Consider the following 57,671-nt stretch of genomic DNA (forward strand, 5'->3'; position numbering starts at 1 on the left):
AAAGAATGTCTAAATTCTAACGGAGAAACATTGGTTTTGTTCTTGAATAATTTACTGAATGACTGTGGATGTTCAAATCCTAATTGATAGGCTATCTCACTGACAGATAAAGAGGTTGTTGTCAATATCTCTTTTGCTTTTTCAATCAGTTTTGTATGGATATGATGTTGTGTACTTTGCCCTGTTAAACTCCTAAGCATATCGCTTTGATTATATTACAAGAAACCCCCATTTACCAGAATTGGTGAATGGGGGTTTTGCAATATGTATCTTACCCTCAATTAAAAGAATGTCTAAATTCTAACGGAGAAACATTGGTTTTGTTCTTGAATAATTTACTGAATGACTGTGGATGTTCAAACCCTAATTGATAGGCTATCTCACTGACAGATAAAGAGGTTGTTGTCAATATCTCTTTAGCTTTTTCAATCAGCTTTGTATGGATATGATGCTGTGTACTTTGCCCTGTTAAACTCCTAAGCATATCACTTAAATAATTCGCCGAAACATTCAATTGTGCTGAAAGATATTGCACCGTTGGTAAGCCTAATTGTTCATTCTTGCCTGAATCAAAATAACTTGCCAGCAACTCATCTAGTTTTATTAAAAGTTCATCATTGGCCGTTTTACGGGTAATGAACTGTCTGTTATAATATCTATTACAATAATTTAGTAATAGTTCGATATGAGAAACGATGACATCCTGACTAAACTTATCAATCACAGAACCGTATTCCTGTTCGATATTTTTAATGATAGTATCTAGCATAGCCTCCTCTTTTTCAGAGAGATGAAGTGCTTCGTTGACGGCATAAGAAAAAAAGCCGTACTCTTTAATTGTCTTTTGTAAGGAATAATTACGGATAAAATCAGGATGGACAACCAACCACCAACCTTTTAAAGCAATATCTTCTGTCACGACTGTTGAGATTACTTGTCCAGGCGAGAAAAACGTCATTAATCCTTCATCAAAATCATAATAGTTTTGTCCATACTTTAACTTGCCTGTAAAATCCTTTTTGATACAAATAGAATAAAAGTTATAGATAACACTCTTCATATTATCATCAAAATGACAATTAATGCTGTTCATACTAATTACACTTACCAAAGGGTGTTCGGGCTTAGGTAAACCCAACAGGCGGTGCAATTCAGAAATTGAATTGATGATATATGGCAGATTTGTTTCTTTTTTCATTTTCGTAAATGTTTCAAAAAAAGATAAAATAGGAAAGCCTTTAAAAGACTTTCCCTTAAATGTCATTCTTACTACCTACCCTACCATAGACATCCCCCAAGCATCGTAACGGTCGCCTGTTGATGTGCCCAATGGCACGATACCTTCTAATCTATTTAATTCATCTGTACTCAACTGAATATTAATTGTCTCAATATTTTGCTCAACATATTTCACTCGTTTCGTTCCAGGAATTGGCAAATATCCTTTAGAGATAATCCAAGTAATGGCTAATTGAGAGGGTGTAATGCCCTTTTCATCAGCAATCTTTTTGATTTCGCTCACCAATTCAAGATTTTTATAGAAGTTTTCACCTTGAAAACGAGGAATACTTCTTCTAAAATCATCAGCAGGAAAATCATCTGGACTTTTAATTTCAATATCTCCAGAAAGAAATCCTCTGCCTAAAGGAGAATAGGCTACAAAGCCAATATTCAATTCCTCTAGTGTTGTTAAAATACCTGCTTCTTCAACAGTTCTTTCAAATAAAGAATACTCTGTTTGTATCGCTGTTAATGGATGCACATGATGTGCTTTTTTGATGGTTTCTGAGGACACTTCCGAAAGCCCGATATAGCCCACCTTACCTTCTTTTACCAAATCAGCCATTGCACCAACCGTATCTTCGATGGGCGTATTAGCATCTAGTCTATGAAGATAATATAAGTCGATATAATCTGTCCCAAGGTTTTTCAGCGAACGCTCAACGGCTTTTTTAACATATTCAGGTTTACCATTTATTTGCCAAGTAAGTTGTTCATTGTCATCAATTTCAAACCCAAATTTTGTAGCAATAATGTATTTATCTCTGTTGCCTTTAATAGCTTTTGAAATCAGCCTTTCGTTTGCCAATGGTCCATACAAATCGGCGGTATCTAGGAAGTTCCCTCCTAATTCTAATGAACGATGAATAGTTGCAATTGATTCAGCTTCGTCGGCTTTTCCATAAATATCTGCTCCAGCTATTTGGGTCATACCCATGCAACCTAAGCCAATTTTTGGCACTATTAATCCTTGATTTCCTAATGCAATTTTATTTAAGTTGTTCATGATTTAATTTTTAAGATGAGTGTTTATCTTTAACATGACAAAGTTCTATAAACACTCATTTAAAAAAGTAGCCAAATCCCTTGATATTGTATCCAAAATGAGGCAGGTGATTATCTTTTCAACCTGATATAGACCGATTAATTCAGTAGATTGCTTAGAGATTTAGCTTTATAAAGCATCACATCAATCCTTAAATGTTATTCCTATGAAATTGAGACTATCGTTTATTTTCTTAATATTTTTCGTTTTCAATGCCTTTTCTCAGAAAAACAATTCATCTTTTGAGTTTACACCCACTATCAACATTGTCTATTCTTCGCAACATCCTTTAGTAAACACTACTGCTCAGTTATTTAAACAAGACATTGAACAGGTTTTTGGGATAAAGGTAAATCTTAATCAAAAAACAGATCCTCAGATTATTCTAAGAATTGTTGGCGACAAAGTACCTGCTGAATTGAAAAACTTAATCACACAAAACGATAAAAAAATAGCAGGGAAATGGGAAGTATTTAGTTATAGCAACCAAAGTAAAGCGAAAAAGCAAATATTAATAATTACAGGTAGCGATGCCCGAGGATTGGCTTATGGTGTATTCGAGCTTTCTAAAAAATTGGGCGTAAATCCTTGGTATTTTTGGGATGATGTACCGATTGCTAAATTGACAAGCAAAAAAGTTATTATCAGAGACACTATCAGCGCAGAACCTTCGGTAAAATACCGTGGAATTTTTATCAATGATGAAGACTGGGGCTTACAACCTTGGGCTGCCAAAACATTTGATACACAAACAAAAGATATTGGCCCTGCTACTTATGCCAAAGTATTTGAATTATTACTGAGGTTAAAAGCCAACATTATTTGGCCAGCGATGCACCCCTCTACAAAGGCTTTTTATCATTTCCCAGAAAATAAAGAAATAGCTAAAAAGTATGGAATCATTATGGGGACTTCCCACGCAGAACCTATGATGCGAAATAATGTAGATGAATGGATAGATAAAACTATGGGCGACTATAATTATTTTACCAACAAAGATAAAATTATTAACTATTGGGAAAGTAGAATTAAGGAAATTAAAGATTATGAAAACTTTTATACCCTAGGTATGCGTGGCAAGCATGATAGTGGTATGGAAGGGGTAAAAGACATTAGCAAAGCCGTAGAAACAACAGAGGAAATTATACAACTCCAAAGAGATTTGCTAAAGAAAAACCTCAACAAACCATTGGAGGACATTCCGCAAACGATGACACTCTACAAAGAGGTATTACATCTTTATGAAAATGGCTTGAAAGTGCCCGACGATATTACGCTAATGTGGCCTGATGATAACTATGGATATATTAAAAATTTAAGCAACGAGGCCGAAAGAAAACGCAAAGGAGGCTCAGGAGTTTATTATCACATTTCATATTGGGGCAGACCACACGATTATCTTTGGCTAGGTACTACTCACCCTGCTTTAATTCATTTTGAAATGAACAAAGCCTATGAAATGGACGCTAGAAAGATATGGATAGTGAATGTTGGAGATATTAAAGCCAATGAATATGGCACACAGTTGTTCTTGGATATGGCTTATAATATTAAGCCTTTTCAACAAGGAAAAAGCATCAAAGAACATTTAAGTAACTGGACTTATTCGCTCTTAAAAAGTACTAATCCTGCTGATTTACTATGGAAATATTATCAATTGGCCTTTGTTCGTAAGCCTGAATTTATGGGTTGGAGTCAAACAGAACCTACAAGGGCTACACATCCTACAGATTTTAGTGCTGCTGAAATAGACGAAAGACTAAAGGATTATTTACAATTAGAAAAAGAAACACTTGAAAATCGCCCTGTCGATAAATCACTGTCTGATGCTTATTTTCAGTTAGTTGAATATCCTATTTTGGCGGCCAGTAAAATGAATCAGAAATTCTTGTATTTGGATAAGTTTTATGAAAAACCAATTGACCAAAGAGACAATGCAGATGAAAATCTTAAGGCTTCGATAAAAAGCTATCAAGGTATTCAGGAATTGACAAGTTATTATAATAATCAATTGGTGGGCGGGAAATGGAAATTTATGATGGATGCTTCGCCTAGAGATTTGCCTGTATTTAACAGTCCAGAGAAGTTATTAAAAGTTGAACAAAAGAAAACTGTTGTCACACAAAAGACAACAAAAATTCCTGCTGGAGACTTTATCTCTGTAAAACAAGGAGCAAAAGCATTCTGGAAAAAGATAGGAGAACCTAGTTTCTCAGGCTCATCCGTAGTGAGTGGACCATTTCAATTAGGCACATCTCTTGATAGTACCAACCTCGGCGAACTTCCTACTTTGACTTATCGGTTCAATGTTAGCGAAAAATCAGCATTAAAATTAACAGTCGTTGCATTGCCATTGCACCCTCTTCAGTTTAGTATAGGACAAAGAGTAGGCATACAGATTGATGACCAAAAGGTACAATTTGTTAATTTTCAGACGTACGATAGAAGCGAAGAATGGAAACAAAATGTGTTGACAAACACCGCTAAAAGAATATTAAAAACAAAGGAATTAAGTTCGGGAGAACACACTTTCAAGATTTTCATGATCGATACAGGTGTAGTGCTTGATCATTTTTTGTTGAGTTTTAATTAATTTATCAACTTCTTGTTTATATCGTTTTGTTAGCAAAGAAATTTTCTTTGCTAACAAAATACTGATGAGGTAGTTTACTTATAGAAGTAATAATTTACACATTTGTCTCTCTCTACGCCAATAATCGCCTTTAATATCGCTCCTATACAGAATTTATCAGCCTTTTTGTTTTCTGTTTTATATAATTTTCCAATCTTTGAGCAATCTTGTATTCGATTATATTAAAACCAATTAATTTTTATGAATAAAGTCTATTTGAGTGATTCTGGTCCAAAGGTTTCTGAGGCAATCTATGGGTTTTGGAGATGGACAGACAATGGTGCTGAGACTGTTGCTAATATGGAGAGGATTGTTAATTTATGCTTGGAATTAGGTATCAATACTTTTGACCATGCAGATATTTATGGCAATTATACCATCGAAGAATATTTTGGGAAACTCATTCAGCAAAAAGCAATCAAAAGAGAAGAGATTGTCCTTTTCAGCAAATGTGGCGTTCGTAAGTCTGATAAGGGTTATACTTATTTTGACAACAGCGAAAAGTATTTGCTAGAAAGTGTAAACAACTCTTTAAAAAGACTTAAAACTGATTATCTCGATATTTTCTTGTTGAATCAAATCGACATGATTAGTAATCCTGAAGAAACAGCACAGATATTAAGAGAGCTGGTAAACAGCGGTAAAATCAAACACGTAGGCGTTAGTAACTTAACGGTATTTCAGCATCAATTATTAGAGTCGTATTTGCGTAAGCCTATCGTAACGAACCATATTGAGCTGAACCTTATCAATACTTCAGCGATTGAAGATGGTAGATTAGACTTTATTAAACAACGTTTCAGCAAACCTTTGGCTTGGGCTCCGTTGGCTGGTGGTAAGATTTTGGATGGTACTGATGCTAAATCGTCTATTATAAGAGCAAAATTGACAGAAATTGGCGAAAAATATGATGCTAATGTTGAACAAACTGCGGTAGCTTGGCTTTTACAATTAGGTACTTTGCCGATTATTGGTTCACTCTCTGAGGAAAGAATCCGTAATGCTGTAAGTGCTACAGAAATTAAATTAAGTCATGAAGATTGGTATGAGATTTATAATTTGGCGATGATGAAGTAAGTATTTCTGTTTGCTTTATTGCTAACTAAAAAGGCAAGTGAAACATATATCACTTGCCTTTTTGCTCTATCAAGTCCCACATATTACCATATAAATCTTTGAAGACAGCTACTGTTCCATAAACTTCTTCAACAGGTTCTCTCACAAATTCAACGCCTACACTTTTCATATACTGATAATCTCTCCAGAAATCATCCGTATTTAAAAACAAGAATACTCTACCTCCCGATTGATTACCCACCGCTTTCATTTGTTCTTGATTAGCAGCTTTTGCTAATAGCAAACAAAAACCATTTGAGTTTTGTGGACTTACTAAAACCCATCTTTTGGTTTCACTCAATTGAGTATCTTCGATAAGTTCAAATTGCAATTTCTTTGTATAAAATTCAATTGCCATATCGTAATCATCTACTACAATAGCAATTTGTATAATACTCTGTTTCATTCGTATATCTATTTTAAAGGTTTAAGATACAAACCATAAAAACAGTGTTAGTAATAATTAATTCCTGTATTCTCTCAAATATTTAACTGGCACATTATCAGTAAGCCAAACGCCATTCTCAGATAAATAGAACTCGAAGCCATCTGAATGCATAAGCTCTGCTAACACTTCAAACACAAAAGGTTTTCCGTGTCGTGTACCTACTACCAAAGCAGTATCCACATCTTTACTTAGATGAACATGATGGCGACTTTGTTTCTCTAAACCTGTTTGTAAAATTAATGCTACTGATTTTTCACTTGTCCCATGATAGAGAATTACTGGAGGAATTTGAGGAGAATAACCAAGTTCAACCTCAACTGAATGTCCTTGATTAGCCCTTATTTTATCGAAGTTGTCATTAAAAGCAAATCGTTTTTTTGCATTCGTCTCAACAATAAATTTAAGTATCTCTCTATCAAAATGATATCCAAATTTATGTGCATTTTCAATTAATTCATCAACACTAGTCCAGCCATTCTCATCAAGATTTATTTGAATAGTTTCTGGTTTGTGGCGCAATACTAAGCTTAGAAATTTACTAATCTTAGTATTTTCTTTTTCGTTTATCATTGTCGTGTATTTACTAATTTTTAAAGGTACTAAAAGCAGATACAATTTCACATAATACAACCATAACTTTATTAATTGATATTAATCTTCATACAATAAAAAAAGGCAAGTGAATTTCTTCCTTTGCCTTATACTTTATATTGATGTAATTTCTTATCTATGGAAGCACATACACCGTCAATCCTCTAGCTCCATGCGCCCCTATTACCAAGCTTTGTTCAATATCGGCTGTTTTAGATGGACCCGAAATAAAGGTTCCGAAGCCTGTTTCATCTACTTTTATACGTTCATAAGCACGGTGCATATTAGTTACGATTTCAGAACCTTTGATAATCATCACTAAGTATTGAGTAATCATCGGTAATACTCTATGTGGTAGCTGTTTTTCAGAAACCCAAATAGCCCCATTTTCTGCCACTCCAAAATCGCCTCTGATGATGGCTAAATTCAAGGTTTCTAGCTCGTGTGGGTCACTAACATTCAAACTAAAGTCGGCTAACTCAGCTAGTTCCTCTACTGTAGAAGCAATATTTGTTACGCCTTGATAATGTGCCTGAATATCTGCTTTTATTTCTTCATAAGAGTTCACAGCAACGGCCTTCCCTCCTACAAAACTGAGTATTTCAGCAAACTTATTGAAATTATTTTCATAAACTGTATCAAACTTAAACTGAACAGTCAACTCTCTATATTCAGGCTGGTTCTGTTTGATAAGTGATAATATTTTTTCTCTGCTTGACATCTTTTTATTTTTTTTGGACTTTAGGATTTGGGGACTTTAGGACTGGAAGATTTTAGACGCTAGACTGGAGGACTTTAGGACTTGAAGATGTAAGGTATTAGACGTTAGATATTAGATGCTAGATGTTCATATCTAATACCCGTGGTCTGTGTCTTCACAGACCACGGTTGTGGGAACTCACTGAACAAGTCTAATGTCTAGTATCTTACGTCTTAAATCTTAAATTCCTAAAGTCTTATAATCCCTTTTTACGAACATACCACTCTCTAAAGCTTTCTTTAGGTGGCTCAGGCATTTCTCTTTGGTTGTACCAAGGATTCAAGCCATTGTTTACTAAGAAAGGAGTATTTTTCATAAAGAATCTTCCTAATTTACCTGCTGTTCTAAAGAATTTAGGAGAGTTTAACACCATTGCCATGGAATTAATACCAGCAGCTTTTACTTTAGAAACATGCCCACCTTGCACCAATACTTGGCGCCATTTATATAATTGGTCATGAATATCGATTTTAACGGGACACACATTTGAACATGACCCGCAAAGCGTAGAAGCAAAAGGTAAATCTGCATTCTTTTCCATATCCAAGTTCGGAGCCAATATAGAACCAATTGGTCCAGCCACAGCCGAGTGATAACTAAAGCCCCCTGAACGACGGTACACTGGACAGGTATTCATACAAGCTGCACAACGAATACATTTCAAAGAATTTCTGAAATCTGGGCGCCCCAATTGAGTAGTCCTGCCATTATCTACTAAGATAATATGCATTTCTTGCCCTTCGCGTGGTGTATGAAAATGACTCGAGAAAGTAGTAATTGGTTGCCCTGTAGCACTTCTTGCCAATAATCTCAAGAAAACACTCAGGTGTTCGGCACGAGGTATAATCTTTTCAAAACCCATCGAAGCGATATGCACATCAGCCAAGTGGGCACCCATATCTGCATTGCCCTCGTTGGTACAAACTACAAAACCTCCTGTTTCAGCAATGGCAAAGTTTACGCCTGTCAAAGCTACTTTTCTGGTCAAGAAAGTATCTCTTAAATGCTGACGAGCAGCCTCTGTAAGATATTGTGGATCGGTAGCACCTTTTTCAGTCCCTAAATGTATATGGAAAGTTTCACCAACGTCAGCTTTTTTGAGGTGAATAGCAGGCAATACAATGTGTGAAGGTGGTTCATTTCTCATCTGAACGATACGCTCGCCCAAATCAGAATCGATTACTTCTATGCCTTGTTCTTCCAAGAAATGATTTAAATGACATTCTTCCGTTAACATAGACTTCGACTTTACCATACGAGTAATGCCTTCTTTTTTCAAGATAGCGTGTACAATCTCGTTATGTTCTTTTCCGTCAGCAGCCCAGTGAACTTTGATACCATTTGCGGTCGCTTTTTCTTCAAACTGCACTAGCAAATCATGCATATTTGATAATACATGATTTTTGATTTGCGAACCTGCTTCCCGTAATTGTTCCCATTCAGGGATTTGAAAAACGGCTCTGTCACGTTTTGAACGTACAAACCAAAGCGTTTCGTCATGCCAATTTACGTAGTCTTCGTCTTTATTGAACTCAATCGACGCCGTAGCGTGATCTTTGATTGGATTATTCATCGAATAAAAATTTCACAAATGAGTATTTAGTTGTGATTGAGTGAGTGGTGAATTAGTGAATTTTCCTAACAGTCTATCTAGTGTCTGAAGTCTATTGTCTTAAATCTTCTATTCACTAATTCGCTCAATCACAACTCACAACTACTTAACCTACTTGCTATTTAAAATCTCAGCGATATGTTTTACTTTCACGTTCGAGCCTTTTCTTCTTAAAATTCCCTCCATGTGCATCAAACATGAGACGTCAGCACCTGTGATAAATTCGGCTTCATGACGCAAATGGTCAGCTACTCTATCTTTACCCATTTTTGCAGAAACAGCCTCCTCCGCCACACAGAATGTTCCACCGAACCCACAGCATTCATCTTTTCTATCCAATTCAATGATAGATAAGCCATCAACCATTTTCAGTAATTTCTCAGGTTTTGAATAAGGTTGGGCTACTAATTCAGACATCTGGGCAAGCTTCAGCCCACGTTGCCCGTGACAACTTTGGTGTAAGCCTACTTTATGTGGAAAGTTTGCTTGCAGATTTTCTACTTTCAATACATCTACTAAAAATTCTGTTAATTCATAGATTTTAGCATTTTCATCACCTTTGCCCAATACATGGTCTTTTACATGGAGTGTGCAACTCCCTGATGGTGAAACAATGTATTCATAGCCTTTAAAGTTTTCAAGAAAGTTTTTATCACATCCTTTGGTAAGGTGTTCAAAGCCAGAATTTGCCATGGGTTGTCCACAACAAGTTTGGTTTAGTGGATAATATACTTCACAACCAAATTTCTCTAGTAGTTCCAAGGTAGCAATTGCCACATTTGGATAAAACTGATCGATATAACAAGGAATAAACAGCGCTACTTTCATTATTATGGGGCTTCAATTCAATCTTTACGATAAAGCTCAAAATTACAGTCAAAATACTCATGTAAGCATACTGTACTCTTATGCGGAAACTACACCTGATTGAAACTATCTGTGAAAGCTCTGCGAAATTGAGAAGGGCTTTTCCCTTTGAATTCCCTAAAGACTCTCCCAAAATAAGATACATTATTAAACCCACAATGAAAACAAACATCTGTAATGTCCTCCCCTTCCAACAGCATTTTGCAAGCTTGATTTATCCTGAATTCATTCACAAATTCAGTAAATGTTTGGTTAGCATTCTTTTTAAAGTAATTACAAAAAGCAGGAATAGTAAGGTTAGATAAATCAGCAACTTCCTGTATATCAATTTCTTGCCTATAATTACCTTCTACAAATTTGTATATTTTATTAAGCCTTTCTTGATCTTTCAGACTGAAATTATAGCGTATATCCGACGCATTTAGCAAGATATATTCAGTAGATTTTGCTAAACTTTGAAGGATATTGAGTAATGCTACAAGCCTTTCAAAAGCAGTAAGTTCAAGTAATTTTTTTATACGCTTACTAAGCTCTTCGTATGTTTCACCATAAAAAGAAATTCCTTGTTTGGAACGCTCAAAAAGTAATTTTATAGAAGACATCTCTCGAGATTCAATAAAACCTTCTCCTAAAAAATTCTCTTTAAACTGAATCACGATTTCCTCATGCACACCGATGGCGCCATAACCAAAGCCAGAATGGGGCACATCAGAAGCTATCATCACTAAATCGCCATCAGCATAATAGCTTAAATGGTTTCCTACGTGTCTTCTACCCTCTCCTTGAAACACCAAAACGATTTCATATTCTGGATGATAATGATAACTCCACCTGAAATCACCAGATGACCCCGCGGGTACTTTGTGATATAACACCCTAAAGGAGCTTCCTTCATCAGGTTGAATTATTTCAAATTCAGCTTTCATTTAATATTTTTTATACAAATTATAAATATTTTCATTTTTATTGCTAATTTACTGAAAAAACTACTTAATAATAATAATGCTTATTAATATAGTAATATTTTATAATAATGAAAGAGTAGTTTATTTATACTTATTTACGGAATTTTGCATCAAACATTAACCATTTATATAACTATTCTGATCACTGAGCCAACAAACACAAGAAGCGGACTTTTGTTCGCTTCTTTTTTACTTATTACACAACCCGCCAATTATGAACAACTGGAAAATTAAGGTATCGATCTTTATTAATTATTTCCTATTTGCTATTTTACTCAACAGTGTGGGAGCAGTAATTCTACAGGTTCAAAACACTTATGGCATTTCTGAATCAGCGGCTTCTGTCTTAGAGGCCTTCAAAGATTTAAGTATTGCGGTCGTTTCGTTTTTGGTAGCTTCCTTTATTGTTAAAATTGGTTATAAAAATGCTATGCTGATTGCCTTGGCTATTGTAGCATTTACTTGTTTGATGATGCCTATCTTGAATGAGTTTTGGATGACTAAGCTCCTATTTGCTTCAATTGGCACGTCCTTTGCTTTGATAAAAGTATCTGTGTATGCAACCATCGGATTAATTACAAAAGATAAAAATGAACATATCAGCTTGATGAATTTCATTGAATCATTCTTTATGATTGGGGTGCTTACAGGCAGTTTTATTTTTAGTGCTTTTATTGATGACTTAAATCCACAATCACCAGCGTGGGTCAATGTTTATTATTTATTGGCAGGTTTGGCGGTTTTTGCTTTTTTACTTTTATTAACGTCACCTTTGGACGAATCGAGCATAAAAGCACAACCTGATGAAAATACAATGGGTGGGTTTAGCGATATGCTTCGCTTGGTAGTAGTGCCAGTGGTTTTGGTATTTGTGGCAAGTGCTTTTATTTATGTGTTGATAGAACAAAGCATTATGAGTTGGCTACCTACTTTTAATAGTAAGGTATTACATTTACCAGCAAGCCTCAGTATTCAAATGGCAAGTATTTTGGCGGCCTCAACGGCTGTTGGTAGATTTTTAGCAGGAATTGTCCTTAGAAAAATTAAGTGGCTTTATGTATTATTGACTTGTGTAATATTGGCTGGAGCATTAGTACTGATAGCTTTACCACTTGCCAAAAATTTAGGCAGTGAAGTAATTACTGGCTGGGGAAATGCCCCAATAGTAGCATTTATTTTTCCGATGATAGGCTTAGTAATTGCACCGATTTATCCAGCTATTAATTCAGTAATCTTGAGTTCACTTCCTAATCGTCAGCATGGAATAATGTCGGGTCTGATTGTCATTTTCTCTGCACTGGGTGGAACTACAGGCTCATTAATAACAGGACATATCTTTGAAGCTTACGGGGGTGAAAGTGCCTTTTATTTTTCATTAATTCCACTTACCATTTTAATTGTTTGTTTAATTGTTTTCAACAAGTTATCAAATAATGAAAATGTTGAACTGAAGAGTACTGGAGGACATTGATTATTTTTTAATAGATTGCACATTATTTTAATATCATTTATAAACAATCACATAAAATTAAAACTAGAAAGCATTCGTAATTCAAAAGATTGCTTTTCGCTTTGTAGTAATGAATAACGATGTCCATAAACAATACTTCAAAATCAAATCATCCCTTCGATGAATTGTTTGTCGATGTGCAGATGAGTGATATTTTTCCTGATTCCAAGACTTTTAATGATTATATACCTAAGGAATCTTCTGAAAAAATATTAGAGAAATATCTCGAAGAAAAAAGTAAGTCTAATTTTGATTTAAAGCAGTTCATTCATACCAACTATATCGCTAATACAGTATCTGCCAACGATTATAAAAGTGATACTTCAATACCTATTGCTGAACATCTGTCAGCATTATGGCCTATTCTTACGCGTGAGCCAAATCAACAAGCACAAGACGGTTCTTTGATTGCTTTACCTTCAAGGTATGTAGTGCCAGGAGGCAGATTCCAAGAGATTTATTATTGGGATAGCTACTTCACCATGCTAGGCTTACAAGAAAATAGGCAGATTGATTTAATAGAAGGTATTATCGACAACTTTAATTACCTCATCAACAAACTTGGTTATATTCCCAATGGTAATCGTACCTATTTCTTAGGGCGTTCGCAACCGCCTTTTTTCTCTTTGATGGTCGAATTATTGCGGGAAGAAAAGGGCGACGAAGTATTGCTAAAGTATTTGCCTGCTTTAGAAAAAGAGTATGATTTCTGGATGACAGGTAAAAATAAACTTGTCAAAGACAAAGCAAGTATCGCTACTGCAAGAGTCGTAAAAATGCCTAACGGAACTATTATGAATCGCTATTGGGATGAAAACGACACACCCCGACCAGAGGCCTATAAAGAAGACATAGAATTGGCAGAAAAGTCAGGGAAAAATCCCTCGGAAATCTATCGTCATATCAGAGCTGCCGCTGAATCTGGCTGGGATTTTAGCAGTCGTTGGTTTAAGGATGGAAAAAATATGACGACTATTCATACTACAGACATCGTTCCTATAGATTTAAACTGTTTACTACTGAATCTTGAAAAAACTTTATTCCGTGCTTTTCTTTTACTAGACGATAAATTTTCAGCCAATAAATTATACAATGCTTCAAAATTGCGTGAAAAAGCTATCAAGAAATATTGTTATAGTGTAGAAGAAGGCTTTTATTTTGATTATGATTTTGTGACCCAAAAGCATACAGCCTCTTATTCGTTGGCATCTAGCTTTCCTTTGTTTTTTGAGATTGCTAATAAATTTCAAGCAACCAATGTAGCCAAAAAAATAAAGGATAGTTTTCTGAAAGACGGTGGTTTAATTACTACAACAATCAACTCTGGTCAGCAATGGGATGCTCCTAATGGATGGGCTCCTTTGCAATACATTACTTACCAAGGACTTAGGGCTTATGGCTTTGATATTTTGGCTGACAAAGTAAAAACACGTTGGATACAAACCAATGAAAAAGTATATTTAAAAACGGGTAAAATGACCGAAAAATATAATGTACAAACACCAAATATTGAAGCGGGCGGTGGGGAATATCCTAACCAAGATGGCTTTGGTTGGACAAACGGCGTATTATTAACCTTTCTAAATAGTTAACCATTATTTTTTCTTAAGCACATGATGTTTTTTCAATCCTTTGATAAATATCATGTGCTTTTTTATGCCCTCCCCTCTCTGTTCTCTCAAAATATCTATGCAAGCTTGCAACAAAAGTAGTTTTTTCACTCTCTGTTAGATAAATGTTAAAGAATGTTAATTAGTTTTTATATAACTAATAAATTAGTTAATTTAGCGTTTATAATTAAACCTCCACATAATCAACTCTATCATCATGTATAAATCTACTTTGCTTTTATTACTCTGCCTGTTTTCCTCTATCCTCGTCAAAGCTCAAAATCCTACAAGAGTAACGATTAAAGGTATTGTTCAAGACACCAATTCAGTAGTAATGTCGGGAGCGACGGCAATGCTTTTACAACCAAAAGATTCATCATTAGTCAACTTCTCCAGAGCGAACGATAAAGGAGTATTTGAATTCAGAAATGTAAAAAATGCTCCTTATCTACTTAAAATTTCATTCGTGGGTTTCTTACCCTACCAACAAAACATTAAAATTTCAGAAACTGAAATTGCTGATTTAGGGCCTATTAAAATCAAACCTATTTCTCAAGAATTACTAGAGGTTGTTGTAAGAACAGCCAAAGCTCCTTTGACTATCAAAGGTGATACGATTGAATACAATGCATCGTCGTTCAAAGTACCTCCTGGGTCATCGGTAGAAGACTTATTACGCCGTTTGCCAGGCTTAGAGATTGATGCTAGTGGTAATATCAAAGCACAAGGTAAAGATGTAAAGAAAGTACTGGTAGATGGTAAAACGTTTTTTGGTGACGACCCCAAAGCGGCTACCAAAAATTTAGGTGCTGAAACTATCTCTAAGATACAAGTTTTCAATGGTAAGTCAGACCAAGCATTGCTTACGGGTGTAGATGATGGAAAAAAAGAAAAAACCATTAACCTAGAGCTAAAGGATGAATTTAAGAAAGGTTCATTCGGAAAAATTACAGGGGCTATCGGAACAGAATCTAGAGGGGCTGCCCGAGGAAACTACAACCGTTTTAATAAAAAAGAACAGTTTTCGATATTGGGTTATGTAAACAACATCAACGAAACAGGAGTAAACTGGGGTGATTATGGCGAGTTTAAAGGAAATAACTCTTTTAATCAAAATGATAATGGTGATTTTGGTTTTGGAAGTAGCGGTCGTTATTTCTTTGCTGATGGTGGAGGAATTTTAAACAACTTTGATGGAAGAGGTTTTACAAACAACTTTGGTAGCGGTGTAAACTATAACTATACCTATCAAAAAACGAAATTGAGTACTAGCTATTTTTATAACCAAACAAAACTTACGCTTGATCAATTTCAAACGAAAAGAACATTCTTACAAGATAATTCATTTACTACTACTGATACGACTCATACAAACAATTTCAGAGGTAACCATAGTCTCGCAGGTCGTTTTGAACAAATGTTAGATTCAAGCAATACCCTGATTACGAAAGCTAATTTACGTTTTAGTAACTCTAATAGCACAGATATAAATAGTCAGCGATATATTAACCAAGATAATGCGCTTAAAAACTCTGTAGCTATCAATAATGGGTCGAATTTGAATGCTTTTAATTTTTCTGGAACAGCTATTTTCAGACATAAATTCAAAAAGAAAGGTCGCACATTTGCCTCAAGTCTTTCTTATAATGTGTCGTCATCAGATGGAACCGATAAAATTAACTCATTGACGAAGTTTTTTAATGCTCAGAATGTAAACGACCAAATCAGAGCCATTAGTCAACTCAACCAAAATGCCAATACGACCAATGCATTAAACGGAGGTTTAAACTTTTTAGAACCACTTTCTAAAAAAGTGTATTGGGAGACTTTCTATAACTTTAGCAATAACAAGCAGAGTGTCGGAAGAGATGCTTTTAATGGCGTTTCAAACAATGAGCGATATGATAGTTTAAGTACATTCTATAAAAATGACATCACTTATAACAGGCTAGGAAGTAGCTTGCGTTATTCACACGCTGGTGTTAATATTTCTACAGGTTTGGCGGTGTTACGTTATGACTTAACGGGTCAGCTTTATGGCAAAGAGAATGCTCCGCTTAAAGCTGAAATAAATAAAAGCTATGATGCCCTTACGCCTAACCTTTCGGCAAGTATCGAATTCAAGAACAATGCTTATGCGGGCTTGAGCTATAACTTGAACGTACAGGCTCCTAGTATTAGCGACCTTCAGCCAGTGGTAAACAATAACAATCCTTTTTATATTACTACAGGTAATCAAGATTTGTTACCAACCAAAAGTCATGAAATAGGCGTAGATTTCTATAAATTTGACCCTGCTACTTTTACGAATATAAGCTTGTGGTCAAGTTATAATTATTATCAAAGCCAGATTGTCTATAATCAAACAGTGGATGCCAATTTTGTAACGAGAACACGTCCAGAAAATATCTCGGGAGGAACACGTTTTAATACAGGTTTGTACACAAGTTTCCCTATCGTAAAAACAAAATTCACCGTGAATTTGAATGGTAGTGTTAACATCAGTAAAAACCCAACCTTTATTAATGGGGTTAAAAACGAAACACAAAACCAAGGCTACAATGCTACTTTAGGCTTTAATATTACGCCAAGTGATAAATTATTGATGAGTCTTAGTGGAAATTTAGGCTTTAATAATATAAAATACTCTATTGAAGAAGGGCAAAATCAGAATATCAAAACTACAGGCGTAGATGCCTCAATCAAATGGAATTTTGCTAAGAAAACTTTCTTTGAAACCAACCTTGATTATAATGGTTATGAAAACGACCGCTTCGGATTCAAACAAGATATTCCTATCTTGAACTGTTCTGTAAGACGTTTATTGATGAAAGATAACAAAGTTGAACTTCGTTTAGCGGCATTTGATGTTTTCAACAAAAGACAAACCATTACGCAACAAGGTTACCAAAACTATGTGACTAACCAAACTTCGTTAACATTAGCTCGTTATTTTATGTTAAGCATTACTTACAACGTAAAAGGTCATGTTGATAAATTAAAGAAAAATAATGGCTGGTAGATAAAAGAAATATCGAATTAATGGAGATGCGTTTTCAACGCTTATGATAGCTGAGAAAGCGCATCGTCTATAAAACTGAATCATATCAATAATTACAAACTTGAAATATGAAAAAAATATTAATCATAGCATTTATTTTATCGTCCATTCAGCTTTTTGCACAAACCAATGAGGGCATAGTGCATTATACTCGTACTACTTATTGGACAAAAATGAACAACCAATTGAGTTATATCAGTAAGCAAGAAAAGGAAAGAATGACTTATATGTTTGCAGGAAAGGATGATTGGAAGGTTTATACCACTCTATACTTTAATGAAAACGAAAGTAGGTATATCGATTCTGATGAAAAACCAGAGGAAGACCAAGGCTATTCTGGCAGAAAAGAAGAATTTAGTGTGAATAGAAATTTTGCCAAAAATACGATGACTGATGTTTTTGAAATGTTAGGCAAAACTTATATCATCGAAGATTCTTTACAAATGCCTAATTGGAAAATCTTGAATGATATCAAAGAAGTAGCAGGGCATATTTGTATGAAAGCGATGATTGAAGATCCTATTAAAAATCAAAAAATCATTGCTTGGTTTGCACAAGATATTCCTATAAATGCTGGTCCAGAAAGGCTTTGGGGATTACCCGGATTGATTCTTGAATTAGATATCAACGATGGCACTGTAACGATAATAGCGTCAAAAATTGAATTTAAAAAATTAAATCAAGAGCTGGCTTTACCTAAGAAATTAAAAGGAAAGAAAATAACTGAAGCAGAATATAAAGACATGCAAATAAAGTTTATCAAAGAGAAAACCAAAGAAGAACGAAATCCTTTTTGGTTCCTTCGATATTAGTATAAATTTTTATTCTTTATCACTAGCGAGGGACTTAAGTCCCTCGCTAGTGATAAAGAATATTTTTTTAAAAATGCTATTCTTGAAACTTTAATACTTACGATTTCAGTCAGCTTTATTTTTCTCTTTTTCCTTTTTCTTGAAAAAGCCTCTGAATAAGAAATTATGCTGAATCGCTTCAAGGTCTTCGTCTAGTTTTTTACTACCAGTCTCCAGATTCTTCAAAGTCATTTTTATTGATGTGGCTGATGCCGAATCATTCAACAATACTCCTACTGTATTATCTTTTCTATTCATTTTTTCGCTCACCATTCTTAAGTTTGCTGTAAACTTATTCACAGAAGCCGATGCACTTTGTAACTGCGTAACGGTACCTACAATTCGATTATATACGAGCGTATCACTAGCAAAATCATTAATAGAATTGCCGGGACGATTAATTTTACCAGAGAATTCTTCAAAATTCTGCATAGTCGTCTTACTATTTTCTGAAACAGTTTTAAGATTACTAGCCATTTCTTGCAGATGATCTACGGTTTTGTTCAACTTTATAGCAAAGCTAGGGTCGTTTAACAAACTCCCCAAACTACCTTTTCCTGCATTCATTTTACCACTAATGCTCTTGAAGTCGTTAGTGATGGCAAGCAAGTTTTTATTATTTGCTTGAAGCGTTGCTAGCATATCATCAGTACTGATGCCATCTTCTACTTTCAGTAAATCATCTTTTTGTACTGGCGGATAAGCGGGCGTGCCACCATAGATAACTACTATTTTATTACCAATGAAGCCATCTGAACCAATTTTAGCCTTGGCGTCTTTACGGATATGGCTCTCAGCATCTTTTTCTATGTTCATCGTAACTTCTACTTGAGAGTTACCATAAAACCCGATTTTCTTTACCGTCCCTACTTTTACACCCGAAAACCAGATGTTAGCACCAACTGATAAACCACCCACATCGTTAAAAATAGCCTTTACAGTGAATGATTTCACAAAGGTTTCTTTTTGTCCGCCTATGGTAAACAGGGTAAGGAATAGAATTACTATCCCCAAAAGGATGAAGATTCCAACAACTACGGGGCGATTATTTTTTACCATTTTCATTTATCGTTAATAAAATTATAGTCATAAAAACTTCTCAGACTCTCATCATCTGAGCTAAAAACTTCTTTGAAAGTACCAATTTGTGGAAATTTTCCTTTCTGCAACATCGTCACTTTATCGGCAGTTGTTTTAGCACAAGTAAGGTCATGAGTAATAATTATTGAACTGGTTTTATATTCCTGCTGTACTTTTACAATTAAGTTATTAATTTCAATAGAGGTAATAGGGTCGAGTCCAGAGGTAGGTTCGTCATACAACATAATCTCTGGTTTCAGAATGAGTGTCCGTGCAATACCAATACGCTTTCTTTGTCCTCCAGATAGCTCTGAGGGCATCTGGTTGATCGTTTGAGACAACCCTACTTCATGCAATACTTCCTCAATGGCATTGTTTACTTCGCTTTTACTTAAATCACGCTTATTTCTTACCAGTGGGAACTCTAAGTTCGCTCTTACGCTCATACTATCATACAAAGCGCTATTCTGAAAAGAAAAACCTATTTTCATCCTCAGTGCTCGCAAGTCTTCACCACTGAGTTTATCTATTTCCTGCCCCAGAACCTTTACAGTACCCGCATCTGGTTTTAATAAACCTGATATTATTTTGATTAACACCGATTTCCCAGTTCCCGAGCGTCCCAATACGGCCACATTTTCACCTTTGTAAATGGTCAAATCAATGCCATCAAGCACTTTTAGCGTATCAAAAGATTTTTTCAAATCCTTGATATCAATTACGATTTCCTTATCTATGGTTTTATCTTTCATTCCTTTTTACCTAATAGCATTCACAAATTGTACAATAACCATTTCTTCTACGAAAATTAAAAACATGGATATTACTACTGCCGTATTAGCAGCTTTGCCCACCCCTTGCGTACCATTTCCTGCATGATAACCTTGATAGCAGCCCGCTACGCCAATGGTAAAACCATAACAAATGGCTTTGAAAATAGAGGCATAAATATCTAAAAAGGTAATGTTAGCAAAAGCACTTTTAAAAAAAGCAACAAAACTGGTTAGCTCGGTTTTGTGGATATTTAAGTAAGAGCCCATCATACCTACAAAACCTGTGTATAAAACCAAAATAGGAATCATGATTGTAATGGCGGTAATGCGGGTTACTACCAAATATTTGAATGGATTGGTGGCTGATACTTCCATCGCATCAATTTGTTCGGTTACTTTCATCGAGCCTAGTTCGGCTCCCATGTTAGAACCTACTTTGCCTGCCGCAATTAATGACGTAACCAATGGTGCCAAGGCTTTAACGATAGCAATAGATATTAATGAGGGCAACCACGAGGTGGCGCCAAAGTTTGCCAATGATGGGCGAGACTGCTTGGTAAACACGATGCCCGTGATAAAACCTGTTAAAGAAATTAAGGCTAGTGACTTATAACCAACCAAATAACATTGATTAATGATTTCCTTGAATTCAAAAGGAGCAGAAAAAGCTTCTCTGAAAAATCGAAGAATAAACATATAGACATTGTATAAATCTATAAAAAAAGCATCTATCTTTTTTGAGATAACGTATTTTTTCCCTACTACAACTTTTGACATTTCTGAATCTGTTTTCATAAAATCTCATTCCCTATACCAAAGGGAGTTAAACGGTATATAACTTTGTTAATGAAAGTAGTTAGGAAAGGATAGGGCTTTCAAGGGTATATTAGCATTACAAACATTTATTTTTATTTGTAACAGTTATACTATTTAGACCTTCCCCGAATAAGCTATGCATTAATATCGTTATGTTATTAAACTTATTTTTCAGTACTGATAAAACAAACAGATGGCGATATTAACATTGATACGGCACGGACAATCGTCCTATAATTTAGAAAATCGTTTCACTGGAAATGTAGACGTAGCATTGACTCCTTTAGGAGAACAAGAAGCTTTGTCGGCAGGAAAAAAGATTAAAGCAATCAACTATAATATTGCTTATACCTCAATGTTGAAACGTGCTCAGAAATCGTTAGCAATTATTCTACAAGAAATCCATCAAAAAACTATGCCAGTTGTTAGAAATGGCGCTTTGGATGAACGCAAGTATGGAGATTTGCAGGGGCTCAATAAAGAAGAAACAGCCAAAAAGTATGGAGAAGAACAAGTATTGATTTGGCGAAGAAGCTTTGCTGTTCGTCCACCCGGAGGAGAGAGTCTGGAAGATACTTTTAATAGAACTGTTCCCTATTATCAGTCAGAGATAGAACCAAAGCTGAAAAATGGAGAGAACGTGCTGATAGTAGCCCATGGGAATAGTTTGAGAGCCTTAATGATGTATTTAGAAAAAATTGATAATGAAGCAATCTCGAAAGTAAATCTTCCAACAGGTTCGCCAAGGAATTATACATTTGATGGACAACTGAATATCCTGAAAGTTGAATATTTATGAAGTATATTATTCGCTTAGTTGGCTCTTCACCTTATTGTAATCATTTTCAATGAAAGACAACTGCGTAGCAATCATAACGACGTATTTATCTTCAAGGGTTTTCAGATAGTCGTCAAGTACTTTTTTGTATATTATTAGAGCAATATTTTCTCCAAAAATACACGACTGTACGATAGATTTATTAGCATGATTTGTAAACCATGTTTTGATTTCCATCCAAACTCTTAGGAATTTAAAAGCGGTTTTGGTTCCTTTTATAGGTTCGCCTCCTAGTTGTTCTACTTCCAGAATAAGGGCTTTGTTATTTGCTTTACTTGTTTGAATACAATGCGTAAACAAGGTTTTTAAGGATGTATCGAAGGTTTCATTAAAGGCAGTTTCATAACCTACTATGCGGTCATTATTTACTTGAATAAGTTTATTGAGTGCGTCAATCTTTTCTGCCTTTTTCAATGGTACGTGTGGAGGAATAATGGAGGTTTATTTTAATAAGGCTTCATCACATTTAGCACGAAGAATATTAAAAAAGTTTGAGGTGTGAATTAGTCAACGCATTCACTAGCTCACACCTCAATAAATAATTAAAGTAAAAGAATCAACAATAAAACAATAATGATAATTGCACCTGCTGAAAGGTAAACGCCTCCGCCTACTTCTTTCATAGATTTTTTGATAGAACGAACTTCTTGTCGTAAGGCTTTCTTTTCAGCCGAACTCATGTTCGATTTATCCATTGCTTTTATTTCCTCTAGCCTATTCATCATAGACTTTACCTCGGCTTCCACCTCGGGAGATGCTGCTTTTTCAGTTTTTACTTTTTCTAGTTCAGAGGTCTCTGCTTGTACCGAAACAGGCACCACGAGCATGAATAACAGTGTAATTAAGAAATAGTTTTTCAGGTTTTTCATCTTTTGTTATTTTTTAAGTACTTGGTTTATAATATGTATTCGACTATTTAATTACCAAATTTTTATGCCAGATTAAGTAAAATTCAGATGATTTGCCGTTTTTTTTAATATTTTTTTAAAAATTTTTCTATTTTTAAAATCAATGATATGACTATTGCTATAATATTAATTATTAGACTTTTATTGAGAGTGAAATTAGTTATCATTACCAATTAAGACCTTTGATAATTGGTAAAATAAGATTTACGAAATTAAAGACCCATTTGTTATACATTAGCTAATGTATAGTCATAATTATCAATACCAGAATTTTTATTTCTCAATATGATTCCAGAAGATTCTAATTCAAGAAGGGTTTTTAGGAAAATATATTTAAATTTTAAATCAGATTTTAGTACTGCGTTATTCATTACAAAGCTAAATAGTCTATTTACTTCAAAACCCATATAAATAAAATCTTTAGTAACATTATCAAATTCATAGTCAAAATCAAGGATACTAATAGAGTCTTTCTCAAACCTGCATCCATTACCATGAAAACTAAATCTAATTATTCCATTTTCAGATTCAAACAAACCAGAAGCTGGAATAAGTCCTTTTCTCTTAGCCAATAATGGAGACAATTTAACATTAAACTTCTGTTTAAGTAAATCATTGAAATTATTTACAGTTGCCTCATATTCTAAAATTAAGTTATAAAGTATTGATGAGTTTGTCATTTTATAGAAGAAGCTCTTAACTGTTTAATTATATAGCCTAAATCTTTAGCTTAGGAACAAATCGATTAATGTGGGTATTCCTTTTATTATTGATTTTCTCGATTTTCTCCAGTAGCAACCCCAATTAATAAAAAACTAAACTATCATCAATTTCATTACCTGTTTCGTTTTCAATATATATACTTACCAATTTCTTTATCATCTGCGTATAGTTTTAGACTTACTTCCAATAAGTAACTATAAGAAATGTTTTTATGAAACACAATTTTTATATTATTTTCTATTAATAATATAGACTCAAAGGGCACACTAACTTCCTCTTTTAAGAATCCATTGTCCTTATTACCAATACATTCTTTATAGTTTTGCTTGGCTTTATAATATAATAAAGCAAGATATTGTTCATTAATTTCAATATTCATTTCTAGTATTTTAGTGGCTCATTATTTTATCAAAAGATGTGAACATTATCTAAGAGATTTACATAAATGCTAGTATCCCTAATCTTCCCCAATATTTTTATTTCATAGGCCAAATCAATAATATTAATTTGGACATTATGATGTTGCCAATATTTCATCATGCTTTAATTGCATATTGATAATTCTATCTTCTGCAATCCAACTATTCTTACCTATTACATAACCGCCCGCCACAATAAAGTATACATTATTAGATGATTTAATTTCAAAGACTTTATAGCCTAAACGTTCTTTGTAATGTTGAAATCTATCGGGTATGTTAATCACCATTTCATTTAAAGTAATATTTGGCAGAAAATGAGGAATATCTATATATGCGACCGCAAAAAATTCTATATCAATATTAAAACTCGTGTTTTCTGACCATCCTTCTTGATCTTCAAATTTTATCTCACTCCTCAAAATTAGTGTAGAGTGACTAACAGTATATGCCCAAATCTTAAAGCTTCTGTTACTTAGTATATTCATTTTTGTTCGTTTTTATCGATTAAGAACAACATTGTACAACTGATATTCTACTGGTTATGCTTGATTTATTTTGAAAGGCAAATCAAGCAATAAATTAATAAAAAATTTAATCTGTATCTGCTCTATTTGTGTTATTTATATCATTATGCACTCCTAGAACACAAGCCGTGGTCAAACAGCATAAAACAAAAAAAGGAGCCACAATAAAAAATTGCAACTCCTCTATTTTCAAATGTCGGGATGACAGAATTTAAATGGTAACGACCGCTCATCTTCAATCATATCATCCTCTCAAAAACTATTATCTATTCATGGAAACCAAGAACTCTTCGTTGGTTCTAGTACCTTTCATTTGTTGTTGTAAAAACTCCATCGCCTCTACAGAATTCATGTCGCTCATGTGTTTTCTCAGAATCCATACTCTTTGTAGGGTTTCTTTATCCATCAACAAGTCTTCACGACGAGTACCTGAAGCGGTAACATCAATCGCTGGATACATTCTACGGTTAGATAACTTACGGTCTAGCTGTAATTCCATGTTACCAGTACCTTTGAATTCTTCAAAAATTACTTCATCCATTTTTGAACCTGTATCTATCAACGCTGTAGCGATAATTGTTAACGAACCACCGTTTTCTACATTTCTGGCAGCACCAAAAAAACGTTTCGGTTTGTGCAATGCATTGGCATCAACACCACCTGATAAAATTTTTCCTGAAGAAGGAACGACTGTATTATACGCACGTGCTAAACGGGTGATAGAATCTAGTAAGATTACGACATCGTGTCCGCATTCAACCATACGTTTGGCTTTCTCTAAAACAATACTTGCTACTTTTACGTGGCGTTCAGCCTGTTCATCAAAGGTAGATGATATTACTTCTGCCCTAACGCTACGTTGCATATCTGTCACCTCTTCTGGACGTTCGTCTATCAACAAAATCAATAAATAAACTTCTGGGTGGTTTTTAGAAATAGCATTCGCAATTTCTTTCAACAATACCGTTTTACCTGTCTTAGGCTGGGCTACAATCATCCCACGTTGACCTTTACCAATTGGGGCAAATAAGTCCAAAATACGGGTTGAATATTGGTCTGGGCGAGAAGAAAGTTTTAATTTTTCTTCTGGGAAAAGAGGTGTTAAATATTCAAAAGGAATTCTATCTCTGATTTCTTCAGTCGTTTTTCCGTTGACAGATTCTACTCTTAAAAGGGCAAAATACTTCTCTCCTTCTTTAGGAGGGCGAATCGAACCGCGAACGGTATCTCCTGTTTTTAAACCAAATAGCTTGATTTGCGAAGGTGAAACATAAATATCATCAGGCGAAGCTAGGTAATTATAGTCTGCTGAACGTAGGAAACCGTATCCTCCATCTTGCATAATTTCAAGCACGCCTTCATTTTCAATGATGCCATCAAACTCACGAATGGCTTGATTATAGATTGGTTTTTTGAAGTTACCGTTATTGTTCTGTCGAGCCACTTCATTGCTCCGTACTTCCTGTTCTTGTGGTAAACCACCCGTAGGCTCATCAGGGGTAATAAATGATGTATCAATAGCAAATTCTTCTTCTACTTCAATGGGGAAATCTACGATTGGATCTTCATCAAATTCATAGGCTATTTCTGTTACTACCTCAGGTTTAACTTTTATCTCTTTTACTTCTTTTGTCAGTTTTACCTTAGGTTGTTCTATAGGGCTTGTTTTGGGTGTTGCGCTTTTAGCACTCACTGCTATATTTTCAGCATCTTCTTTAGAAATACGCTGTCTTTTAGGACGAGGACTATCTGAAGCTGCTCCGGAATCTTTCCTCACTTTTCGTTCTGTTTTATTATCGTCTTGCATAGTATCTTTGCTGGAAGGTTTGCGGCTTTTTGTGGGCATTACCGCCTGTTTATCAAGAATTTTGTAGATGAGTTCTTTTTTTGGAAGGTCATTAACATTAGAAATGGCATATTCTTTGGCAAGCTCATGAAGCTCAGAAATAAGCATCATGTCTAATTCTTCAATTTTGTACATAAGGGTTAATGAATAGACTATCTACAAACAAAGTCTTTCTAAATTGTGGTTAAAAAATATTAATAAAAAACATCTTAAAAAAGATTGTCAACTTTAAAGTCAAATTTGGGAAATATTAGAATGATGTGGATGTATGATGTTAAGTATTTAATAATCAAAATCTTAACGGAAGAAACACACAGGATTGTGAATTGTTCTGCAATGATAATTCCATTATTTTAAATAATCAAATATTTTTGCTTATTTTTTATTACATTTTTTTTAACATTCTAATAATCAGTACCGTCACTAGCGTATTATATTTTCAAAGCCTAAACAGATATTCTTATTTTAGGATTTATCTTTTAGCAGGATTTAAATTGATAATTCATAGAATCTTATTAAAAAGGGTTAAACTTTATGATAAACTTTTTTAATTGGGAATCCCCTGTTATTTTTGTGTCATCAAACCAGAATATCACGGAAAAAATGAATCGCAAAAATATTTTAGCTATCGCCAGTATCGCTTTGTTAGCCATCGCTTGTGACTATCAAAAAAATAATACCATCAAACAAGCAGACCTTCATGAAGGAGATGAATATGTGTATGGTGTACATCCAGATTCTGCTGCTCGTCAGACAAAAAATAAATATACAGCAAAGCCTGAAAACGAAGTAAGAGCAATCAAAATTCGTGAAAAACTATTCAATGATAGTACGGGTACTAAAAGTAATTAATCTTTACTTCTTGGATATAATTTCTACCTAATATTACATCTCAAAAGCGTTGCAAATCACATTGTGACGCTTTTCGTATTTCTTAACTTTGAACCAATATAATGAACATAGCTCTTGTAACAGGCTCTGCTGGATTAATCGGCAGCGAGGCAGTCGCTTTCTTTTCAGACAAATTTGATTTAGTAATAGGTATTGATAATAATATGCGTCAATACTTCTTTGGTAACGAAGCCTCTACTGCTTGGAACCGTAATCGTTTGGAAGAACAATATTCTAATTACAAACACTATCAAGCTGATATTCGTGAGGTTCCTCAACTAGAAGTAATCTTTAAAGAATACGGTACTGATATCAAGTGTGTGCTACATACTGCTGCACAACCATCACACGATTGGGCGGCAAAAGAACCTTTCACAGACTTCTCAGTGAATGCTAACGGTACATTAAATATGTTGGAAATGACACGTTTACATGCACCAGATGCTGTTTTTATCTTTACGTCAACGAATAAAGTTTATGGGGATAATCCAAATTATTTACCATTAATCGAAACTGAAACACGTTATGAGATTGACGCAAGTCACCCTTATTTTGAAAACGGTATCGACGAAAATCATAGCATTGACCATACGAAACACTCATTATTTGGTGCTTCTAAAGTAGCAGCCGACGTATTGGTGCAGGAATATGGTCGTTATTTCGGCATGAAAACAGGTATTTTCCGTGGAGGTTGCCTAACAGGACCAAACCACTCGGGTACTGCCCTACATGGCTTCTTGTCTTACCTGATGAAATGTGCTATTACTGGTAATCACTACACCATCTTTGGCTATAAAGGCAAGCAAGTGCGTGATAATATTCACTCTTATGACTTAGTGAATATGTTCTGGAATTTCTATCAAAACCCTCGTGCTGGCGAAGTTTATAATGCTGGTGGTGGACGATTTGCCAACTGTTCAATGCTTGAGGCTATTGCTATTTGTGAAGAAATGACAGGCAAAAAAATGAGCTTTAGCTATTCGGAAACCAATAGAATCGGCGACCATATCTGGTACGTTTCTGACCTTTCTAAATTCAAGTCTCATTACCCGAATTGGAATTGGACTTTCGGATTAAACGAAACTTTACAACAAATTCATGATGGTATTGCATCTCGTTTATAAGAGATTCAATGCCTTTGATTTCGCTTTAAAATATTTAATTAAAAGATGAATCCGTTTGCTATCAAACGGATTCATTGTTGATAGCAATGAAACTTAGTGTAGTAATTCCAGCATATAACGAAGAAGAGTCAATTCCTGAAACGTTGAGGTCATTATATCATACCCTTCAAGAAAATGGTATCGAGCATGAAATTTGTGTAACAAACGATAACTCAAAAGACCATACGGAGGCTGTTTTACAAGCACTACAAAAGGAGATTCCTACATTAGTTTATTATACTAACAAAGGCCCTAACGGTTTTGGCTATGCTGTTAGATATGGCCTTGAACGTTTTACTGGTGACTGCGTAGCGGTAATGATGGCAGATATGTCTGATGACCCTAACGATTTGGTAAAGTACTACAACACCATGCTTGAAAAAGACGTTGATGCCGTTTTTGGAAGCCGTTTTATGAAAGGTGGAAAAATAATAGATTACCCACCTTTGAAACTTTATATCAACAGAGTAGCCAATCTTATCATTCGTTTTTTAGTAGGTATCAAATACAATGATACTACCAATGCCTTTAAATTATACAAAAGAGAAACCATTGAAGGCATTAAACCATTCATGTCTCCACACTTTAACTTAACAGTAGAATTACCCCTAAAAGCCTATGTTAGAGGTTATTCTTTTGCGATTGTCCCTAATAGTTGGACAAATAGAAAGTATGGAGAATCAAAACTAAAAATCAAGGAAATGGGAAGCAGATATTTCTTTATCTTGCTTTATTGTATGATTGAAAAGTTCTTTTCGCGGGGAGATTATAAGAAAAAATAATCAAACAAATAGTGATTTCAACCACGTAATCTGGAAAATTAGATAACTAAAAATAATACCCCAAGATACCGCAAAAAGTAGCATTGTAAAGAAAATCTTTGCGAAGGGTACTTTAAAAGATAAAGCTAAAAGTGTTCCACCGATTGGTGTAAAAAATAATGGAGTAAAACAAGCAATACCCCAAATGCCTAGTTTTTTCCAGATTTTAACAGCAAACCTTGTTCTTTTTGAAAACAATTTTGGTTTTGATTTTCGATATTTAGCTATTAACGTTTGAATTCTTTTTCCTAAAAAAGTGATTAAGGTTACAGTAGTCATCATACCAATGATACAACAAATAGCTGTTTCCCACCAAGTCAATCCCAATAAAATTCCAGCGATAGGGCCATTAAAAAATTTAATGGCTGTTGCAAGCATTACGGTAAAATATTTCCCAAAAGTCATAATTAATGTGTTAGTAGTTGTAAGTCAAGTATTTATACTTTTTATTGATTAAATCTCCTCATGAAATTATTTAATTTTCAATCAATAATTTTAAACTAACTTGCGAAGGTATTAATTGTAAAATGAAATGCCCAAACCTTAATAAAATTATGTATCAAAAATTACGATTTTTTACTCTTTTAGTTTGCTCCTTTGCAAGTATTTATGCTCAAGCACAAAGTGTTTTCGTTCCTCTAAATCAAGACTATTATCATTTAATAGATCGCTATGAAATAAAGCGTGGAAAATTTTCTGAGGGTTTTCATACTACTGTCAAACCTTATACGCGCAAGGGTGTCGTACAATTGGTCGATAGTGTTTGGGCAAGCAATTCGATGATTTTGTCAGACAGAGATAGGTTTAACCTTGAATATCTTGAAAACGATAGCTGGGAATGGAAAAACAACGATACTACGGGCAATAGCAAAAAGCCTTTCTGGAAAATATTTTATCAAAAAAAGGCAGATGCTTATTCTAATTCCGACGATGTTCTTGATTTACACGTCAGCCCTGTACTTAATTTAGAATATGGTGCGGTATCGGGCGGTACTCAGAACAGTACAAGTATAAATACTCGTGGTGTCGAAATTCGGGGAATGATTAATAGAAAAGTAGGCTTTTATACTTTCATTTCGGAAAACCAAGCTTTTATTCCTGACTACGTAAAGACTTTTGTCGATTCTTATAATCAAAATGAGTTCAGACAAGCCGACCTCCGCCTACCTGGAATGCCCGGTGAAGGATTGACTAAGTCCTTCAAAAATAATCCTTATGGTACAGATTTCTTTGCAGCAAGGGCTTATATTACTTTTCAAGCTACTAAAAATATCCAACTACAATTCGGGCATGATAAGAATTTTATTGGGAATGGCTTCAGATCAATGTTACTTTCGGATAATGCTGCTCCTAATCTTTTTCTTAAAATCAACACCCATATCGGGAAGTTTCAATACCAAAATCTTTTTACGCAGCTAGTCTATACGGGATTACAACCTAACAGCCAGATTTTCCCCAAGAAATACATGGCGATGCACCACCTTAGCTTAAATATTTCTAACAATTTAAATATTGGTATCTCTGAAAGCATTATTTTCCAACGTGATAGCACAAATGGTGATAGATTCGATTTGAATTATTTGAATCCTGTGATTTTTTATCGTTCAGTAGAAAGTTTTCAAGGTAGTGGCGACAATGCCCTTATTGGCCTAGATTTTAAATGGAATTTTGCTAAGCGTTTTTCAATCTATGGTCAGTTAATGTTAGATGAATTTATTGCTAAAGAGATTTTCAAATCATCAGGATATTGGGCTAATAAATATGCGTTTCAAGCTGGAGCAAAATATATTGACGTATTCGGAATAAGTAATCTAGATTTCCAGACTGAAGTAAATGGTGCTCGCCCATATACTTATAGTCATTCCGACGGTTCAAATTATACACAGTATAACCAAGCCTTAGCTCACCCACTTGGAGCCAATTTTGTTGAATGGTCTAATATTATTCGTTGGCAACCTCTCAAAAAACTTAATATCATTGCAACGATTATTTACGCAAAATTCGGCGAAGACAGAACTCCAACTGAAAACTGGGGAGGAAACATTCAAAAAAGTTATGATACCAGAAGTAGAAAAGTACTTTATGGTGATGATTACGGTAATATTATCGGACAAGGTAGAAGCACCAATACGATGATTTATGATGTAAGGGCATCGTATCAATTCAAGCATAATTTTTTCATAGACTTACACTTGCTGAGTCGTAATTACAAAAGTGGCAATCCTTTATTGGATTATACCAATACGATACAATCTTTTGGTATTCGCTGGAATCTTCCTTATCGACAAATGTTATTCTAAGGATTAATAGCCATATTCGGTGGTAAAAAGAGCATAGTCTTGTGACTCGTTATGAAGTCTGTCAAAGGAAGTCACACAATAAATATAACCACGGTATTTTTCCACAGAAGTATCGTTAAAAGTATTGCTTTTACCTATGTAAATTATTTTTACTGCCTTTGATAAGTCTGGCTTTTCTCCTTTTTCAAAACGATATACGACAAAATAATTATTTTCGTCACCATCGGTAGCCTTTTCGCCAGGTTGCCAAGTTAATACAGGGATTCCCTCATCATTTTTCACAACAATTAACTTTTGGGGGGACAAAGGTGGAATGCTATCTTTCCAAGGCATCGCTGGAATAATGGCTGGATAACGGTAATAATCATTCCGTAGGGAATCTTGAAATCCTCCGTAGTTTTCGGTTAAACTTTTTGAACTGAAAAAAATACTTCCTTGAATTGTCGGGTTCGCACGGTTAAATTTAATCTGCTTCGGGGCTTCTGTTAATAACCACCCTGCTTTAATTTTATAGATTCCATGCCCGATATACAGGTGCTTGCCAAAGGTATTTTGCCCCCACCACAATGCTAGCTCGTTATAAGGTATTTTACCATGAGCTTGGTCAAAATAAATTTGTGGTGCAATATAATCTATCCATCCCTGTTGAAGCCATTTACGTGTATCGGCGTATAAATTATCATACGACGTTTGTGAAGCATTGGTCAGTGAGCCTGTGGGATTTTTGGTGCTATAGTTTCTCCAAACACCAAATGGGCTAATGCCAAATTTCATCCTTGGCTTCACTTTTTTGATGGCTTCGCTAATTTGGTAGATTAACGAATCAGTATTACTCCTCCGCCAATCTTTGATATTTTTGATACCTCCATTATATTTTCTAAAAGTCTCCTCATCTTTCAACACTCCCCCTGCTACCTCATAAGGATAAAAATAATCGTCGAAATGGATTCCATCTATATCATAGTTTTTTGCAACCTGTACTACGATGTCAGTGATGTATTGTCTTACTTCGGGAATACCAAAATTCAATAGTTTTTGTCCATCATACACCAACATCCATTCTGGTTTTGTTACGCTGATATGGTCTGGAGCAATCGTTTTCCCTTTTTTGAAAGTAGCACGATTAAGGTTTAGCCAAGCATGAAACTCTAGGTTTCTGCTATGGGCTTCTTCAATCATAAAATTGAGCGGGTCATAAAATGGTGTGGGAAATTTACCTTGCTGACCTGTCAGAAATTCAGACCAAGGCTCGGTACTTTTGGCATAATAAGCATCGCAAGCATCACGCACTTGTACAAACACAGCATTCAGGTTTGATTTCTTATGCTCGTCTAAGATTCGGGTGAAATCTTGTTTTTGAAGGTCTGAATCATATTGACCATATTTTGGCCAATCGATATTCTCTACGGTAGCTATCCAAACTGCTCTAAATTCGTGTTTCTGAGGTTTACTCAGCTCAGGACTCTGGGCATTACAGCTAAAACAAGTAAGGCTAGAAAAAAATATCAGTATAAATTTATTAATCATCATATACGAAACAAGAGGTGAGATTTCTTAAATAAAAACATTGTCTAAGAAAATCCTGTGAAAAAAGGCTAAACCGTATTCACACAAAAATAATGAATTATCACCTAAATCGGTAATTCGGGTAAAACTCTCTGGTTCTAAACGAGAAAGCAGTGTATATATTCTTGAGGTGTCAAGAATATATACACTGCTTTTACTAACCTTAATTGCTAATACTATTTAGTCTTCCAAGGTAAACATATAACCAACACCTTTAAGGGTTTTGATATAATGCTCAGGAATCTTTTCTCTTAATTTTCTAATATGAACATCTACTGTTCTTTCTACCACGTACACATCTGCTCCCCATACTTTTTCTAATAATTCGTCGCGGTTGAACACTTTATTAGGATGTTTGGCCAAGAATGAAAGCAATTCAAATTCTTTTTTAGGCATTACTAAAGGGCTTCCATCATTCAATACACTATAGTTTGTACGATTTATCACCAGTTGGCCTATTTCAATTTTCTCATCATTTTCAATCTGCTGTGCATCACGCCTAAACATCGCTTTTATCCTGCTTACCAACGCCCTAGGTTTAATAGGTTTCACGATGTAATCGTCTGCCCCTACATCAAAAGCTGCTACTTCTGTGTATTCTTCCGCACGAGCCGTAAGGAATAAGATATAAACCTCTTTGAACTCTGGAATCAGACGGAGCTGTCTTGCCGTTTCGATACCATCCTGACGGGGCATCATAACATCCAGTAAAATCAAATCTGGTTTGAAAAATTTTGCTACTTCTAAAGCTTGAATGCCATCCAAAGCTGATTGAATTTCAAAACCTTCTTTCTGAAGATTATATTCTAACAACTCAATGATGTCTGGATCGTCATCAACCAGTAAAATTTTGGGAATAGGTAATGCGTTTGCCATATTTTCGTTTGCAGCAATCCATAATTTTCATTAAGAAAACCCTAATTAAATACTTCTTCTGCTCAATTGTTAATGCAAAATTAATAAGCTCAATATTACGGAATTGTTAAATCTAAATCATTGAATCTTTACAGAATCCATGAAAGCAAACATAATGAGGCATTTAAGCAAATTATCATTGGACATTCTTTGAAAATGAAAATGATTATTTGGTATCACCCTCCATTTATCATTTTTTTTCAATGTCAATTTTAATTATTTCCCCTTGCTCATTTGTTACCAATAGCGTATTATTTGTTAAAAAGGTAATGGCTTCTGATTGTTGAAAAGCCAAAAGATAGCATTTTTGGGGATGTTTGAAGTCTATTACATGATTTTTGATTTTGAAAAATACTACTTTGCCATAGGTTATAAGGGCAAATGTTTTTTCGTCGGGGCTTATTGCTGCGCCAGTCACCATAGCATTAATTAATACTTGCCCTTTAGGCAACAATGCATAATTCCCAGCCTTGGTCGGAACGGCATACATTTTCACAAAATCATTGCCTCGGTTTTTTGAAAATAAATATAGGCTATCGCCATGCACAAAAAATGCTTCGCAGTCAAAATTTTTATCTGCTTTATCTGGCGGAAAACGCTCTTGGTCAGCATAATGAAAAGAAATGGCTTCCGTATGAGTAGGATTGTTTTCGTTTACTTTATAAATCGTTAGATTTCTTCTGGTGTTACTATTATTACCGATGTCTCCGATATATAAATTCCCATTTTTATCTCTGGTGATTTCTTCCCAATCCTCGCTTTCAATATTATTAAAGTGGATTGTAGATAAAAGCTTTCCATGCATATCTACTTCATAAATTTCAGGTTTACCTCCGCTGTCGTTATGCGTCCAGAAGGTAGTGTCCTTAGCGCTTTTTGTAATGCCCGAGCTTTCATTTACTTCGGGAGCTAATTTCCCAAGGGATGTTATTTTATAAAAATTACCTCCTTTCGAAAAATCACTTTTACTGCTTTCTTTATGACAGCTACACAATAGCAATTGAAGATTGAACAACCATAAAACAATTTTTGAATGGAACATAATAATAGGGATTTAGATTAGTCCTGAATTAACGATTTTTTTAGCAAAACAGAATCAAATCAGTACATTTATCGTTATCATTGCGTGAAATTTAATTAATCAGTAGTTAATTGTTTCCATAATAAAGCAAAATAATATGGTTTTATTTTATGCTTTTACAAATATCAGGTTAGTTTGCTAATAAATATTTGATAACCGATGTCTCAACCGTTGCCCAATAGTTTTTTAGAGGCTCTTTGCCAAAAACATTCAAAACCCAATACTTTTCCCTCTACTTCGACGGTGAAAGAATTGTTTACCGACATTTTGTTGGCAATGTTTCCAGAACAAACACAACGCCATTTTGGCTGTGTTGACGAATTGCAAGAAGCCTTTGATCAAATTCAATTGAGGCTCACCCGTGTATTGCGGTCTATGCAACAACATCTTGAAGAGGATGCCCGTACTTTGGCAGAGGCTTATATTCAAAAACTTCCAGAAATTTACAGAGTACTACTAACAGATATACAAGCCATCATGATGGGCGACCCAGCCGCCCAAAGCGAATACGAAGTAATCAGGGCGTATCCAGGTTTTTATGCCATCTTCTTTTATCGCCTTGCTCATGCTTTATTAGAGATGAACGTACCTATTGTTCCTAGGGTGCTGACAGAGTATGCCCACTCAAAAACGGGGATTGATATTCATCCTGGTGCAAACATAGATGAATATTTTATGATTGACCACGGTACTGGTGTGGTAATTGGCGAAACCACCACCATTGGTAAACATGTAAAACTATACCAAGGTGTTACCCTCGGAGCATTATCAGTTAGCAAAGAAATGGCTTCGCTAAAACGTCACCCTACGATTGAAGACCACGTAGTAATCTATGCTGGAGCCACGATTTTGGGTGGAGAGACCGTAGTAGGGGCAAATTCTATCATCGGAGGAAATGTTTGGCTTACCCGTAGCATTCCTTCATTCACAAAAATATATCACCAAGAGCAGGTAAAAATATTGCAGTAACATAATTGAATGGCAACACTCTTAGACTTAGTTGGCAATACGCCAATTGTTGAATTAAACAGAATAAATCCGAATCCGAATGTTAAGATTTACGGAAAACTAGAAGGACATAACCCAGGGGGTTCGGTAAAAGACCGTGCTGCCTATGGAATGATTCGCGGAGCTGTAGAACGTGGCGAGATAAAACCTGGCACAAAATTGATTGAAGCTACTTCTGGCAATACAGGTATTGCCCTAGCGATGATTGCTCGATTATACGACCTTGACATTGAATTGGTAATGCCCGAAAACTCTACACGTGAAAGAGTATTAACGATGGAGGCTTTCGGAGCTACCGTTACCCTTACGCCTGCTAGTGTAGGCATTGAAGGCTCAAGAGATTATGCTGAAGCTAAAGTAAAAGAGGGTGGATTTTTTATGTTAGACCAGTTTTCTAATCCTGATAATTACATGGCTCATTATCATTCTACTGGGCCAGAAATCTGGAAAGATACCAATCAGCAAATAACCCACTTTGTGAGTTCTATGGGTACCACAGGAACAATAATGGGTACTTCTAAATTTTTGAAAGAAGTAAACCCTGCTATTCAGATAGTAGGTTGTCAACCGACTGAAGGAGCAAAGATTCCGGGGATTCGTCGTTGGGAAAAAGAATACCTCCCTAAGATTTTTGATGCGTCGAGAGTTGATAGGATTATGGATATTTCAGAAACAGAAGCACGTGCTATGGCTAATACGTTAGCGAAAGTAGAAGGAGTATTTGGAGGAATGAGTAGCGGTGGGGCTGCGTCAGCCGCTGTTAGATTAGCACAGGAATTAGAATCGGGCGTTATCGTTTGTATTATCTGCGACCGTGGCGACCGTTATCTTTCAAGTGATTTATTCGGAAGCTAAGACTAATTAAGAGTTGTGAATTGTGAGTTTTGAGTGTAAAAATAGCTCATACTTGTCAATCTCATTTACACAATAATATTGTTTTTTCATTAACTACTTAGTAAAAGGTATTTGTTTTTGAACATAAAAAAAGCCTTGCTGTGAAGCAGGGCTTTTTTGTTTTATTTGCGATATGATAGTAAAACGCCAGATGATATATTTTTGTTTCATCATTGAAAAATTATTAAACTATTTTTCAAAATAAAATTAAATATTTTCAAAGCGGTATTTAAAAGCCCTCAGTTCTATAAAAAAGAGCAAGTATCAACAAATTTTCGGAACTTTGTATTTATTAATAGTATCAAAATTTGAAAATCCAAGATTAGCATGCGTCTTCATCGCCCATTAGTGATAGCAACCGTAAAGGCTCTGCAAGAAATATTTTTTGTTAAGAATCCTCGTCAAGCCGACCGAGTAATTGAACAGACATTGAAATCGAACAAGCAATGGGGTAGCCGTGACCGTGCCTTTATTGCCGAAACTACTTATGAAATTGTCCGCTACTGGCGTTTAATACTTTTCTCGAACAATCTTTATGAAGATAAACTGAAAGCTCCTTACTTCTGGCAAATTGTTGGCTCATGGTTATTAATCAAAAAACGTTTGTATCCAAATGCCGATAATGTCGAGTTCTTGCCAAAATGGGACGAATTTTCGCATATCCAAGCGGGCAAAATATTAGACCGCTTTGAAGAAGGTATGTTGATTCGCAAAATTCGTGAATCTGTACCCGACTGGCTTGACCAACTATGTGAAGAAGAAATAGGCGATGAAAAATGGTCGGAAGAAATCATGGCCATGAACGAACAAGCACCCGTAGTATTAAGAGCCAATAGATTAAAGACCAATCAGGATAAATTACAAGATTTGTTGGATGCTATCGACATTGAAACCATAGTACCAGAAGGTCTGCCAGATGCGTTGATATTAAAACAACGCCAGAGTATTTTTAGAACTGATTATTTCAGAGAAGGATTCTTTGAGGTACAAGATGCAGGCTCGCAATTGATTGCCCCATTCTTGGATGTACAGCCTGGCATGAGAGTAATAGATGCTTGTGCTGGTGCAGGGGGGAAATCGCTTCACCTAGCGGCTTTGATGGAAAACAAAGGGAAAATTGTAGCGATGGACGTGGAGGAATACAAGTTGGTTGAGTTAATGAAAAGAGCCAAAAGAAATGGTGTAGATAATATAGAAGTAAAATTGATTGAGCCTAAAGTATTGAAAAAATACGAAGCCAGTGCCGATAGATTATTGCTTGATGTGCCGTGTTCAGGCTTAGGAGTTATCCGTAGAAATCCTGATTCTAAATGGAAATTGACGCCAGAATTCATTGATAACCTCAGAGTAACCCAATGGAATATTCTTACTGAATATTCTGCGATGCTGAAAAAAGGGGGAAAAATGGTTTTTGCTACTTGTAGTCTTTTACCTTCTGAAAGCGAAAATCATATTAGACGATTTATGGCTGAGTTTGGAGATGAATGGGAGTTCTTAGGCGAACGCAGAACCTCTACTGCTAAAGAAGGCTATGACGGCTTTTATATGGCTTGCTTACAGAAGAAATAAAGGTTAATTTGAAGATTTGAAAATGTGTAGATTTGAAAATGAAGCTGTTTAAACTTTCCGTTTCTGAGGTGAAAGTATTGTATTTTTGAATTGATTTTTTCAAAATTTGCGAAGCATAGCATCGCTACGTTGAGTAAATTTTGGAACAAGCTATTCTAAAAGACTTAGTTTAACCCAAAAGGGAAAGTTTAAACAGCTTCAATATAAAAGGAACGAATATATCAAGACTTTTTGTTTGAATAGTAAGTGATTTGTCACATTTTCAAATTAACTTATCTTCAAATTTTCAAATGCTGTTTTCATCAACTATCCTTTAATTACACAATGAAAAAATTAATCATTTTATTTTTAATCACACTGATTGGGCAAAACGTAGATGCACAGGTAGCTACTCGTTGGCGAGCAACTATTCAGACCGACGGTGGTTCATTACCTTTTGGCCTTGAGATTAAACCTACTAAAAACAAAAAAAAGTTTGATGTGTATGTATTGAATGCTACTGAAAGATTCAAAACAGATGAAGCTACTTTAGAAGGCGATTCGCTGATTATTCCAATTTCATTATTTGATGCTGAAATTATAGCGAAGAAAGGTGATAAGAACCTTACAGGCTTTTATCGTAAAAATAAGGGTCGTAAATCTTTTGCTCAATCTCCGTTCCAAGCTACTTTAGGATATGCGTTCAGATTCAGAACCAACAAAATGGCGATTCTTGGTAATACTACAGGTAAATGGTCTGTGAATTTTATCAATGCTGAAACTCAAAAAGCTAGTTATGCTGTGGGTACTTTCCAACAAAAAGGAACTACCGTAACGGGGTCGTTCTTGACAACTACTGGCGACTACCGCTATATGGATGGCAATATTGTTGGCGATAGCTTGTTCCTTTCTACTTTCGATGGCTCCCATGCTTTCTTGTTAAAAGCGAAAGTTGAAGGGGATAAAATTACTGGTAAATTTTATGGAGGCATTAAAGGATTCAGAAACTTTGAAGCGAAAAGAGATGACAATGCAAGCCTGCCTGATTTAAGTAAAATCACTTTATTGAAAGATGGCTACGATCGTTTTGATTTCTCATTCTTAAATGAAAAAGGTGAAAAAGTATCTCTTTCAGACAATGCTTATAAAGGCAAAGTAGTAGTAGTCCAAATTTTAGGCTCATGGTGCCCAAACTGTATGGACGAAACTAATTACCTAGTGCCTTTTTATAATAAAAACAAAGCACGTGGTTTTGAAGTAATTGGCTTAGCCTACGAAAAATCGACCGAAACAGAATTCTTTAAACAGAAAATGGCATTACTTCGCAAACGCTTTGGAATTGACTATCAGTTATTAAATGCTGGGCTAAACAATTCAGAAAGTGCTTCACAAAGTTTGCCATCCCTCAACCAAGTTATAGGCTTCCCTACAACCATCATATTGGATAAAAAAGGAGTCATTCGCTTAACACACGCAGGTTTCTCTGGCCCTGGTACTGGTAAATATTATACTGAATGGGTGAATGAATTTGAAAGCACGATAGATGAGTTGATTAAGGAATAATAATAAATTTTCTATTAGTCGGTGACTTAAGTCTTATCAATTACTCATATATCTATAAGTGCTAATCATATTCTTATTCCTAGCGAGGGACTTAAGTCCCTCGCTAGGAATAAGAAATGGCTATGACAAGAGACGACCAAAGCTCGGTTTGAAAGGCGATTTAAGCCTATTCAAACCAATTTTATCAATAATCACATCTTTATTTCAACTTTTTAAACGATGTGGGTAATTGATAAGACTTAAGTCACCGACTAATAGAAATTCATTTCTCATCTCCCCTTTTTAAAGCAACATCTTTTGAAATTAATGCAACAAAGCATAAATCAACAAATAAGCCCCTACCCCAGCAAAATATCCTAACAATGCTGTAAAGCTAATTTTACGCATATACCAAAGAAAATCTATTTTCTCCATACCCATCACCGCTACACCTGCTACCCAGCCAATAATCAAAACACTTCCCCCTGTACCAGCACAATAAGCCATAAATTCCCAGATTTTTGAATCTGTCGGGAAAATTGCTAAATCATACATACAGTAAAGGTAGAATAAAATCTATTTTAATTTTAAAGATTCACAATTTTGAAAAGCCTTTATTAAAAATACGAACACCAAAACAAGGGAAAAATGCAAGATTTTCATTCACTATTTACAAAATACCAGCAGAAATGCTCAATAAATTCCTTTTTTTCTTTCGCATCCCATAATACTCTTCTAACTTTGTGGGATTTAATTTTTTAGTAATGAAAGTTCTTCCATAAAGGCTTTCTGATTTCCATAAATAAATTCTAGCAAAAAATGAGTTCAATAGTATCGCTCGCAGACCGCATTAATGCACTGGAGGAGTCAGCAACGCTCGGGATGACAAAAAAAGCCCGTGAACTTGCTGCTCAGGGACACAAAGTTATCAGCCTTTCAGTAGGCGAACCAGATTTCAAAACCCCAAAGCACATTTGCGATGCCGCCAAAAAAGCCATTGATGATGGTTTCCATGGCTATTCGCCTGTAGCTGGTTATCCTGACCTTCGCAAAGCGATTGCTGATAAGCTCAAGCGTGATAATAATATTGAGTGGAACCCTGAAAATATTGTAGTTTCTACAGGAGCGAAACACTCTTTAGCAAACGTAATTTCTACGTTGGTTAACCCTGGTGAGGAAGTAATTATTTTTGCACCATACTGGGTTTCTTACTCTGAAATGGTAAAATTAGCAGAAGGTACTTCTGTGGTAATAAATGGTGCTTTTGATAATAACTTCAAAGTAACACCTGAACAATTTGAAGCGGCTATCACACCAAAAACGAAATTGGTGATGTTTGCTTCGCCAAACAACCCAACGGGTTCTGTTTATACTGAAGCTGAATTAAGAGCTATCGGTGCAATCGTAGCAAAACATCCAAATATTTTTGTGATGGCTGATGAGATTTATGAATACATCAACTTTACAGAAGCTGGACATTTTTCTATCGGTTCAATCCCTGAAATTAAAGACCAAGTTATTACTGTAAATGGTGTTGCTAAAGGTCATGCCATGACGGGTTGGAGAATTGGTTTTATCGCTGCGGCGAAATGGATTGCTGATGGTGTTGAAAAACTACAAGGACAAGTTACTTCTGGCACAAATTCTATCGCTCAGAAAGCCGCTACGGTAGCTTTCAATGGTACTTTAGAGGAGGCTTACAAAATGAAGGAGGCTTATCTTCGTCGTCGTGATTTAGTAGTAGGTCTTTTACGTGAAATTGAAGGTTTCAAAGTAAATATGCCTGATGGTGCATTCTATGCTTTCCCAGATGTAAGTTATTACTTCGGAAAATCAGACGGTACAACTACGATTAAAGATTCTGATGATTTCTCAATGTGGATATTAGCAGATGCTTTTGTAGCTACTGTAGCTGGAACTAGCTTTGGTGCTCCAGACTGCGTTCGTATTTCAACAGCGGCTGCTGACGAGCAATTAATTGAAGCTTGCGAAAGAATTAAAACTTCGGTAGCTAAATTAAAATAATAACTTTTCAGCATATCTGAAAACAAAAGTCCACAAGGTATTTACCATGTGGACTTTTGTTTAATCTAGTAAATTACCTATTTATAACCCTTCTTTAAGCCCTGAGGCTTATTTTCTTCTACTAAAATTATACCTAATCTCCCTATTAAAATTTGTAATTGATACTTTTATAAACAATATCTTACACTTATGGAAAATTTATATTAAATATCAATTTAATGAAATTTGTTTTGATTAATTTGTGACGTAATGCCTAACCATTAATGTAAAGTAGTATGGGAAAGAAAAAAATATATTGGACAATTCAACTGACTTGTTGGAGTCTATATATTGTTTATACAACAAGTGAGTATATCTATTATAAAGCAAACATCAATACCGCCATTATTTCTGGCCTTACCAACTTATGTATTTTTATCATTGGTACGCATCTTTATTATTTGGCTGTCAATAACAAACAAATAGAATTATTAAATTGGCATAAGTTTATCGTATTTCCTATTGCGACTAATTTTCTTATTTCAATAATAGTTTATAGCGTCAACTTATTCTTTTGGAATATCACCATTCCTTATTCAACAAATAGCGATACAGACTTTTTAGGACATGTTTTTCATTTTGTTAAAACATTCAGATTAATCATGCCTTGGTTTATTTTTTATCATGGAATTAAGTTTGCAAAACGCTCTATCAATGAAGAAAAAGCCAAACTGGAGGCAGAAATGCATGTAAAAGAAATAGAGTTAGTCAGTTTGAGAAGTCAGCTAAACCCACACTTTTTATTCAATTCTCTCAACAGCATTCAGGCCCTTACCTTAACGGAACCTAAACTAGCCCGAGATGCTACGATGAAGCTTTCTGATTTATTAAGGGTTTCTCTGTCGTTTTACGATTTAAAAGATATTACCTTTAACGAAGAACTCTTGCTGGTTAAAAACTACCTAGACCTTGAAAAAATGCGTTTTGACGAGCGGCTGAATTATAAAACAGATATTAGTAAAACTGTATTATTGGCTAGGGTTCCACCGATGTCCTTACAATTATTAGCCGAAAATGCAGTAAAGCATGGAATTAGCAAACATAAAAACGGAGGGAATATTACGGTGTTTGCTCACAAAAAAAATAATATACTAATATTTGGCATTCAAAATACTGGCACAATTTTGGCGGATAACTCTGAACATAAGACAAGAAAAGGAATTGGACTTGAAAACCTCAATAAAAGACTTCTTATCAATTATGGACTAAAAGATGCGCTTACTATTGAATGTGAAAATAATATTGTAACAGCTCAGGTAAGCATTCCATTTAAGATATAGTTTTTTTATAAAGTTGTTTTTTCTATCCCAAAAAACTATATTTCAACGTTAATCAAAAAAAATTAACGAGAAAATTGCTAATTAACACGTTCATATTCCTTGAAAATGAAATGTAATTTGCTATATTAGCGGAAAATACTAGGTAAGTACTAGAACTACCCCTGAAAGGCTCACAGGTGATGACCTATATTAATTATTGCAAATCAGTTAAGCGAGATGGCTAATAGAAAACCTTACTCTCCAAGAGCTGTTGACCGCCAAAATCAAGACTTGTCCAATATTAAGCCAATGAGTAAGAAAATTAAGACTATCTTGGTGGATGACGAGAGGTTAGCTCGCCAAGAATTAAAGTATTTATTACAAGATTATCAGGATATTCAAATAATTGATGAAGCTGAAAATGTGGACGATGCTATTGAAAAAATCCATAGACTACAACCTGATTTAATTTTTTTGGATATTGAAATGCCTGAAAAAAACGGATTCGATTTATTGGATGAGCTTGAGTTCATTCCTAAAATTGTATTCGTAACAGCATACAACCAATATGCTATTCAAGCTTTTGAATCGGAGGCAATGGACTACCTATTGAAGCCCATGAAAGCCGAAAGACTTGCGAGAACGATAGAAAAAATCCGTGCTGAAATTCAACAAACACGAATCTCTGAAGCGGTATCTGAGGGGCGACTTCCACCTGATAAAAGAATATTCTTGAAAGATGGAGACAAATGTTACTTTGTACGTCTTACTGAAATATACATGATTGAATCTGTGGGGAACTATTGTCGTTTTCATTTTGGGAATAACCGACCGATGATTCACCGTTCGCTGAACAAAATTCAGGAGCGTTTAGACCCGAACACATTTTTCAGAGCTAATCGCCAGCAAATTATCAATACTGAATACATTGCTGAGATAGATTCTTACTACAAAGGCGGCATGAAAGTAGTACTAAACAATGGAATAGAATTGGAGATTTCAACAAGAAACTCTGTTGCGTTTAAAGACATGATGGGTATTTAGTACATCCGTATTTATAGCTTATAATTTTAGGAGGTTCTCAAAATATAAATTTTGAGAACCTTTTCTGTTCTGCACTTGAACGGTTTTTTTTAATTCTTACCCTGAAATTTCTCATTTTAAAGCATTTTTTCACTCGCCCAACCCTTAAAACTGACCTCATCATTCTATTTCTGCGAAAGTGTACTTTCTCTTGCTTTTGTTACCTCAAGTTAAGTACATTTACTTAAAGTAATTCAAAAATTACTCTGAAAAAGGTTTAATGGTGGCGGCTATTGAACCTTTTTTATTATCAATCATTTCTACTTTGGAAAGCAACTGAATGGCAGATTTTATTATCTTTGCTATTATGCGTATACTGAAAATTTTATATACCGTTTGGGCTGTTTTCTGGTTCGTTTCTTTATTCCTTATACTTTTTCCTTTTTTCTGGCTTTTCCTACAGAAAGAAGCATGGAAACCCAAAGCACACTATCTAAACCGATTATGGGGTAAAATATATTTCCCTATAATAGGCGTACCCATCCATATTAAATTTGAAACCCCTATTGATGTAAACAAAACGTATGTTTTTTGTGCTAACCATTTTTCTTATATAGATATTGCCGTTATGGGCATGGTTATTCAAAACTATTATGCATTTGTTGGCAAGGCAGCACTCAAGAAAGTACCACTGTTTGGCTATATGTTTAGGAAACTCCATATTCAAGTAGATAGAAACGACAAAAAAAGTCGTGCAACTTCGCTAACACGCTCGCTTAGGGCATTAAAAAATGGGAGAAGTGTCATTATATTTCCCGAAGGTGGTATTAAAACCAAGCATCCTCCTCAAATGCATACTCCTCTTAAAGACGGAGGTTTTCTAATGGCTATTAGCCAGCAAGTGCCAGTAGTACCCATTACTTTTCTTAATAATTTTCATGTGTTAAAAGATGGTGAGTATTTATTATCTCCCAAGCCTATTAAAGTAATTGTTCATCAGCCCATTGAAACAATAGGAATGACTACTAATGATATTGAGTCTTTGAAAAAACAGTTTATTGATGTTGTTCAGGGAACGTTGAACATGACGTATCACAAGCAAGACAATTTTCAAGAAAGTATGCCATAAAATCCAATCAAAAGTTTGTTTTGCCTATTATCCAAAATAATAATATCATTTGACACGATAGAATTTACTTTGAATCAAAATAAACAATCAAAATCTAAAAGGTAAAGTCATGAGATCTCACGAAATAGATTACAAAATTATAGGAGAAGACATCCAATTGGTAGAAGTAGAACTAGACCCTAACGAAACCGTTATTGCAGAAGCTGGAACGATGTGTTATATGGAAGAAGGCATCGTTTTTGAAACAAAAATGGGTGATGGTTCTAGTGCTGATAATTCGATAATAGGTAAATTATTTCAAGCTGGTTCACGTTTGTTAACAGGTGAATCTTTGTTTATGACGCACTTTACCAACCGTGGTTATGGGAAACGCAAAGTAGCTTTTGCGGCACCGCACCCTGGAACAATTATACCGATTGACCTCTCGACACTCCCTGGAAATACCTTAATTGCCCAAAAAGATAGCTTTTTGTGTGCAGCTTTAGGGACACAAATTTCAATCACTTTCAATCAGAAAATTGGAGCAGGTTTGTTTGGTGGAGAAGGATTTATTTTAGAGAAATTACAAGGTGATGGTTTAGCTTTTGTGCATGCAGGTGGAACAATTATTGAAAAAAGATTAAATAACGAAACCCTAAGAATAGATACTGGTTGTATTGTTGCATTTGAACAGACACTAAGTTATGATATTCAGAAGGCTGGGAACTTAAAATCGATGGTTTTTGGAGGAGAAGGTATCTTCTTGGCTACTGTTCGTGGCACTGGTCGCGTTTGGATTCAGTCGATGCCATTATCAAAATTAATCCGTACTTTATCACCATACGGAGGAAATACTAATAAAGAAAGTGGCTCGGTGATAGGTGGTTTAGGAAATATATTTGGCGATTAATCTATTAACTAAATTATCGGCTTATTTTTGTTGATAGTTTTGATTGATACTATTTATGATGATTAAAAAAAGATTTCTTTTTTATAGTAGTGCAAGTCTATTGGCTTGCACTTTTCTTATTTTGAGCCTAAGCAGTTGTAGGAAAACGCAAGACAATAACGATTATGTACCTAAGCCAAAAGGGTTTAACCGTATTGACTTACCCCCTACGAAGTATGTTCAGTTGCTTGAAAATCATCCTTATACTTTTCAGTATTCTAGCCAAGCCATTATAAAGCCGGATACTGTTGCATGGGCAGAGCCTCATTGGATATACATTTATTATCCAGCCTATAAAGCAGTGATTCAGTTAACCTATAAGGACCTTAATAATGACCCCAATAAATTATCGAAGCTCATTGATGATGCCTACAAATTAGCGGCGAAACATAATCAAAAAGCTTCGTCTATTCAAAATTTTGTATTAACGACGGGAGCAAAACAAAAAGCAATGTTGATACAGCTTGAAGGAGAAGTACCTACTTACCTGCAATTTTATACCACAGATTCTACCCAACACTATTTACGTGGGGCATTGTATTTTAATACAGCCCTCAAAAGTGACTCTCTGGAACCAGTTATTGAATACCTAAAAAAGGATGTAATTCGGCTGGTAAATACCTTGCAGTGGAAAAAATAATATCATGCATATATCAATCTCAAAAGCTAGTCTCCAAAGGACTAGCTTTTTATTTTAAGGATTTTCGAGTAAATTACACTTACAAATTATCCTAATTCCCATATATGTCTGACTCCCTTTTTAAAAGTATTGTTGAGAGACGTCGCTCTGTAAGAGTTTTTGATAACAATGCTCCTTTCGATGATTCAGTAGTTTCTAAAGCCTTATCGCTCGCCGTACTTTCTGCCAATAGTAGCAATATGCAACTTTGGGAATTTTATCAAGTAAAAACACAAAGTGTACATGAAGCCCTTAACAAAGCTTGTATGGGGCAATCGGCGGCAAAAACAGCCAATCAATTAGTAGTTTTTGTTACTCGCCAAGATAAATGGAAAGAGAGAGTACAATGGAATTTAGCCAATCTCCATAAACAATTTGAGGGCAAAACATTAACCAAGAAAGATGAGCGAGCTTTGGCTTATTATCAAAAATTGATGCCCTTGGTATATCGCAACGATTTTTTTGGTATCAATACGCTTATACGTAGCGTCATCGTTTTTTTTATGGGTTTTAATAAACCCTTTTTGCGTATTCGCAATCATGGCGACCAGCGCGTGATGTGTCATAAATCATGTGCGTTAGCAGCCCAAACTTTTATGCTGAGCATGGCGGCAGATGGCTATGATACTTGCCCTATGGAAGGTTTTGATAGCGATTTAGTCAAGAAAATCTTGAAACTCCCTTCTGCTGCTGAAATCAATATGATAATTGCTTGTGGTGTCGGCAAACCAGAAGGTATTTATTCAGACAGGATAAGAGTGCCTAACGAAGATGTAATTTTTGCAGTATAATTAACAAACTATCATCACTTTATGAAAAAACCATTATTACTAGCCCTTACGCTAATGTCGTTTTTGGGGAATGCCCAAAAGAAAAAACCAGCCCCAGTTGCTACTGATGCCGATAAACAAACGGTAATCAGCAACATCGATAAACGCTTTGATGAATACGCTGGTATATCCAAGCAAATCTGGAATTTTGCAGAATTGGGCTATATGGAAGAAAAAAGCTCTTTGCTTTTGCAAGAACAACTCAAGAAAGAAGGCTTTACCGTACAAGCTGGCATTGCAGGCATTCCTACGGCTTTTGTAGCCACTTTTGGAGAAGGCAAGCCCGTTATTGGTATTTTGGGTGAATATGATGCCCTACCAGGCTTAGCACAACAGGCAGTTCCAGAAGTAAGTCCTATTCCTAACCAAAAAGGTGGACACGGTTGTGGACATAACTTATTTGGAACCGCTTCTGTAGCAGCGGCGGTTGAGGTAAAAAACTATCTAGTAAAATCAGGCCAGAAAGGAACCATCAAAATTTACGGCTGTCCTGCTGAAGAAGGAGGTTCTGGGAAAGTATATATGGTGCGTGAAGGTTTCTTCAACGATGTGGATGTAGTATTACATTGGCATCCAGGTGCAGTAAACTCAGCCGATGCAGGTACTTCTTTAGCCAACAAAAATGCTAAATTTCGTTTCAAAGGAATTGCCTCACATGCGGCGGCTTCACCTGAACGCGGACGCTCTGCTTTGGACGGTGTAGAAGCCATGGACATGATGGTAAATATGATGCGTGAGCATATTCCTCAGGATACTCGTATTCATTATGTTATCACAAAAGGTGGCGATGCACCAAACGTAGTACCTGCCTATGCAGAAGTATATTATTATGCTCGTCATAAAGACCGTGAAATATTAAAAAGCGTTTGGAAACGCATTGAAAATGCCGCACAAGGTGCTGCTTTGGGAACTGGAACTAAAGTAGAATGGGAAGTATTAGGAGGCGTGTTTAACTTATTACCAAACATTACTTTGGCCAATGTAATGCATGCTAACTTAGCTAAAGTAGGAGGCGTAATTTACAATGACGAAGAAAAGAAGTTTGCCTTATCACTCAGCGAAACCCTTGGCGAACAAAAACAACCTATCGAAAATGCGGCACAAGTAAAGGATTTTCGTGATGGTGCTGAAAGTGCGACAAGCGGAGGCTCTACAGATGTAGGCGATGTTAGCTGGACAGTCCCGACCGTAGGTCTGCAAACTGCTACTTGGGTTCCAGGTTCATCGGCACATAGCTGGCAGTCAACCGCGGCGAGTGGTATGGGTATTGGGCAAAAAGGAATGATAGTGGCGGCTAAAACCATTGCTTGTACAGCCATAGATCTTTTGAAAGACCAAACATTAATCGACAAAGCAAAAGCTGAGTGGGAACAAAAAAGAGGCGCTAATTTTAAATACGAAGCTTTATTGGGAGATAGAAAACCTGCGTTGGATTATCGTAAATAGGTTAGAGGATTGTTTTTTTGCTATAAACATTTAAATCTTAACGGTTTTGTAGTTTCAAATCCCAAAGGGATTAAATGTTTATAGCAAAAGAAGTTAGGTCAATAGTATTAAATATTTTTTTATAATAACACCTACTGCAATTTAAAATACTTCATCGTCAGATTACATGAAAACATATTCTCCATATTAAAGTCGGTATGTCCGATGCTTTTCAAATGATCAGACAACACATCATTTAAAGCTGATACATGATTTACTTCTAAAAAGCCTAAAACTCTTTGATAAGTTTTAATCAAAAACTCATCTCCGAACTGGCAAGAAATCATTACCGTTCTTATATTATTTGAAGCACGTGCCATCCCAAAATAGAACACAGATTGGTCTATTTCCGAATCTTCATAAAGAACAGGATTTTCTGGATTTTCAAGCGATTGATATAAGATTGGATTCAACTCATTCAGTAAAGAGGTCGATTCATCCACTTGTGTTTTAAAATGCTGTTGCAATTCTGGCGTATAGACTGTCTCAGACAGTTTGCAATACACTTCTATACGTTGACGATTAATTTTAAAGATATTAATCAAGCCTTTCAATATTTCTTCATTGGTAATTTTCATGATATGTGTGTTGATGTTATAAAATGGATGACGACTCTATCTTTATTAATCATTCGCAAAAAAATCCTATAATTTTTGTAGTGAATATTACCATATTCAGGCAGATAAGCTGGTAAGTGTAGTAAGCATATTTATTAAAAAATTATACCAGCTATTATAAATCGTCAATCTTTTCATTTTTTTGAGTAAATAGCTCCACGAGATAGGTCTATAAGGGGAAAAAAATCATTATTATTTGCTGATTGCTCCAAATTTGCTACAACATTGTTTTATACTATTGCATCGTCAATCTAAAACAATAAACAAATGAAATATACTATCTGTCATTAGAGACATCTTCTGACTGCTGAGGTTAAATGAGGCAAAGAAAAGGTTGATTGTGAAGATGAGGCTAGCAAAAAAGATTACCTTTTTGATTCACTGGGGAAGGTTGTTGAAAATATTTAATAGTTTTCTTTATTAGTAATCTGGATTTAGATTTGTCAACTTTTAAAAGTTGACAAATCTTCTACAAATAATATTACCCGTTTTGATATACGTTTTAAGCCATGATCTATTGAGTAATCACTTTTTTAATAACAAAGTTGCCAATATTAGCTCCTTGTTGTGCACCATATTCTATAGAATCTTTGAAGTGAATACCTCCGTAAAATCGAGAAATAGCCGCTTCCGCCGCAGCCTGTTTGAAGGATTTAAACGAACGTTTTGGAATACCAAATTCTACTTCTACAACATCCGTATAGGCAAAATTATCTCCCACTAAATGCGTCAGAAGGGTTGCCACTGCCGAAGAAATTACGCTATGTCCGCTGGTATATTCAGGGAAAGGCGGAGTCTGTAGTAATCCTCTCCAATTAGGATCTATTTGTTGATTGATGGCAGTTTCAGGTCTAATTCTGTTACTTCTATATTTTTCATCCCAACATGAAATAAAGGCATCAGCCATCGTAATACCGACCATCGCATGCCAACGTACTGCTTCGGCTAGATTGACTTTTTTCTGTAAACAAGCTATTCCAGTAATACCCATCCAGTGTCCGCCTGGAGATATTTTTTTGGTACCAAAACTAACATGCCCTTTTTGATTCAAGAAGAAAGGATTACAATCCCAAAAACTGGCAATATGAATCTGTTCTTTGGTAAGATGTATCGTAGCATCATACACTTCTTTTACAATTCCATGAAAGGCACTATTTTTATCTTTACTGTATGGAATAGCTGGATGTGGCTTGAATTGAGCGGCACTATCCAACACAAAAGGACGGAGCGTACGCCAATGTGGCTCGTAAGCTTCTGTATATGCAGGTGGTGTTGGTTGCCAATAACCTTCTTTATTGATAGGCGTATATCTTAAATAACCACTCGTTTTTACATAGCCGTCCTTCGCTGCGTATTTCACTAAGCGTTTTACGACAGAATCGGCATAAGCAATAGAGACTTGTAAGGTTTGTGGACTTAATCTTCGAGATTGTTGAACATTTTTCACCAATTCTTTACGAGCACTTTCTAAGGTATATCCCGACGGCAACAAATCTTCGCCCATTCTTAACAGCGAATAAATCGCCGCAAAATCTTCTGCAATGGGTACAGCAGATTTTAAATCATCAAAATTAGGGTAAGCATTTAACTTCCCTTTTAGCTTTACTAATTTGGTATTGGCAACGTTATGTGATAAAATTTCATAGGGTGCTAAGTTGGCATAAGCATAATAACGTGCGGCTGCACATGGGCCCGTAACATCGCTCACCATGACGTCGGTAAGTTGCTTTAAAGCTTTTACATAAGCCTTTGTATCCGTCAGAGAAGGCGTTTCTTTAGCATATAAACTAGTTTGTAATAACATTCCCAAACATATTATTACATAGATAAAACCCTGTTTTTTCATTTTACTATTTTTTTATTCGTGGTTAGGTTATAAGTTATCCTAATTAGTATTCCTTAATTGATAAGTCGAAATGGTATCGTTATTTCTAAAAAAATGTAGCTGTTGTCCCTTTTTATTTTTCGTAATTACAATATCTCTCACTTCTCCTTTCACCTGCAAACCTGTTTGAGATTGTGGTAAATATTCAAATTGACAGTTACCTTTATTTAAGAAAAGCATTCCATAGTTAGCATCCATCTTCCCTATTTTGATACGGCTATGAAACTGGTTCCCTGCTAGTATCAAATCCTTCAAGCCATCTTTGTTTGCATCTATCAAACTAATGGCATAAACGGGGGCAAATTGTGCCTCAATAGGCAAGTATATAGGCTTAAATATACCATCTCCTTTGTTTTCTAGTACAACCGATTGAAAAGTATTCGCTGTTAACGTATCTGCTAGTTTGAGTTGCTCGGCATTTAGCATATCTTTTAGCTCGGCATTGGCGTAAGCGGCATAGGTTGTAAATTTTCTACGCAAGGCAAATACTTGATTCAATGCTTCGTCACGACTGACTAAAGGATAGGCTTTTCCCTGAACATAATAACAAAGAAATGGGTCAATGGCTTCATTTTGGTCAAAATCGCCATAAACTAAAGATACAGGCTCTTTGTCTGAAGGTTTTAGCTGATTATTTAAGCCATAATTGCCTATAATCACATCCAAATCTCCATCGTTATCTAAATCGGTTAATTCCATCGTATTCCACCAACCTTTCAATTCACTCCCTACGATAGCATTAGTATTTTGAATAAATGTACCTTTATTGTTAATCCAGACAGTAATGGGTTGCCAATCACCAGCAATAATAAGGTCATCCCAACCATCTTTATTAATATCTAAGCTTTGAGCAGTCGTAACCATCCCTAGCTTTTCAAAAGCTGGGGCTAGTGTTTTGGTGACATCTGTAAAAAAACCTTTTCCATCGTTTTGGAGCAATCTGCTTGATATTGCAAGTGGATATGCTCCGGGTACTCCTCTCCCACCAATGAATAAGTCTATGTCTCCATCATGGTCAAAATCTAGGGCAGTTACACAGGCATCACTATTCACATCACCAGTAATTAGATTATCCTCTGCTTTTTTAAAAGACCCTTTTCCATCATTGAGATACAGCCTATCTTGCAGTAATAAATCATCTGGTAAATAAGCATAACCTCCGCTTACGACATATAAATCAAGGTCACCGTCTTTATCTGCATCAAAAAATAAAGCATCAGTATCCGTACACATAATATCTGAGTCTATACTTGCCTGTTCAGTCCCTATCCATGAACCATCAGCTTGTTGAAGTACAATAGCCCCCGATTGTCCTTTTGAACCTCCGATATAGATGTCTTCTAAACCATCACCATTCACATCTCCTTTGGCTACTTTCGGGCCAATATACGATAGCATATTGGGCAATAATAACTGGCGTTTGAAGTCATTATAATCATCCTCCACGTTTCCGTAGGGAATTGTATCTTTTTTAACTGCCACAAATAAGCTGACTGTAGCTTTTGGAAGGAAGTCTTTAACACTTTTCTCTGGACTTACGTTTAAAACTTGATTTGCCTTTACTGATTTAAATAGCTGAGAACGCTGATTAGCAAAAACTACCTTGACGCTATCGATTAAAGTATGTTCTCCTACACCAAAATGCAAGGGCATTAACATACACGACTGAAATCCGCGGGTTGGGTAATGCTCACGATATTGCATTTTTCCTTGATTATATACCCAAACTTTGGCACCATACGTACTACTTTTACCCATATCGTCAAGTTGTACTTTTAGGTAATGCTGTGAGGTTTGTTCATTTTGATAAATTGCCGCCTCTTTATTAACGTTATTGGTAATAATTTCTAGGTCTCCATCATTATCCAAATCTGCATACACTGCTCCGTTCGACAATAAAAGCTGATCGCAGTGCCAATCTTTGGTTTTATTTTCAAACTGTAACCTTCCGTTATTTCTAAAAATATAGTTCTGAGTAGCCGTAGAAGGCATTTCTTTCAAAATATCCATCATGGCAGTCGGACTTCCTTGGGCGGCTTTGAGTTCTTTGTCTGCATAAAACTTCATGAAATCCATGTTGGTATAATCACGGAGGTATCCATTGGTAACAAACAAATCTTTAAAGCCATCATTATCAAAATCCGCTACTAATGGCGACCAACTCCAGTCTGTATTCGAGATACCACTTAGCTGAGCAATTTCGCTGAATGTACCATCACCATTATTGAGTTGAAGCATATTCCGCATAATCTGATGATAAAAACCATTGCGAATCATACTTTTATAATTTTCATAATTCTCAGGACCATACAATAGTTTTTGTCTGCGGTTATCTTCAGGGAGCATATCAAGGGTAAAAATATCAGGTAGACCATCATTGTTTATGTCTGCCACTTCATTACCCATTGAAAACTGGCTCAAATGTCCAACTGACTCCTCCAATTTATCGGTAAAAGTACCATCGCCATTATTGATGTACAGATAATCTTGTTCTATATAATCGTTTGAAACATAAATATCAGGCCAACCATCAAGATTAATATCAGCAATTGCGATACCTAATCCAAAACCTAAAGGATTGCCTTTGATATGAGCCTGTACACTGACATCTACAAACTTTCCGTTTTCATTTTTGAGCAAACGGTCACCAGCGGTTTCATCACGCTGAGATTTTAGCACCGAGGCATCAAAGCGTTTATAATCTTTGATACTATGGTTGAGTAAAAAACAATCTAAATCACCGTCTTTGTCATAATCAAAAAATGCAGCTTGGGTAGAATTGGTGGGTAAATCTAGGCCGTAATCTGAGGCCTTTTCTTGAAAAATGAAGTTTTTTTGATTGATATACAGCTTATTGCGTCGGGAATTTGCATCACCATCTCCCGAATAACATACATAAATATCTAGCCAACCATCTTGGTTAATATCTACTAGGGTTACACCTGTTTTCCAGCCATTACCTTTACTTATTCCTGCTTGTTGAGTAACATTTTTAAACTTCAAATTACCCAAATTTTGGTAGAGATGGTCTTGCACCATATTACCTGTAAAATACAAATCGAGTAATCCATCGTTATTCAAGTCGCCAACCGCTACGCCACCACCATTGTAAAAGTATTCATAAGCTAATACATTCTTTTTTTCGGTTTCTGTCAACTGATTCACGAAAGTTACACCAGACTCCGTGGAGGGCACAAACCTGAATTGGGCGTTTACAGAGACTGTAATTAACCCAAACAACATTTGTAGGAACAATGCATAAGTCAATTTCATACGATTCTAAATTTGTGATGAATTATTGGTTAGGGAGTATTACAAATCAAAATATAACTTAATATAATTAAGATACAAAATTTAGAACTTCTCTATCACTCAAAATGCCTCCGTAAACAGAGGCATTTTGACAATAGTTTCAATATTACAAGTTGTACACAAGAGCTTTAGGTTTGGTTAACCTAAAGCTCAAAAGAATATTATTATTATTTATCCCACCACATACGAGTAGTAAACAAGTCAGCTCCTTGTTGTGCAATTACTGCATTGTACTGAGCAGCATTTTTACTTGCTTCCGACTGAGGGTATTTTAAACGGCGAGGAATAACACCAGCAGTTTCGTTACCTACATAGTTAGTCGGCGTCAATACAGGGTATCCAGTACGTCTCCAGTTTGCATACGCTTCATAAGAGTTCAAGAAGTTAACAGCCCAATATTGCGTATGGATTTGTTGCATCTGAGCATCAGTAGTCGTAGCAGTATATGGGTGAGCTACCAAATAAGTAGTAACTTCTGCATCAGAAATAGTTGCACCATATAAACTAAACATTTTCATAGCAGCCGTAACACCTTTGTTGTAGTGAGTAGCCGCTTGGCCATCGCCCCAACCACGAACTGCAGCTTCAGCTAATAGATACTCAACTTCTGCATACGATTGGAATACTGTTGGAGCTGCTGGACTAGCGATATAGTTTAGGTTTGCTTCAGAATATTCAGCCAAAGAATTGTCGCCCCAAGTAGGAATCAACGTTTTGATTGTCGTATTGTCATAACCATTTGGTAAGCCTTTTTGTACAGCAGGAAGAGAGCTTGTTGGCAACTGTGTTGCATCAGCATTTCCTTGCCACAAAGTAGCAATGTATGGCAAACGAGGGTCGTTGTTGTTTTTCAAGAAAGAAACAAACGTATTACTCAATTTGCTATTCGCTTTACCTTTCAAGTTAGCTGCATCATACTCTTGTGTTCTCAAGGTATTACCATCTAAGTTACGGTTGTTATCGTTGGTATTTTGGTGATTAATCTTAGCAAGATCATCATTGCTTTGCATTACACCACCAGCGATAGCTTTTTTCACCCATGTCTGAGCAGAAGCAGCATCAACTTTAGTCAAACGCATACCTAAACGAAGCATCAATGAGTTAGCAAAACGTTTCCATTTTGCAACATCACCAGCATATACAGGGTCAGCAGTACCATAAGTTGCTTTTGAAGCATCTAAAGCAGTACCAGCCGCTTCCAATTCTTTCAACAAGTCTGCATAAATATCTGCTTGCTTGTCATATTTTGGAGAATACACGTTATTCAAATAACCTTTACCAGCTTCTGAGTAAGGAATATCTCCGTAAAGGTCAGTCATACGACTATAGATATAAGCTCTCCAGATTCTAGCAATGTTATATTTGTTACTTAACGCAGTATTATCTTTTGTTAACGCTACGATTTGCTCAATTTCTTTTACTTGGTTTTGGTAACCAGTATCAAAATAAGCACTATAGTATTCAACATTCGATAAATATTTATCACCCGACCAGTAAGTAGTCAATGAAGCAAAATGTTGAATCATTGCACCACAGTAAATCAAATTGGCACGGTGGTTTTCGTATCCAGTACCAGCAGTTTTAACGATGTTATAAGTAAACAAGTTTTCTAAAACTGGGTCAGTAAGCGCGTTAGGGTTCTTGTTCATTTCTTCGAAACCACTATCGCATGATGACACTAACAATGAGGCAGCCGTTAGCATACCTGTTAGCATTAATCCTCTTTTTTGTTTTATATATCTAATCATTATTTCAAAAGTTTTGAGTAAAAAAACTAGAATTTAGCCATTAAGTTTAAGCCGAAACTACGTGTAGTTGGCACACCAAACATTTCTAAACCTTGAGCGTTACCGTTGTTGTAAGTAGATTCTGGGTCAACATTTGGCACGTTGTTGAACAACATCAACAAGTTACGAGCTACAAAAGAGATACTTAATGATTGAATTGGTGATTTACCCAATACTGATTTAGGGAAAGTATAACCAAATGTCAATTGTCTCAACTTTGCGTAATTAGCATTATAAACAAACTCATCAGTGATAGTAGTTGAGATACCAGTGAAGTAATCTTGTGCAGAAATCGTTTTAGTAAACGCTTCACCATTTTCATCAACACCTTTTACTGTTACACCAGTTTCTCTGATACCATTTTCAGCAGTTCTTTGCGCCAAACCATATCTAGTAGCAAAAGCATTAGTCGCTGAATATAACGAAGCACCAAATTTAGCATCAATCAAGAAACTCATGTTGAAGTTTTTGTAGCTAAACGAGTTAGTTAAACCCATTGTTACTGGAGGTACGCCTCTAGCTATTTGAGTAAATTCTCCTTGTATTGGCAAACCAGTAGCTTTGTTATAAACAATATTTCCAGCAGCGTCTCTCTTAGCTTTGTAACCAGCAATCATACCATATGCTTGTCCTTCAAAGTTATAGATATAAGCGTTACGAGTTCT

General features: G+C 35.5%; 49 protein-coding genes and 2 pseudogenes (1 of these 51 running past the window's edge). 23 read left to right on the top strand and 28 right to left on the bottom strand.

From position 1 onward, the window contains the following. The 3 genes and pseudogenes from AC07N0_RS00765 to AC07N0_RS00775 form a co-directional block, all read right to left on the bottom strand. Positions 1–206 (bottom strand): annotated as a pseudogene (locus AC07N0_RS00765) (helix-turn-helix domain-containing protein); the annotation flags it as partial. Positions 207–277: 71 nt separating this feature from the next. Continuing rightward, positions 278–1,198, bottom strand: coding sequence for a helix-turn-helix domain-containing protein (locus AC07N0_RS00770; RefSeq protein ID WP_494587751.1), 921 nt, complete (start codon positions 1,196–1,198; stop codon positions 278–280). 75 nt (positions 1,199–1,273) lie between these two features. After that, on the bottom strand, positions 1,274–2,287 hold the full coding sequence (locus AC07N0_RS00775; RefSeq protein ID WP_494587752.1) for an aldo/keto reductase: 1,014 nt from the start codon (positions 2,285–2,287) through the stop codon (positions 1,274–1,276). 205 nt (positions 2,288–2,492) lie between these two features. On the opposite strand from AC07N0_RS00775, the gene AC07N0_RS00780 reads away from it, so the two are divergent. Further along, the gene (locus AC07N0_RS00780; protein WP_494587753.1) at positions 2,493–4,919 is read left to right on the top strand and encodes a glycosyl hydrolase 115 family protein; all 2,427 of its coding nucleotides are present in this window, start codon (positions 2,493–2,495) and stop codon (positions 4,917–4,919) included. Between the two features lie 240 nt (positions 4,920–5,159). Continuing rightward, positions 5,160–6,035 (top strand): aldo/keto reductase, encoded by an 876-nt coding sequence (locus AC07N0_RS00785; RefSeq protein WP_323246042.1) that lies wholly within the window; start codon positions 5,160–5,162, stop codon positions 6,033–6,035. 49 nt (positions 6,036–6,084) lie between these two features. On the opposite strand, the gene AC07N0_RS00790 is transcribed toward AC07N0_RS00785, so the two are convergent. The 6 genes from AC07N0_RS00790 to AC07N0_RS00815 all read right to left on the bottom strand — a co-directional run bounded on the left by AC07N0_RS00790 (position 6,085) and on the right by AC07N0_RS00815 (position 11,278). Beyond that, the gene (locus AC07N0_RS00790) at positions 6,085–6,480 is read right to left on the bottom strand and encodes a VOC family protein (RefSeq protein WP_494587754.1); all 396 of its coding nucleotides are present in this window, start codon (positions 6,478–6,480) and stop codon (positions 6,085–6,087) included. A gap of 57 nt (positions 6,481–6,537) precedes the next feature. Then, positions 6,538–7,092 (bottom strand): RNA 2'-phosphotransferase, encoded by a 555-nt coding sequence (locus AC07N0_RS00795; RefSeq protein WP_494587755.1) that lies wholly within the window; start codon positions 7,090–7,092, stop codon positions 6,538–6,540. Positions 7,093–7,249: 157 nt separating this feature from the next. Continuing rightward, positions 7,250–7,834: a LutC/YkgG family protein gene (locus AC07N0_RS00800; protein WP_494587756.1), complete on the bottom strand. Its 585-nt coding sequence runs from the start codon at positions 7,832–7,834 to the stop codon at positions 7,250–7,252. A gap of 235 nt (positions 7,835–8,069) precedes the next feature. Next, entirely contained in the window at positions 8,070–9,446 is a 1,377-nt protein-coding gene (locus AC07N0_RS00805; RefSeq protein ID WP_494587757.1) for a lactate utilization protein B, read from the bottom strand. 150 nt (positions 9,447–9,596) lie between these two features. Next, positions 9,597–10,313 carry a (Fe-S)-binding protein gene (locus tag AC07N0_RS00810; protein ID WP_492800335.1) on the bottom strand — a complete coding sequence of 239 codons (717 nt, stop codon included), beginning with the start codon at positions 10,311–10,313 and terminating at the stop codon, positions 9,597–9,599. 89 nt (positions 10,314–10,402) lie between these two features. Further along, positions 10,403–11,278 carry an AraC family transcriptional regulator gene (locus AC07N0_RS00815; RefSeq protein WP_492800336.1) on the bottom strand — a complete coding sequence of 292 codons (876 nt, stop codon included), beginning with the start codon at positions 11,276–11,278 and terminating at the stop codon, positions 10,403–10,405. A gap of 253 nt (positions 11,279–11,531) precedes the next feature. Here AC07N0_RS00815 and AC07N0_RS00820 point away from each other — a divergent pair, with 253 nt between their 5' ends. The 4 genes from AC07N0_RS00820 (at position 11,532) to AC07N0_RS00835 (ending at position 18,310) form a co-directional block, all read left to right on the top strand. Beyond that, entirely contained in the window at positions 11,532–12,788 is a 1,257-nt protein-coding gene (locus AC07N0_RS00820; RefSeq protein ID WP_494587758.1) for an MFS transporter, read from the top strand. Between the two features lie 119 nt (positions 12,789–12,907). Continuing rightward, positions 12,908–14,419 carry an alpha,alpha-trehalase TreF gene (gene treF, locus AC07N0_RS00825; RefSeq protein WP_494587759.1) on the top strand — a complete coding sequence of 504 codons (1,512 nt, stop codon included), beginning with the start codon at positions 12,908–12,910 and terminating at the stop codon, positions 14,417–14,419. A gap of 235 nt (positions 14,420–14,654) precedes the next feature. Beyond that, the gene (locus tag AC07N0_RS00830) at positions 14,655–17,459 is read left to right on the top strand and encodes an outer membrane beta-barrel protein (protein ID WP_494587760.1); all 2,805 of its coding nucleotides are present in this window, start codon (positions 14,655–14,657) and stop codon (positions 17,457–17,459) included. Between the two features lie 107 nt (positions 17,460–17,566). Continuing rightward, entirely contained in the window at positions 17,567–18,310 is a 744-nt protein-coding gene (locus tag AC07N0_RS00835; RefSeq protein WP_494587761.1) for a GLPGLI family protein, read from the top strand. Between the two features lie 105 nt (positions 18,311–18,415). Here the strand turns inward: AC07N0_RS00835 and AC07N0_RS00840 are convergent, their stop codons facing one another. From AC07N0_RS00840 to AC07N0_RS00850, 3 genes are read right to left on the bottom strand one after another with little or no spacing between them, the layout of a single operon-like run. Then, positions 18,416–19,408, bottom strand: coding sequence for an MlaD family protein (locus tag AC07N0_RS00840; RefSeq protein ID WP_323246052.1), 993 nt, complete (start codon positions 19,406–19,408; stop codon positions 18,416–18,418). 2 nt (positions 19,409–19,410) lie between these two features. Beyond that, positions 19,411–20,181, bottom strand: a complete 771-nt coding sequence (locus AC07N0_RS00845; protein ID WP_492800342.1) for an ABC transporter ATP-binding protein — start codon at positions 20,179–20,181, stop codon at positions 19,411–19,413. Positions 20,182–20,187: 6 nt separating this feature from the next. After that, positions 20,188–20,997 (bottom strand): MlaE family ABC transporter permease, encoded by an 810-nt coding sequence (locus tag AC07N0_RS00850; protein WP_494587762.1) that lies wholly within the window; start codon positions 20,995–20,997, stop codon positions 20,188–20,190. Between the two features lie 214 nt (positions 20,998–21,211). Between AC07N0_RS00850 and AC07N0_RS00855 the strand changes: the two genes are divergently transcribed. After that, entirely contained in the window at positions 21,212–21,817 is a 606-nt protein-coding gene (locus tag AC07N0_RS00855) for a 2,3-bisphosphoglycerate-dependent phosphoglycerate mutase (RefSeq protein ID WP_494587763.1), read from the top strand. A gap of 6 nt (positions 21,818–21,823) precedes the next feature. Here the strand turns inward: AC07N0_RS00855 and AC07N0_RS00860 are convergent, their stop codons facing one another. From AC07N0_RS00860 to rho, 6 genes are all read right to left on the bottom strand, one after another. Next, entirely contained in the window at positions 21,824–22,270 is a 447-nt protein-coding gene (locus tag AC07N0_RS00860; protein ID WP_494587764.1) for a PA2169 family four-helix-bundle protein, read from the bottom strand. 128 nt (positions 22,271–22,398) lie between these two features. Next, complete coding sequence (locus AC07N0_RS00865; RefSeq protein WP_494587765.1) at positions 22,399–22,725, bottom strand: hypothetical protein; 327 nt, start codon at positions 22,723–22,725, stop codon at positions 22,399–22,401. 266 nt (positions 22,726–22,991) lie between these two features. Continuing rightward, complete coding sequence (locus tag AC07N0_RS00870) at positions 22,992–23,444, bottom strand: DUF6896 domain-containing protein (RefSeq protein WP_494587766.1); 453 nt, start codon at positions 23,442–23,444, stop codon at positions 22,992–22,994. 170 nt (positions 23,445–23,614) lie between these two features. Next, positions 23,615–23,866: a hypothetical protein gene (locus AC07N0_RS00875; RefSeq protein WP_494587767.1), complete on the bottom strand. Its 252-nt coding sequence runs from the start codon at positions 23,864–23,866 to the stop codon at positions 23,615–23,617. Positions 23,867–24,001: 135 nt separating this feature from the next. Continuing rightward, positions 24,002–24,394, bottom strand: a complete 393-nt coding sequence (locus AC07N0_RS00880; protein WP_494587768.1) for a hypothetical protein — start codon at positions 24,392–24,394, stop codon at positions 24,002–24,004. A gap of 301 nt (positions 24,395–24,695) precedes the next feature. After that, positions 24,696–26,414 (bottom strand): transcription termination factor Rho, encoded by a 1,719-nt coding sequence (gene rho, locus AC07N0_RS00885; RefSeq protein ID WP_494587769.1) that lies wholly within the window; start codon positions 26,412–26,414, stop codon positions 24,696–24,698. A gap of 399 nt (positions 26,415–26,813) precedes the next feature. Between rho and AC07N0_RS00890 the strand changes: the two genes are divergently transcribed. From AC07N0_RS00890 to AC07N0_RS00900, 3 genes are all read left to right on the top strand, one after another. Further along, on the top strand, positions 26,814–27,131 hold the full coding sequence (locus AC07N0_RS00890) for a hypothetical protein (protein ID WP_492800349.1): 318 nt from the start codon (positions 26,814–26,816) through the stop codon (positions 27,129–27,131). Positions 27,132–27,232: 101 nt separating this feature from the next. Next, a complete protein-coding gene (locus tag AC07N0_RS00895) occupies positions 27,233–28,294 on the top strand; it encodes an NAD-dependent epimerase/dehydratase family protein (protein WP_492800350.1) in 1,062 nt (353 codons plus the stop codon). Positions 28,295–28,380: 86 nt separating this feature from the next. After that, positions 28,381–29,115: a glycosyltransferase family 2 protein gene (locus tag AC07N0_RS00900; protein WP_494587771.1), complete on the top strand. Its 735-nt coding sequence runs from the start codon at positions 28,381–28,383 to the stop codon at positions 29,113–29,115. Here the strand turns inward: AC07N0_RS00900 and AC07N0_RS00905 are convergent, their stop codons facing one another. Beyond that, positions 29,116–29,559, bottom strand: a complete 444-nt coding sequence (locus tag AC07N0_RS00905) for a small multi-drug export protein (protein ID WP_492800352.1) — start codon at positions 29,557–29,559, stop codon at positions 29,116–29,118. It abuts the gene before it with no gap. Between the two features lie 149 nt (positions 29,560–29,708). Between AC07N0_RS00905 and AC07N0_RS00910 the strand changes: the two genes are divergently transcribed. Further along, positions 29,709–31,454 carry a capsule assembly Wzi family protein gene (locus AC07N0_RS00910; RefSeq protein ID WP_494587772.1) on the top strand — a complete coding sequence of 582 codons (1,746 nt, stop codon included), beginning with the start codon at positions 29,709–29,711 and terminating at the stop codon, positions 31,452–31,454. A gap of 3 nt (positions 31,455–31,457) precedes the next feature. Here the strand turns inward: AC07N0_RS00910 and AC07N0_RS00915 are convergent, their stop codons facing one another. From AC07N0_RS00915 to AC07N0_RS00925, 3 genes are all read right to left on the bottom strand, one after another. After that, positions 31,458–32,984: a glycoside hydrolase family 10-like protein gene (locus tag AC07N0_RS00915; RefSeq protein ID WP_494587773.1), complete on the bottom strand. Its 1,527-nt coding sequence runs from the start codon at positions 32,982–32,984 to the stop codon at positions 31,458–31,460. 216 nt (positions 32,985–33,200) lie between these two features. Next, positions 33,201–33,896: a response regulator transcription factor gene (locus tag AC07N0_RS00920; RefSeq protein WP_309914109.1), complete on the bottom strand. Its 696-nt coding sequence runs from the start codon at positions 33,894–33,896 to the stop codon at positions 33,201–33,203. A gap of 229 nt (positions 33,897–34,125) precedes the next feature. Further along, complete coding sequence (locus AC07N0_RS00925; protein ID WP_494587774.1) at positions 34,126–34,977, bottom strand: SdiA-regulated domain-containing protein; 852 nt, start codon at positions 34,975–34,977, stop codon at positions 34,126–34,128. 198 nt (positions 34,978–35,175) lie between these two features. On the opposite strand from AC07N0_RS00925, the gene AC07N0_RS00930 reads away from it, so the two are divergent. The 4 genes from AC07N0_RS00930 to AC07N0_RS00945 all read left to right on the top strand — a co-directional run bounded on the left by AC07N0_RS00930 (position 35,176) and on the right by AC07N0_RS00945 (position 40,029). Then, the gene (locus tag AC07N0_RS00930; protein ID WP_494587775.1) at positions 35,176–35,985 is read left to right on the top strand and encodes a serine O-acetyltransferase; all 810 of its coding nucleotides are present in this window, start codon (positions 35,176–35,178) and stop codon (positions 35,983–35,985) included. A 9-nt stretch (positions 35,986–35,994) separates the two neighbouring features. After that, positions 35,995–36,879, top strand: a complete 885-nt coding sequence (gene cysM, locus AC07N0_RS00935; protein WP_494587776.1) for a cysteine synthase CysM — start codon at positions 35,995–35,997, stop codon at positions 36,877–36,879. Positions 36,880–37,245: 366 nt separating this feature from the next. Further along, positions 37,246–38,487 (top strand): RsmB/NOP family class I SAM-dependent RNA methyltransferase, encoded by a 1,242-nt coding sequence (locus tag AC07N0_RS00940; RefSeq protein ID WP_492800357.1) that lies wholly within the window; start codon positions 37,246–37,248, stop codon positions 38,485–38,487. Positions 38,488–38,811: 324 nt separating this feature from the next. Next, on the top strand, positions 38,812–40,029 hold the full coding sequence (locus tag AC07N0_RS00945; protein WP_494587777.1) for a peroxiredoxin family protein: 1,218 nt from the start codon (positions 38,812–38,814) through the stop codon (positions 40,027–40,029). Positions 40,030–40,332: 303 nt separating this feature from the next. Here AC07N0_RS00945 and AC07N0_RS00950 read toward each other — a convergent pair. Next, positions 40,333–40,563: pseudogene (locus tag AC07N0_RS00950) on the bottom strand (sodium:proton antiporter); the annotation flags it as partial. 264 nt (positions 40,564–40,827) lie between these two features. Between AC07N0_RS00950 and AC07N0_RS00955 the strand changes: the two are divergent. The 8 genes from AC07N0_RS00955 to AC07N0_RS00990 all read left to right on the top strand — a co-directional run bounded on the left by AC07N0_RS00955 (position 40,828) and on the right by AC07N0_RS00990 (position 49,366). Then, a complete protein-coding gene (locus tag AC07N0_RS00955; RefSeq protein WP_492800359.1) occupies positions 40,828–42,033 on the top strand; it encodes a pyridoxal phosphate-dependent aminotransferase in 1,206 nt (401 codons plus the stop codon). 275 nt (positions 42,034–42,308) lie between these two features. Beyond that, entirely contained in the window at positions 42,309–43,352 is a 1,044-nt protein-coding gene (locus tag AC07N0_RS00960; RefSeq protein WP_492800360.1) for a sensor histidine kinase, read from the top strand. Positions 43,353–43,568: 216 nt separating this feature from the next. Then, positions 43,569–44,375: a LytR/AlgR family response regulator transcription factor gene (locus tag AC07N0_RS00965; RefSeq protein WP_492800361.1), complete on the top strand. Its 807-nt coding sequence runs from the start codon at positions 43,569–43,571 to the stop codon at positions 44,373–44,375. Positions 44,376–44,694: 319 nt separating this feature from the next. Further along, the gene (locus AC07N0_RS00970; RefSeq protein ID WP_494587778.1) at positions 44,695–45,483 is read left to right on the top strand and encodes a lysophospholipid acyltransferase family protein; all 789 of its coding nucleotides are present in this window, start codon (positions 44,695–44,697) and stop codon (positions 45,481–45,483) included. A 109-nt stretch (positions 45,484–45,592) separates the two neighbouring features. Further along, positions 45,593–46,372 carry a TIGR00266 family protein gene (locus AC07N0_RS00975; protein ID WP_492800363.1) on the top strand — a complete coding sequence of 260 codons (780 nt, stop codon included), beginning with the start codon at positions 45,593–45,595 and terminating at the stop codon, positions 46,370–46,372. Positions 46,373–46,427: 55 nt separating this feature from the next. Continuing rightward, positions 46,428–47,051: a gliding motility lipoprotein GldD gene (gldD, locus tag AC07N0_RS00980; RefSeq protein ID WP_494587779.1), complete on the top strand. Its 624-nt coding sequence runs from the start codon at positions 46,428–46,430 to the stop codon at positions 47,049–47,051. A gap of 104 nt (positions 47,052–47,155) precedes the next feature. Beyond that, complete coding sequence (locus AC07N0_RS00985) at positions 47,156–47,881, top strand: nitroreductase family protein (RefSeq protein ID WP_494587780.1); 726 nt, start codon at positions 47,156–47,158, stop codon at positions 47,879–47,881. Between the two features lie 21 nt (positions 47,882–47,902). Then, complete coding sequence (locus tag AC07N0_RS00990; RefSeq protein WP_494587781.1) at positions 47,903–49,366, top strand: amidohydrolase; 1,464 nt, start codon at positions 47,903–47,905, stop codon at positions 49,364–49,366. Between the two features lie 131 nt (positions 49,367–49,497). On the opposite strand, the gene AC07N0_RS00995 is transcribed toward AC07N0_RS00990, so the two are convergent. From AC07N0_RS00995 to AC07N0_RS01015, 5 genes are all read right to left on the bottom strand, one after another. Then, positions 49,498–49,983, bottom strand: coding sequence for a hypothetical protein (locus AC07N0_RS00995; protein WP_492800367.1), 486 nt, complete (start codon positions 49,981–49,983; stop codon positions 49,498–49,500). A 553-nt stretch (positions 49,984–50,536) separates the two neighbouring features. Then, complete coding sequence (locus AC07N0_RS01000) at positions 50,537–51,868, bottom strand: vanadium-dependent haloperoxidase (protein ID WP_494587782.1); 1,332 nt, start codon at positions 51,866–51,868, stop codon at positions 50,537–50,539. 39 nt (positions 51,869–51,907) lie between these two features. Next, a complete protein-coding gene (locus tag AC07N0_RS01005) occupies positions 51,908–55,180 on the bottom strand; it encodes a VCBS repeat-containing protein (RefSeq protein WP_494587783.1) in 3,273 nt (1,090 codons plus the stop codon). A 206-nt stretch (positions 55,181–55,386) separates the two neighbouring features. After that, positions 55,387–56,967 (bottom strand): SusD/RagB family nutrient-binding outer membrane lipoprotein, encoded by a 1,581-nt coding sequence (locus tag AC07N0_RS01010; RefSeq protein WP_494587784.1) that lies wholly within the window; start codon positions 56,965–56,967, stop codon positions 55,387–55,389. A gap of 26 nt (positions 56,968–56,993) precedes the next feature. Continuing rightward, positions 56,994–57,671 carry the 3' portion of a SusC/RagA family TonB-linked outer membrane protein gene (locus AC07N0_RS01015; protein ID WP_492800372.1) on the bottom strand. 2,403 nt of this gene lie beyond the right edge of the window, so the window shows 678 of its 3,081 coding nt (coding positions 2,404–3,081); the start codon falls outside the window, past its right edge — the gene reads right to left on this strand; its stop codon occupies positions 56,994–56,996.

This window comes from Arcicella sp. GW821-FHT09D11 (assembly GCF_059416265.1).

Excerpts from the sequence above, each read along its gene's own strand:
- AC07N0_RS00770 (WP_494587751.1), bottom strand. The coding sequence starts at position 1,198 with ATGAAAAAAGAAACAAATCTGCCATATATCATCAATTCAATTTCTGAA.
- AC07N0_RS00775 (WP_494587752.1), bottom strand. The coding sequence starts at position 2,287 with ATGAACAACTTAAATAAAATTGCATTAGGAAATCAAGGATTAATAGTG.
- AC07N0_RS00780 (WP_494587753.1), top strand. The coding sequence starts at position 2,493 with ATGAAATTGAGACTATCGTTTATTTTCTTAATATTTTTCGTTTTCAAT.
- AC07N0_RS00785 (WP_323246042.1), top strand. The coding sequence starts at position 5,160 with ATGAATAAAGTCTATTTGAGTGATTCTGGTCCAAAGGTTTCTGAGGCA.
- AC07N0_RS00790 (WP_494587754.1), bottom strand. The coding sequence starts at position 6,480 with ATGAAACAGAGTATTATACAAATTGCTATTGTAGTAGATGATTACGAT.
- AC07N0_RS00795 (WP_494587755.1), bottom strand. The coding sequence starts at position 7,092 with ATGATAAACGAAAAAGAAAATACTAAGATTAGTAAATTTCTAAGCTTA.
- AC07N0_RS00800 (WP_494587756.1), bottom strand. The coding sequence starts at position 7,834 with ATGTCAAGCAGAGAAAAAATATTATCACTTATCAAACAGAACCAGCCT.
- AC07N0_RS00805 (WP_494587757.1), bottom strand. The coding sequence starts at position 9,446 with ATGAATAATCCAATCAAAGATCACGCTACGGCGTCGATTGAGTTCAAT.
- AC07N0_RS00810 (WP_492800335.1), bottom strand. The coding sequence starts at position 10,313 with ATGAAAGTAGCGCTGTTTATTCCTTGTTATATCGATCAGTTTTATCCA.
- AC07N0_RS00815 (WP_492800336.1), bottom strand. The coding sequence starts at position 11,278 with ATGAAAGCTGAATTTGAAATAATTCAACCTGATGAAGGAAGCTCCTTT.
- AC07N0_RS00820 (WP_494587758.1), top strand. The coding sequence starts at position 11,532 with ATGAACAACTGGAAAATTAAGGTATCGATCTTTATTAATTATTTCCTA.
- treF (WP_494587759.1), top strand. The coding sequence starts at position 12,908 with ATGTCCATAAACAATACTTCAAAATCAAATCATCCCTTCGATGAATTG.
- AC07N0_RS00830 (WP_494587760.1), top strand. The coding sequence starts at position 14,655 with ATGTATAAATCTACTTTGCTTTTATTACTCTGCCTGTTTTCCTCTATC.
- AC07N0_RS00835 (WP_494587761.1), top strand. The coding sequence starts at position 17,567 with ATGAAAAAAATATTAATCATAGCATTTATTTTATCGTCCATTCAGCTT.
- AC07N0_RS00840 (WP_323246052.1), bottom strand. The coding sequence starts at position 19,408 with ATGGTAAAAAATAATCGCCCCGTAGTTGTTGGAATCTTCATCCTTTTG.
- AC07N0_RS00845 (WP_492800342.1), bottom strand. The coding sequence starts at position 20,181 with ATGAAAGATAAAACCATAGATAAGGAAATCGTAATTGATATCAAGGAT.
- AC07N0_RS00850 (WP_494587762.1), bottom strand. The coding sequence starts at position 20,997 with ATGAAAACAGATTCAGAAATGTCAAAAGTTGTAGTAGGGAAAAAATAC.
- AC07N0_RS00855 (WP_494587763.1), top strand. The coding sequence starts at position 21,212 with ATGGCGATATTAACATTGATACGGCACGGACAATCGTCCTATAATTTA.
- AC07N0_RS00865 (WP_494587765.1), bottom strand. The coding sequence starts at position 22,725 with ATGAAAAACCTGAAAAACTATTTCTTAATTACACTGTTATTCATGCTC.
- AC07N0_RS00870 (WP_494587766.1), bottom strand. The coding sequence starts at position 23,444 with ATGACAAACTCATCAATACTTTATAACTTAATTTTAGAATATGAGGCA.
- AC07N0_RS00875 (WP_494587767.1), bottom strand. The coding sequence starts at position 23,866 with ATGAATATTGAAATTAATGAACAATATCTTGCTTTATTATATTATAAA.
- AC07N0_RS00880 (WP_494587768.1), bottom strand. The coding sequence starts at position 24,394 with ATGAATATACTAAGTAACAGAAGCTTTAAGATTTGGGCATATACTGTT.
- rho (WP_494587769.1), bottom strand. The coding sequence starts at position 26,414 with ATGTACAAAATTGAAGAATTAGACATGATGCTTATTTCTGAGCTTCAT.
- AC07N0_RS00890 (WP_492800349.1), top strand. The coding sequence starts at position 26,814 with ATGATAAACTTTTTTAATTGGGAATCCCCTGTTATTTTTGTGTCATCA.
- AC07N0_RS00895 (WP_492800350.1), top strand. The coding sequence starts at position 27,233 with ATGAACATAGCTCTTGTAACAGGCTCTGCTGGATTAATCGGCAGCGAG.
- AC07N0_RS00900 (WP_494587771.1), top strand. The coding sequence starts at position 28,381 with ATGAAACTTAGTGTAGTAATTCCAGCATATAACGAAGAAGAGTCAATT.
- AC07N0_RS00905 (WP_492800352.1), bottom strand. The coding sequence starts at position 29,559 with ATGACTTTTGGGAAATATTTTACCGTAATGCTTGCAACAGCCATTAAA.
- AC07N0_RS00910 (WP_494587772.1), top strand. The coding sequence starts at position 29,709 with ATGTATCAAAAATTACGATTTTTTACTCTTTTAGTTTGCTCCTTTGCA.
- AC07N0_RS00915 (WP_494587773.1), bottom strand. The coding sequence starts at position 32,984 with ATGATGATTAATAAATTTATACTGATATTTTTTTCTAGCCTTACTTGT.
- AC07N0_RS00920 (WP_309914109.1), bottom strand. The coding sequence starts at position 33,896 with ATGGCAAACGCATTACCTATTCCCAAAATTTTACTGGTTGATGACGAT.
- AC07N0_RS00925 (WP_494587774.1), bottom strand. The coding sequence starts at position 34,977 with ATGTTCCATTCAAAAATTGTTTTATGGTTGTTCAATCTTCAATTGCTA.
- AC07N0_RS00930 (WP_494587775.1), top strand. The coding sequence starts at position 35,176 with ATGTCTCAACCGTTGCCCAATAGTTTTTTAGAGGCTCTTTGCCAAAAA.
- cysM (WP_494587776.1), top strand. The coding sequence starts at position 35,995 with ATGGCAACACTCTTAGACTTAGTTGGCAATACGCCAATTGTTGAATTA.
- AC07N0_RS00940 (WP_492800357.1), top strand. The coding sequence starts at position 37,246 with ATGCGTCTTCATCGCCCATTAGTGATAGCAACCGTAAAGGCTCTGCAA.
- AC07N0_RS00945 (WP_494587777.1), top strand. The coding sequence starts at position 38,812 with ATGAAAAAATTAATCATTTTATTTTTAATCACACTGATTGGGCAAAAC.
- AC07N0_RS00955 (WP_492800359.1), top strand. The coding sequence starts at position 40,828 with ATGAGTTCAATAGTATCGCTCGCAGACCGCATTAATGCACTGGAGGAG.
- AC07N0_RS00960 (WP_492800360.1), top strand. The coding sequence starts at position 42,309 with ATGGGAAAGAAAAAAATATATTGGACAATTCAACTGACTTGTTGGAGT.
- AC07N0_RS00965 (WP_492800361.1), top strand. The coding sequence starts at position 43,569 with ATGGCTAATAGAAAACCTTACTCTCCAAGAGCTGTTGACCGCCAAAAT.
- AC07N0_RS00970 (WP_494587778.1), top strand. The coding sequence starts at position 44,695 with ATGGCAGATTTTATTATCTTTGCTATTATGCGTATACTGAAAATTTTA.
- AC07N0_RS00975 (WP_492800363.1), top strand. The coding sequence starts at position 45,593 with ATGAGATCTCACGAAATAGATTACAAAATTATAGGAGAAGACATCCAA.
- gldD (WP_494587779.1), top strand. The coding sequence starts at position 46,428 with ATGATGATTAAAAAAAGATTTCTTTTTTATAGTAGTGCAAGTCTATTG.
- AC07N0_RS00985 (WP_494587780.1), top strand. The coding sequence starts at position 47,156 with ATGTCTGACTCCCTTTTTAAAAGTATTGTTGAGAGACGTCGCTCTGTA.
- AC07N0_RS00990 (WP_494587781.1), top strand. The coding sequence starts at position 47,903 with ATGAAAAAACCATTATTACTAGCCCTTACGCTAATGTCGTTTTTGGGG.
- AC07N0_RS00995 (WP_492800367.1), bottom strand. The coding sequence starts at position 49,983 with ATGAAAATTACCAATGAAGAAATATTGAAAGGCTTGATTAATATCTTT.
- AC07N0_RS01000 (WP_494587782.1), bottom strand. The coding sequence starts at position 51,868 with ATGAAAAAACAGGGTTTTATCTATGTAATAATATGTTTGGGAATGTTA.
- AC07N0_RS01005 (WP_494587783.1), bottom strand. The coding sequence starts at position 55,180 with ATGAAATTGACTTATGCATTGTTCCTACAAATGTTGTTTGGGTTAATT.
- AC07N0_RS01010 (WP_494587784.1), bottom strand. The coding sequence starts at position 56,967 with ATGATTAGATATATAAAACAAAAAAGAGGATTAATGCTAACAGGTATG.